Source organism: Lentimicrobium sp. L6 (assembly GCF_013166655.1).
Lineage (GTDB): Bacteria > Bacteroidota > Bacteroidia > Bacteroidales > UBA12170 > UBA12170.
Genome location: NZ_JABKCA010000024.1, coordinates 1 through 57,671 on the forward strand (window position 1 = coordinate 1; position 57,671 = coordinate 57,671).

Genomic DNA, 57,671 nt, shown 5'->3' on the forward strand with positions numbered 1-57,671 from the left:
CGGATGGAATGAAGACTACTTACTAAAGGTGCTTGATATAAAAGTGTGAGTTTGCTCTGAGGAAATCATCCACTTACAACATCAATTGACTTATATGGATTCTCTAAAGGTTCTGCTTATGAGCGATTGTGCCAATTTGGATGGAGAGCTGGCCAAAAATTTGAATCAGTTGAACGAGAGCCAGAATGTTATTTTTGCAAAAATCCGAGATTTTGAATCTGCCCTTCAGTTTAATAAAAACATAGAAGTGATGGATGGTTTTATCGCCCAGCATCAATCCAAATCAAAATTATTGTCTCTATATATGATGATATGAATAGCGATTGGCTTGGGTTTAAGAATCCTATATATCATTTTTAAATAGCAATTAAAGTATACTAATTAAAAAAATAGGTTTTGATAAGCGATTGAATGCATCCGCATACTTCTCGATTATATAATGGTCTTAATCAGAAATAATGGTATCTCATTTAAAAACTAATAATACCTGATATTAGTTTTTAAACAATTCAGAAAGAAGATCTATAACACAGGCCATAAAAAAGAAGAATATTACATTTCACCATTTTTTATATTGATTATATTCTAGGCCTAGAATAATGTTTAAACTGGTGATTAATAATGATTTGTCAATTACAATTTTTACAATCTGAGTTTCAACCTCAGTGCTTAATTCCATAAAGAATGCACCCTTTTTAAACCTGATACCTAAATAGTTTGTAGTTTTAAGCTATTCTTGTTTGCATAAACAACTTGTATGGAAGAACCAAAGAAACACCTCAGAAGGATATTCTTATCTTTGCTCTATAAAACACCAAAAATGAACTTCAAGACTTTCTTCATAATCATCGGGATTCTGGTTTCTATTACTGCCATTCAAGCACAAAAAAAAATAGGCTATATTTTGGAAATGGATTCAGTGATGAAGCATCAATATTTGGGATTATCTTCTTTTCAGAATTTCTCGAATATCTATTCTATGCCTTTTGAATTGCAAAACTTTGCAGATGATATTACCCATCGTGTTTTAGGGAATTCTGACTTTGTTCTTGTTAGATTAGAGGAGACTATCTATCAAAACTATTTATTGGAGGAGTCGAAATTATCCAGAAAAGAGAAAAAGGTTTTTAGAAAAAAATGGTTGGACGAGCTGAAACAAGAATGGGGTTTAGATGGTTTTATTTTGCTTCAATCTGCGCTTTTGGATCCTTATCAGCAAGAAAATATTACTGTGGAAATGGGAAGAATTGGTTTTATTCAGGGAAATAATCAAGCCTTTATCAGAGTTTATCTACAAATGGATGTACAAGTCTTTACTCCAGATAAAGTGATACATATAAAAGCCAAGACTAAATATTTGAAAAAGAAAGGCTTTCCTAGTTTAAGGTCTAAAAACACTCGATTCACTAAAGAGGAATTACTACAAACTGAGGAAGTATATCAATCTCTTATTCAACTACAATTGGAAGAAATAAAAGAAAGCAAAAGCTATATTAAATTTCTAGAAAAACTCTAGAACTGATTGATTCATGACAGCTAAAAGCTACCTTGTTCTATTTGGAAAATAGACTTGAGTTTTTCTTTAGAATCAACATTAGCGATTAAAAGCAGATAATCTCCGTTCTCTATTATTAATTCATGAGCAGGGTTTTTAAACAATACTCCTCTGTGAAATACTCCAAGTAAAACACAATGGTATTTTTGTTGTAAATCATAGAAAATCCAATTATAGTCTTTGCCTATATAGTCGTTTCCTTCTATAATTTTAAACTCCATAATATCAAAATCATATTTTCCTGTATCGGAGGACATAATATCCTCAGTAAGTATGGTTACTTCTGGTTCGAAAATATAACTCGCCACTAATTTGGCTGCAATTTCATTCTGAGTTCGATTATTAAATAATTGCCACAGAAAGCCAATTATGCATTAGGTTTATATTAATAATCATGCAGTTATAGCGGTTTATATCAAAGTAATATTAAGTAAAAGATGTTGTATTATTGCCTTTTCTACTAGTGGATTTCGATAATTAGCCCCTCTATTTCCCCAAATTTCATTGAGTTATCCCGATAACTCTTCATAAATTCGTGTCATATATGAGCTAATTATCTGAAAATGTAGCCTAATACAATGTCATACTGAGGTTATTAGTTAATTTACTAATAAAAAAAGCCATAATTGCCAAACTACTTAAAACAAAGGTGACACCTATATTTTTTCCAATAGGTGTAATGGGGTAACATCACCATAACCGATAGTAGAAATAGTAACCAGAAGGTAGCAGATAGCATTCCAAATATTTTTAATGGAAGAGGCTTCTTTATCGCTTTCTACTATGACTAAAATCACTAATAGTACGAAATACACCAAAAGAATAATGGGATAGATGATTCTCTTTTTCATCTAATATTTAAATTAAGGGCTATGGTTTATGAGCCAAAAGATACAAAATAATCAAATCCTAAGTATTGAATATGATAGGTTTAAAAAACACTTCTTCTTATTGGAAAATTATTTAAGCTCTTCCTTATAAGGAATAGAGGATTGTGCCCCTTTTCTGGTTACAGAAATCGTAGCTGCTTTATTGGCTATAATAATGGAGTTTCTTACCCATAAACCTTCTGATATTCCTTGGGCTAAATAGCCATTAAAAACATCTCCTGCAGCGGTGGAGTCTACTGCAGATACGCGAATACTTGGAACCAAAATAGATTTACCTTCCTTAGAACTATAATAAGCTCCTCTTTGACCCAAAGTAAGGATGACTCCTTTATTCACTTTTTCGAGAAGCATGGTGGAAGCTTTTTTTATAGTAGCATCTGTTTTTGGGTTTACACCTACCAAAAAATGTGTTTCAGATTCATTAGGAGTAATATAATCTACATTCGCCCAGATTTCTTCGTTTAAATACTTAGCAGGCCCTGGGTTTAAAATGGTAGTTACACCATGTTTTTTAGCCATTTGTAAGGAAAACAATACTGTTTCCATGGGGATTTCAAGTTGAACCAAAACCACATCGGCTTTGGCAATCACATCTTCAGCCTTTTTAATATCTTCTATGGAGAGTTTGTGATTGGCACCTGGTGCTACCATAATAGAGTTCTGTCCGCTTACATCACCCACCATAATCAAAGCCACTCCAGAAGGTTCTTTTTCATCAACAAAAATATAGTCTGTAGAAATTTGGTCCTTTTTATAATTCTCAATGGCCTCTCTTCCAAAATCATCATGACCAACTTTAGCTATTAAACTCACCTTTCCTCCTGCTCTAGCTGCAGCAACGGCTTGATTTGCCCCTTTTCCACCAAAGTGAATATTAAAACTAGTTGCTAATCTGCTCTCTCCTGGTACCGGAAGATTTGGTGCACATGCTACCATATCTGTATTTATACTACCTATAACTACAATTTTCCCCATAAGGCTTTATTTTATTTCCTTTGTAAAAATACTTTAATATGATTCACTTCTCTATCGCAATACTTGTCCATATTTTTCCTAGAGACTAAATATTTGCTCAACTTCTGACTGGTAGATACCATTGGAATATCGTTGATACTGATGACTCCAATTACATATTCCGACATTTTATTAAGAGGCTTGAATACGTAAGTTACCAATAACCTTTTATCCTGAAAATAGAGTTCAATGGAAGCTTCCCCTTTTTCATCGAATTGCGAAGGCACCAATTTGGGTTCCAGAAGTAAATCTCCTTTTAAACCTCTTACTCCAAACATTTGGCTCGTCAGACTCAACATCATCCATGCCGAAGAACCAGTTAGCCAGGCATAAGATCCTCTATCTTCTGGCTCGAAACAAGATGGAATACCAGGGAATATTTTTGAATGTCGAGAATTGGTGGATAAATGAAATACATCATCTAAAACTTGATTGGCTTTTTTGGAGAATCCACGCTCATATAAACCATAGGCTAGCATAATATTTTGCTGCATCCATTTGCTACCATGCTCTTTATGCCCATAGGCAAAACCTGAAATACGGCCTACATTTAAATCTAATTCTTTAAATGGTCTACAGATTCTGAGTCCTTTTTTTCCTTTATCTTTCAGTAATTCTTGAACCGCATTTAGTATTAAAGGGACGCGCTCGTCTGAAGCTGCATTATTCATGATAGCCAGGGCTTGTGTGGTTAAGTCAATTTGAGTTTTGTCCTTTTTCACACCATCAATAGCTTGACCGATATTATCATAATGTCCATTATAAAAACCAGCATTATCAGCATATTGCTTCCATTCTTTATCTTGAATGTGAGCAAATATATGAGCCGATTTGGCTTCCAAATCTTCTCTAAGACTTATAACACTAATGCTTACTTTTTTTCCACTAATTTGATGTTCTACAGCGGAGAAATATTTATAAACACAACGTTCTTTATCTTTTATCTGTCGATAATCGAGGCTTTCTTGATCTGCTAAAGTATCAAGCAATGGGAGTATTTCTTTGGCTAATTTTACTTCTGAAATTCCTTTTTCTTCAAGGAGGGTGAGCCATTGAGCCATTAAGCGTAAATTGTTTCCATAAAATGCATGAAAACCAACCGTTTCGCCTCTCTCTCGAGCCATATCATAAGTATCGTTCCAATCGGCGCCTTCCAATTGCAATATATTATGTTCTCCCACAGAATAGAATCCAGAAAGTTGCTGGAGTAATAAATGCTCAAGAACGCTTCCATTATATACTTCCTGCTCTGCATTTAATTGCTGATTGCCTTGGGAAATATCCCATTGTGCATCTATTCCTTTGCTTCGATAGATATATTGGTCTTTCCAATAACAGAGGTCTCTCAATAATAAATCGAAGTCACCAGTTTGGTGCATATAAAAGTTGACTACAAATACAGGCCATGCTCCATGATCGCTCCAGGAGCGGGCAACATCATTTCTATCTGCAATAAACTCTCCAGGCTCAGAGCCTATAATAGTGGCATTGGAGCCATCCATTCTAATACCTTTGAAATTGTTTATAATTTCATTTTTAGCACTAATAGGATCTACTAATAAAACAGAAAGTAAATCTTGCCAAAGGTCTCGCCAGCCTCTACCTCCTCTGCCATAGCTAAAGTCTGGCAAAAATGAATTTCCTAATTCTTGATTTGCTTTTACTTGATAGATGACCCATTTGGCCCAATTGTCGAAATTAGAATCGGCTGTCGAGAAACGAATTCTATTGGTATATTTCAGCCAATAAGATTTAGTCTCCTCTATGGCCTGATTTATCTTTTCCTCATCGCCATATTTGGATATCCACTTCTGTGATATTTTATCGTCATCACTGATTCCTTGGATGATGATAAAGCTAGTTTTTTTATTGGGTTTGATTTCAATATCAGAAAAGCGAAATGCACCAATAGCTTCAAAACCATCCACATCTCCAAGTTCATAAGATGGTGCATTTAGCTTTTTGAAAACGGCCTCAGGGTTATCCAAGCTTCCACCCTCCCCTATAAAATCGCTCATCTTCAGCCAAATATGATTGGGTTTATTACCTTCCGCATCGGCACCTAAAACCATATAACTGGTATGATTTGGGGAATGTCCATTTTCATCGTGGACTATATTTGCTTTAATTCTTGTTCCATGCTCCTCTTGAAAGATTCTTTGAAACATGGTGGTTACTTGTCGATGATCGCGAACATTATCGGCATGTCGGCCAAAGAGTGGAAGGGAATAAGTAAGATCAAAAGTTTTGGCTACCGTATCATTATTCTCTACTTCAATATGTATGAGCTCTACTTTGTCGTCTGTAGAAGGAATAAATACCTTCAAGGTACAGGCCAATTTGAGCACTTTATTTCTTCGTGTTACTGCAAATAAACCAGGTTGAGCATTTACTTCGGATTCATCAGGATTTAGCGTCCATTTGTTGGCTTTTTGCCAAGCAGATACTCCTGTTGCAGACCAAGGTTTTTCACCTTTTAAGCTAATCCAGCAATTTCTAGAAGCTACGGTTTTGCTAATATCCTCAGTCACTAGAGGAGGGTTTAAATAATGACTAAATGAGGAGCAAATATCTCCTTTTAAATCTGGGCTTACCCAAGACTTCATTCCGGCAGAATTCATCAAAGGGAAATATAACCTTGATAAATAATCGGCCTCAGGTGCTATAAATGCACCACTTTCATTATCGCTAAATGTCCATAATGGCCCTTGTTCTATCCTAGCTAATTTACCCCCAAAGGTTTTTTTCTTCATCTTTTTTTCCTCCAATAAAAAAGGAATATTTGCCGAGGCCTTATTCCCAATCGCATCACCTATATAGAAATGGTATTTATATACCAAAATGATGACGCATCAAATTTAAGGATATCTAATGATATTATTGGTATGAACGAAGACGATTATTCCATGTTTTCTGCTTTTTTTAATCTTCTTCAACAAAATCTATCTTTTCTCTTCTGGCTTCTAAATCTTTTTGCATGATTAAACATGTTTTATGATCGATGCTATAAAAGAAGAGTAAAATAGCCGTGGACATATAGAGAATACCTGGAAAAACAGAAATCATTAGTTTGATTCCAGTAATTGAACTTACCGTTTGCTCCACATTGGGTTCAAAATGGTAGATGGCCAAAATCCAACCAGCCAAAGCTCCACCAATTCCCCAACCTGCTTTTTGCGCAAAAGTAGCTGCAGAAAACACCAAACCTGTTGATCTTCTTCCAGTTTTCCATTCAGAATAATCTGCGGTATCTGCTAGCATAGTCCATAATAAAGGCACTGCAGGTGCATAGGTCATTTTTGCTAGTATATTTAAAACATATATGCTGATTATATTATCGTTTCCAGGAATATAAAGCAGCATAAAGAACATTCCCGATATTAAAGAGCTGGCTAAGAACACATTTCTTTTACCAAAACGCTTGGCTAATGGTTTAGAGAAGGGGATGGCAACGATTAAAGCAATGGTTCCAATGACATTGAATAATTGCACATCAGATTCATTTCCGATATAGTATTTAAAATAGTAGGCAATCGTAAGGTTTTGCATGGCAAACATCACAAAAGAAATGATTCCCACGAAAAACAGAATAACCCATGGTTTGTTCTTAAAAAGATTCTTTAAATCCTCTTTGAGATTTTGTTTCTGACCTTTGGGTGGTTTCACTCTTTCTTTGGTGGTTTTGAAAGTAATCATGAATAAGGCAAAACTGATGAAGGCAAATAGGGTTAAAGTATATTGATAACCTAAAGCAGTATCACCTTGCCCAAAATACAAGGCCAAAGTAAGTGCTGTACCAGTAACCACAAGCTGACCTATAAATGCAAAAATAAAGCGATAAGAGTTCAAACCTGCTCTTTCATAAGAATCAGAGGTCATTACTGCACCTAAAGAGGAGTAAGGTAGATTGATGGCGGTAAAAACGGTCATCAATAGGAAATAAGTCACCCCTGCATATATCACCTTACCTGTTGGGCCTAAATCCGGGGTGGAGAATGTCAAAACCGCCAATACGCTATATGGTAAGGCCATCCACAAAATATAGGGACGAAACTTGCCCCAACGGGTATTGGTTCTATCGGCAATAATGCCCATAAGTGGATCACTAATCATGTCCCAAACTCTAGCAATTAACATAATAGTTCCTGCTGCTGCTGCAGAAATACCAAAGGTATCTGTATAAAAAATGAGGATCCAAAAACCCACCATATCCCATACAAAATGAGAAGCAGTATCTCCTAATCCATATCCAATTTTTTCTTTTAATGATAATTTTGTTCCCATGTTTTTAATGCTTCTTGGTTTGACTCAAATAACTTTCTTTTACGGTAAAAAAAGCCAACTTCTTATTTCTATTGATATCTAGAATTCCCCAATATTCTTCATTTGGACTGCCATCATAGGGTATACCACTGCTATTTGGCGCCCATCCTCCGGGATCGTATTGCTCGTTATTTCCTGCTTTCCATAACTCATCTATAAAAGCAAAAAGAGTGACTCCTGAGCATATTTCTTGATTTCTAAATGTAGCTTCTAGTATTTTTGCTGTGGCATCAGCTTGGGCTTGCTCATTAATACCTGCTTCATAACCTGGCTTTTCTACAGTCATATAACTATCTGCACCAGCTTCTGAAAGATACATGGGCTTAGAGCTTATGGCCTTCCATTCTCCAAAAATGCTTTCTGGATTGTCCCAACGATAAACATTCATTCCCCAAACATCGATATTGGGGCAAGTGGCCAAAGCTAAAGAGTCAGGTAATTCCCCATGGGCTGTTGCAACAGGATGATTTGGATCCTGCTGATGAATGAGATCTGCTGCCGTATTTAAAGCAATATACCAGTTTATCATATCTCCTTCGAACCATTCAGGATGGTAATTATACTCATTTCCCAATTCCCATAATAAGATGGCGGGATGTGCTTTATACTTTTCAATATAGTCGATAAATGACCCTGAAAGAATATCAAAATATCCCTCTTGATTATAGCCAAATCCAATGATTACTTTTATTCCTGCTTCATGAATTTCATCTAACACCTTTTTGTCATCCAGCGGAGCATATAGCCTTATGGTATTGATACCAGCTTCTTTCATTAAGGATAAATCTTCCGACAAATGACCGAAATCTCTATGATTGCTTCCTTTAGGTACTGGGTGATAGCAAATACCTTTGATGAGGTAAGACTCCTCATTCACTAATATTTTATTTCCTGAAATCTTTATTGCATCATCTGTCATTTGGTTATTACAGGAAGCCAAGACGATAGTCATGAATAGGATTATAAAAGTTCTCATCATTTTAGTTTTTATCCTTATTTAAAGATGGAATCATTAGGGTTTGTATGGCTTGAGCACTAATTTGAATGTCAACCGAATCTTCACCAAGCATTAAATGAATGCTTTTGGCTTCTGTTTCCATATTTAAAAGTACTATGGCAATAGTTCCATCTGGGTTTTGTGCTGCTGTCATCATCAAGTTTTCGTCAGTGTTTTCAAAACCAATACGAACGGCATCGGGGCGAATAAACCGACTAAAATGAGCCATGGTGTGATAGAGCGGGGTGAAGTATACCTCATCTTTTTCGGGGTCGACAATGACTGGAGCTGTACACCAATTCTTAAACCAATTAGGACCTCCTTGTCTATCTAAAACCATATTCCAGTCTACCCAACCATCTACCCAGTTGTTCATGCAACCAATAATATCACGAGCATATCTGTAGACTGGAACGTATTTAGGATGGTGGTGTTTTTGCTCTTCAGAAGCCCAATCCCATCCCCAATCGGTGGCTTCTTTTGACCAATACCAAGCATCATCTTTCCAATGTGGTACTTCTGCATCTACACAAGCTTCTGATTGAATAAGATATTTATTGGGTGCTAATTCATGAGTCAGATTCAAAGATTTAGGGAAATAATTAAAAGTACTGGCATACCAATGAATGGCAAAGCCATCGAAGTATTCTGATGAAGCTTCGTCTTTATAGATGGTTTCGGCCCACTCGATTAACTCGTCTCCACGATTTTGATCGTAGGCTAGAATTTTCACATCATGACCCTCCTCTTTTAATTTTGGGCCCATATAATTGTTTACAAAGTCTAGCATTTCTTCTGCTGAGAAATGCATACTTTCCCAGTTATTTCCATTTCCAAGAGGTTCGTTTTCTACAGTGAGACCCCAGATTTCTATTCCTTCTTTTTCATAAGCCTTTATGTATTTTGAGAAGAATAGGGCCCAAGTATCATAATATTCTGGCAATAATTTTCCACCCACATAGCTGTCATTGTCTTTCATCCAAGGTGGGGCGGTCCATGGAGAAGAGATGATTTTGAAACCATCCTCAGAAATAGCCATGGCTTCTTTAATCATGGGGATGATATCGTCGCGATCTTCTTCTATGGAGAAACTTTTGAGTTCTTTATCACCTTTTAGAGGAGCATAGGAATAATTAGATATAGAAAAGTCGCAGGAGTTAATATGAGTACGAGTTAATGAGTATTTAGCACCTTCTGATCCAAAATAAGCTTCTAATATAAGTTCTCTATTTTCCTTGCTAAGCTGATTGAGTAAATAGGCAGAAGATTCAGTAAATGAGCCTCCAAAACCAGTGATGGTTTGAAATTTATTTTGCGGCAATATCTTAATATTTATGGCTTCTTTGTTTTCTACAAACTCAGTACGTTTTGTGAGTTGATTTCCACTTGCTGAGGTTTCGTATACCTCCACGGCTAACTTGTTGGAGTCAACTTGACAACTGGATAAAGCCATAATAATAAGGAGTTTTAAAGTGAGTTTTATAGCTTTCATAATTCCTGATTTTATTTTCCTTTAATGAGATACTTTTCCACGACGTGCAATTAAGGCTTTTCGTATTTCATGGGCTTTTCCTTCTGTAATATCATATTTCCAAACTATCACTATGGCCATAAGAGCTGTAAGTATAGGAATAATAATATCAGCAATTCTAAGGTTGGTTAAAGTGTCCACTGTTTGTTGATCTACAGATTGGTCGAAACCCACAAAAGACAAAACAATACCACTTGTAAGTAGCGCCAATGCTGTTCCTAATTTTACCATCCACCAGTAAACTGCTCCAAACATTCCTTCCCTACGTTCACCATTATTTAATTCATCTAAATCACAAACATCAGCTGTCATTGACATCATCAAGGTAAACAAACCACCTATTCCAAAAGATAGGAAAGGGATAGGCATAAACATTAACCAGGGATTTTCTGGGTTGAATCCCCACCATTTTAAGCCATAACCAATAATAGAAATTAGTGTTGCGATAATGAAAGCATTTTTCTTTCCCATCTTTTCAGAGATTTTAGTGACAATAGGAATGACGAGTACAGCAGTAGCAATTGCACTTATGGTTCCGAACCATGCAGGCCAAGTTCCAGATGCTACTTTATCACCATCAAAGAGATAGTAAACAATAATAAACATGGCAAATTGAGCGACTGTTTGGAAGCCATTAAAAATTAAGAATGTAGCTCCACAAAGCTTCATGAAGGGTTTGTTTTTAAGGGTCAATTTTATCCCTTTTACAAATTCTTTGGTGTTTGCTGCTAAATCTTTCATTGATAAATTCACCATTTTACTGTCATCTGGAGCAACTCTTTCTTTGTTGAAAAGAGCAGGTAAGATTCCAAGTATCATGCAGGCTCCACCAACCATAATAGATAGTATTCTTGCACCTTCGGGAGCAGATTCAAATATAGTTGGATCATAGATAATCACCCAAAACCATGGAGCAATCATCCAGGCAATTTGTCCCATCCATTGCGAAACAGCCATTAATCTAGTACGCTCATTATAATCGGGAGTCATCTCATAACCCAATCCAATTAATGGCGTAGCAAAAATGGTATAACCGATATAGAAAAATACGGAAACAATTAAAAAGTAAAAGAAATTATAGGTCTGAGAATTCTCAGGGTTTAATTGCCACATGATCATAAATGCCACTCCAGTAATCACACTTCCTATGAAAATATAAGGTTTTCTTCTTCCCCATTTCGATTTGGTATTATCTGAAATAAAACCCATAATAGGATCGGTAAGTGCATCTAAAAGCCTTGGAAGAGCACCCAGCAAACCTGCTAATATTGGATTCATATTTAATGACATCACCAGCACCACCATAAACACTCCTAATGCTGCTGGAAATAACTGATTTGCTAGATGTCCTGAACCGAATGCTAGTTTTTGTCCAAAGGGGACTATGTCTTCTTTTGCTGTTTTAAAATGTGCCATAGGATTAGTTTTACGAGTTTATTATTATAGTTTATTGCATCACTTTTTTAGGTTTTCTATCAACCGTATATAAGCCCCAATGTTTTTCGGCTCCCATCATATTTCCAGGTTCTCCTTTCCAATCTTCGTCAAAAGCCTCGAACCAAAAAGAGGTGATATTCATCTCCTTAGACCATTGCATGAATTCTTGATAATACTGTAATTGCTTTTCTTCACTAGCACGCTCCCCAAATTCTGTAGCTATGGTAGCCCAACCTGCTTCAGTTATTACTATTCTGGCATTAGGTAGTGTTTTTCTAACTTCATTATAATTCTCTATGGTAAAGGACAAGCCTTCGTTGATGTCTTTCCCTTCCCAGACAGGATAAATATGTAGAGAAACAAAGTCGACAGCCTTAGCTAACTCTATACCATGCTCTGCCCACCACTTGTAATTATCGGCTACCGTCACCAACTGTGGAACCGACTTCTTTACTCTTTTTACATAGGAAATAATGGTATCCGTTGCTACTTTATGATCATTCCAATCCACTAAGGCTTCGTTTCCGACGTTGATGGCAATAATGATGTCTTGGTATTTATCAGCCAAAGCAATGGCCTTTTCAATTTCTAAAAGATTGAGCTCTTTATTTGCTGCCAGCTCTTCTTCAGGAATGGGTTCTGTTAACCAAGAACAGGTTTCGTGGGCACTCAATTCGGCTTGAAGCCAAATGCCCAGCATCACTTTGATATCAATATTATTCTCCTTGATAACTCGCAAGGTCAGTTCTGAATTCTCGCCACTATCATATAATCGAATTAAATGAAAATCGGCTTGCTCAGAAATGATTTTCAGGTCCTCAAGAACCTCCTCATAACTTGGGTTTACAGCGCCATCGCCTCTGTCTGGATGTTGTCCACTCCTAAAGCCAGAATAGCAAACAGCTTTTGAAGTTCCCATTAGGAGAGCCTTTGTAGTTTGTTTAGTCATTATAGTTGAGTGCTTAGATTCGCTCATATTTTGTTGGTTTTGCTTGTGTTCGGTCTTACATGAAAATAGCGCTAATAAGCTGATTAATAAAATGATTTGTGTTCTCATGATTCTTCCTATTATTGCTGTTTTCATTTGTTTGTTATTTATTCTGCTCAAATTTTGCAAGAGCTGTTGTAAAGGTCATTGAGCTTGTCGAAATGGCCATAGTGACTATGGATTTTATTTGTCGCTTCGACAAGCTCAACGACCTCAGCTTAATCGGATTTGCAATCCGATTGTTATCTATATGCGGATTACAAATCCGCATAAGCTTGTCCTTATTTTTTAATATTTCAATTTTTCATCAGTATTCCAAAGTCCCCAAAATGGTCCCACATCACCTTCAGAATCTATTTTCCAAGATTCATCGAATGAAGAGAAATAGAATAAGTCAATATCATCTTCTCTTGACCATGCCTGTGCATTCAGATAATAAATCAAAGCATTGATTTTGGAGGGCTGTGCACCATGAAGCTTTTCTCCTTCGTTGGGCCATCCTGTTTCGGTGATGATTACCTTTTTACCTTTAGCTACTTTTTTAGCTCTGGCATACATATCCTTCATATAAAGTAAGGAATAATCTATGCTACAGCCTTCCCAAAAAGGATAACAATTGGCTAAAATCACATCACAAGCATATGCAATTTGAGGATGGTTTTCAAACTCGTAATACGCGTCAACATATCCCACTGAAATCTCTGGAATTTCTTGTTTTACTCTATTGATATAATCTAAAAGTTCTGTTTCTGTTAAGTCTCCTCTATACAAGACTTCATTTCCAACCACAGCAATATCAACATGGCCCTCTTTAGCCATTTCAATAAGCTTTGTTATTTCCTTTTCGTTTACTTCTTTATCTTCCCCTAACCATGCGCCTACTAGGGTTTTTAGTCCCATTTCATGCGCTATTTGAGGAATCATTTCGTTGCCTTCGGTACAAGAAAAGGATCTGACCCACTTGGTATGAGGCTGAATAATTTCTAATCGTCTACGAATTTGTTCTTCGCTCAATTGATCACCAGGTTTTTGCCCGTTTACATAAGGACTAAAACACATACCATGCATAGGATCCTTTAGACTCTCATGAAATAAAGAAATGATTTCTTCTTCTGTTTTGTGTAGGGCATTTACACCTGTTAAGGCCCATATTTTTTTGCTATTAAATGACATTATTATTCTATTTAAAAAATACTTCTATTAACTTAATATCGCCAGTTCTTTTAAAAACCAATTGGCTGTTCTCTTTGCTTATTTCATCACCTTTTATGGATTCCATAATACCATTATCAAAAGTGATATCTATCTTTTGTTCTGTATTAAAACTATAAACCACAGGAACTTGACAGAAGGTGAAAGCAATTTGATTTTTATTTAACTCTAAAGAGGAGGTTTCTCCATCTAAGCTCAAAAATTCAAAGGATTGCTTATCTTTTAATATCTCCTCATCGTTTAATAAGGAAGGATTAAATACCATTTTTCCCTCTTCTATAAGAACACCCATTTCGCCAATTCTAGAAATAAAATCTTCTTTCACTTGGCCTGTTAATCCGGGTTGTTTTACTCCAGCATTTAGTGGGGTATGAGAGTAAGCATCGGTAGGAAATGCTCCGTATAATTCTGGAGATTTATATAAACCAATACCGGCTTTAATTTCATAATAATGCTGCTTTAATTCCCCAATGGTTTCTTTATCTTCACCATCCTCAAGAGCTTTCATATAGCATTCCTGAGTAGCCAATAATAACTTTGAAACCATGTGCCAATAAATGGATCCTAAGCCCTCGTATCCATAAAAAGTACCAGATCTTCCGGTAAAGGATTTATGGTCAAATATTTTCTCATAAATACCTAAAATGAATTCTTTCTCCTCCTCAACCAAATGACCATAATTACCAATCCTCAAATTATTCAAGGCATGATCGAGTGCTTCAGCATTTCTAAAAGCACTATTGAAGTGGTAATTATTTAGGTCATCAACTTTGATGATGGAGGTTTCTTGATTCTCTACCAGTTTCTTTAGTAATACTGACTGTTCCACCATCACTTGTGGAATATTATTTTTTTCGTTAAATCGAGGAAGTTCTCGATTAGGATATAGCATATAGCTATATTGGTCTTTTCTATAAATGGCGCTTTTCTTCAAAGCATTGAGCACTTTTAAACTCTCTTTTACAGATAGAAGTCCTGAACTCAAAATGGCTACTTGTCCTTCCAACATCTCATAAAGGTTTCTGACAGAAATAGAATCCTCATGGAAAGTGATGAGATTATAAGCATGATATAAACCATCCTCTCGTTCATTCTTTTTGATGCTTTGATCGATATGTTTTAAACATACTTCACAAAAAGAACTCATTTCTTTTGTAGAAATCTTCTTTCGTTCGCCAGAAAATGAGAATTGATAAATCTCGCCTCTGAATTTACTATGGGCTTCACCCAAAGCATCAGTCATCTTCTTCCTGTCCTGATCCTTAAAGCCATTTTCTAAAACTGCTTGTCCTTCATCAAAAACTTGATGGATACTGCTAAATAATCTGGCTAATTCTTCCGAAACACTGATGCTTTCATGTTTAGAATCCTCAAATTTACCTTTCCAAAATTTCAAGAATCTTCTGAGGTGATATAGGGTAACCATTGAAGTTCCATTGCCTACCAAGGCATTATTGGCATCGTTCCATTCTGGGCGTTGTGTATTCAACCAGATACCAGCCTCAGGAATGAAATTACTCATTTTTGAAAGCAAGGTGGCTAATATCTTTTCGGTAAAGTTTACTTTGTAAATCTGAGAATCTGATTTGGATTTCAATAATTTAGCATCGGCACCCAAATATTCTACTTCTGCATTTATTTTTTCATTGAGTTCTTTATTAAATAAAACCGTGTCTTTTGGATTTTTTACAATTTCCTCATAAGGTTTTATTTGGTAGGGAACATTGGCATAGGTGAAGATTTCGCTGGTGAGCATTTCATCTAGTTTTCCAGGATGGAAATTATTCGAAAGCTCCAATAGCTTTTGTAAGTAGATGATTTGATGATCGCCCCAATAGCCAATATACGCCCAAGGATCATCCGGATTTGGAGATTCCCAATCTATGCCATCGCGCATAATACGATAGGGGTTATAACCATCAATGGTGGAGGCGTTTACAAATTTACTGATGATACCTTCAATAAACTCTGGGAAAGAATAGGTGAGCGCTTCCCAGTTTTGAAAAATATCGCGCCAGTTGCCTTGATAGTTATATTTAATACTACCATCCTCATTTTGGGTCTCCACTGAAAACTGATTCCATGGGCGACTAGGATCACCATGACGTCGGCTAAAGGTTAGCGGAAGGTATTCGTTGACGATTCTCAACAAATCAGCATTGTTTAATTCCTCTGCCTTTGCTAATAAATCTAAATATGAAATATCGTCTGCCAAACTTTCGAGCCAGGACTGATGTTCCTTAAAAAGCAATTTATTGATTTGCCATAAATACTGCTTGAAATCATTTGCCTTTACCATATAATTATTGATAAAAACTCCTCCACGCATAATATTAAATAGGGTATTGGAATAATGACGTGCCCAACATAAATCGGTATTGGTCATCTGAAAACCATCTGCATACGACACCATCTTCTTAAGGTTTTGGGTTCCCTTATTGATGTCCTCAAATATTAAATCCTCAATAGAGGTGCCGCTGCAAATAATTTGTTTCAAATTTGATACTTGAGTAGTATCGAGATTGATCTCAGCAATGGTAAACCAATCCTTCTTTGTATTTTGTTCTAATTCTATTTCATCATTTATAAAATAGGCTCCTCTGGACGCTCTGATATCGAATTCCGATTCCAGTTTTAATCCCTTTTTAAATTTAGAAATCTGCTTATCCGAAACTAGGATCGTGCTTTTCTTGCTAGATCCAAATGACCAAACAGCGGTAGCTTTTAAAGCTTCACTGGGTTCTGCTCTATCCACAGGAATGGAGCTCAGCATGAATAAGCCAAGCGTACTACCTTCAATCAATTCATTTTTCTTATAAGCATCCAAAAGATTGCTGTATGCATTTTGGAAATCATAATCTACACCATAGGGGAGTATGTTTCGCAATCCATCCAGAACTTTAACTTTTACATTTTCTTTATCATGATTAAACAAAGTGGATCTTTTCACAAAGCCAAATTGCTCACTATTATACCATCCATATTGAAAACTAAGTCCTAAATCATGATTTATCTCTTCAAAAATGAGACTGTTCCCATAAATGCTCTTGTATAGGTTTCTGCTTATATTATAGAATTTTGGTGATTCGTCGGTAAAAGGTTCCCACAGAGAATTACGATTGTTTTTCTCCACCAAGAAATAGGATCTACTTCCTGTTATGCCTTTATAATCATGAATTTTATCATCGGTATAATAGGGGAATAAGGAACTATTCCTGTCTTTTCTTCCAGCTGACAATGAGCCATTGCTAGATATAAACATCCAATGATCGGAATTACTCACTATGCTGATAAAGAAATCTGGCATTTCGTGATAATTCTGAATTTGGTAATATTTCTCACCGTCAATTTCTACAAATTGACCAGAAACATTTCCTTTGTTAGATGTTATTTCACTGTTTCCGATATATATTTTATCCATATCGATTTTATTTTTCTGGATTTTTAATATGATTTCTTAATTGTTATTCTTTAACCAATTGTTTTTCTAATTCTTCCAAAGACTTTCCTTTAGTTTCAGGTACTGCTTTTAATACAAATAGTAAACCTGCTATGGCAAACAAGCCATAGATAAGGAAGGTGATGGAGCTACCTAATACTTCTAATTCCCAAGGAAAAACCAATTGAACCAAGAAGCTGGTCATGGAATTTAAAAAGCCCACAAACGATATGGCAATAGCTCTAATGGCATTGGGAAATAATTCGGAGAATAAAACCCACATCACAGGCCCTATGGAAACCGCGAAGGAAGCCACAAAGGCTATAATGCCAAATAGAATAAAATTGGCATTCAATTGTATGGAAGATTGCATGATTTGACTTTCTGATTTTTCGAAAGTCTTGGCATCAATAATATGTAATAATGCTTCTTTAAATTCCTCCTCCGATTGATAATTTACACCTAATATTTTATCAAATTTCTGAGTAGAGATATTCTCCTTAGTCATTTCTGTTAATGTCTTTTCTGTAATGGTATATTCTGCGGTGGAAAACCCATAAGATAATACCAACATGGAGATGGCAATACCCAACATACCAAATATCAATAATGGTTTACGTCCAAATTTATCAATCATTCCTATGGCAACAATGGTAAATACGAGATTGGTGAGTCCAACGAGAATGGCTTGAGAGAATGCGGCATCGGTTCCTAAACCTGTTTGTTCAAATATCATAGGTGCATAGAAGAATACAGAGTTGATTCCAGTTATTTGTTGCAGAACTGCAAGAACCACCCCTATCATTAATACGGTACGTACTGAGGGTTTAAAAATATCCGTCAGTTTTGCTTTAGCCTTGTTTTTATCAGCATGAAGACTTTCTTTTATCACTTTTAGGTCTTGGTGGGCTTGCACAGATCCAACAGATGCTTCCATTATTCTAATGGCATCTTCCTCTTTTCCTTTCATAATTAACCATCTTGGGCTACGCGGAACTATGAAGAGGGCAAAAAAGTAAATAATAGCAGGTAGTGCTTCTAAACCCAGCATCCAACGCCAGTTATATGCATCAAATTGCAAGGCTTGTGCCCATGAGGCATCAGATTTGCCCCATTGTAAAATCAGATAATTAGTAAAAAATGCAGCAGAAATACCAATCACAATGTTTAATTGATTGAAAGATACCAAACGGCCGCGCATGTGTGGAGGAGCGGTTTCGGCAATATACATAGGGGCAATAATTAGGGAAGCTCCAACTCCAAAACCACCAATCATTCTAGCGACCACTAAAAACCAGAAGCTGGGAGCCAGAGCAGAAAGAATAGCAGATAAAGCATAGATGGCAGCTGCAAAGGAAAGAATCTTCTTCCTTCCGTATCTATCGCTTAAAGGACCAACAAGCATCATGGCTAAAGTCGCAGTAAGGGTAAGGGAACTAACAGCCCATCCTAATTCTAATTTAGTTAAGCCGAACTCTGGTTCAATGAATTTGACTACTCCAGAAATAACCGAAGCATCGAACCCCATTAAAAAGCCACCAAGGGCTACAATAAGAGAGATTAAAACTACATTTCCACTTTTTTGCTTCATATGTCCTTTATTTCCGATAGATTTTTTAGTTAAATTGCTAACAAATCTAAAGAATTTGTTTTGAATGAGGATGTGAAAGAGGGGTTATCTAAAAAAGCAATTCTCTGTTCATTAGGCGGACCGATTTGAATACTTAAAAATATTCAAATCGCAAAACAACCAAAGTGCTTTTTAGACATCCCCACGATTTCAAATAATTATCAAATTATCTTTAATGTTTAATGAATTTTGAATGATAAATTTTACCATCATTATTCTGAGAATAAACAAAATATACTCCTTTTGAAAGTTTACTTATGTTTATTGTTAAATCTGATGAAAATGATTCAAAAACCACATTCCCTGTAATTGAATATAACTTAACATCGCTGCTTCCAATTGGAAGATTGATGAAATTTAAAGCTGGATTAGGATATACTGCAAATTCAACTTGCTCTAATTCGTCAATAGAAACTCCGTTTGCTAGAAATTCAACATCATCCCAAAAATAAGTTTGCTCACCTGCCTCTGCTCCAGTAATACCGAAGTTGAAGAAAATACTGGCCTTATTATAGTTATAATCGAAGTTGATTGCAGCAGTACCTGTAGCTTCATTGCTAAAATCGAAAACTAAAACTTCCCATGCTTCTGCTACGGTTGTTAAAGCTTCTGTTTCAACAGACATGGTTGGCTCATTGGCATCCTCTACTTTTAGTCTAACTGGAATTCCAGCTTCTGGAGACCAAACAGCAACAGACATATAAGTTAAATCTGAAGTAAATGGAATTGGATTTGCAAATCCTGCATTACCACCAACAGTTGTTCCTGCCCATAATTCAGCTCCATCAGTTTTAATGGATTGAACAATCATATTTCCTGCATTATTAGGGTCTTCAATAATTGATGATGCATTTCCGCCAAAATCAATTAAACCATAGTTAAGTTCTGCATCATCAAAAGTAATAGGAAGGTCGATTTGAGTTGGAGGAGGTCCATTTTGAAAAGCAGGTCCTTCTATATCATCAATATAAAAAGTGCTTTCCACTGAAGAATTAATATCAAAGAAAATAACTATTTTATTATAAATTCCAGTTTCTCCATCAGGAAAGTCATAACTCAGTTGGACCCATTCTCCAGTAGTGGTTACATCAACAGCTACTTCTGTAAATGCTCCATCAGCTGATTCAAGTTTTAATAAGGTTTGACAAGCAATAGGAAAATGCCCTTTAACTTGAAAAGTTGTTCCAGTTGTAAAGTCAATAGTACCATCTAATTCCAAAAACATATGAGCCCATTGTTCTCCAGATCTTACCCATTCACCTACATTTGCGCTAGTATTAATGCCACTGGCATCGGGGTTTGCTATTAAGTTGGCAACATTTGGCCAACCAGCTACTGTTACATTTTGATTCGCATCAAAATCATTATAAATATACTGTGCATTAACTGTGATAATGCCAATAACTAAAGCTAAAATTGTAAAGATTTGTTTCATAATATTTAGTTTTTTGTTTAATAATTTATTGATTGTTTAATTCTTAAGTTGGAATACTTTTACCTCCTCAACCTCCATCACTTGAGGAAAGGTTTGTTCATCGATACCTTGCACATTTCCCCATGCTCCTCCAACTGCAACATTTAAAAGCAGATAAAAAGGTTTGTCATAAGGCCATTTTGATTCTCCTAGGCCTTCATTTTCATAAGTTAAATAGAGTTGATCGTCCACATAGAATTTCAAAACCTCTGGTGACCATTCCACCTTATAAGTGTGAAATTGTTCATGTACCTTAGAAATGGGAACGGTATTGGTTTTCTGTGAGTTTTTTTGCCATTGATAATCCTTGGAATGTGCTGATGCATGAATCACTCCCAAGTCATGTCCCACATGCTCCATGATGTCAATTTCACCAATATCTGGCCAATTTCCATCATTAAAAGACCATCCTCCGGGCATCATCCAAATGGCAGACCAGGTGCCTCTGGCTTCCGGAAGCTTTGCTCGTACTTCTATTTTACCATATTGCCATGCAACTCTTGACATGAGTCTAGCAGAAGTAAATTCTTTTCCTTCAAACTTTTCTTTTCTAGCTGTAATTTTAAGTTTACCATCCTCTACCCAAGCATTGTCTTTATCCATTTTGGTATAATGCTGTGCCTCATTATTACCCCAGCCGGCAGAGTTTCCTTCAGTATCATAGTCCCATTTTGTGGAATCAGGAAGGCCAGAATAATTAAAATCATCTTGCCATACTAATTTCCATTCACCTTCATTTTTAGATGGAGATTTTGGATTTGAATCACAGTTTGTCATGAGCATTCCTATAATTAATATGACTAGAATTTGTAATACTGTTTTCATCATTTAGTTCTTATAAACTCTGATATAATCTACTTGCATGGTTTGAGGAAATACAGTACTTGCATTTGGTGATCCGGGCCAATTTCCTCCCACCGCCAAATTCAAAATAATGAAGAAATCCTCATGAAATTCACTTAAGCCAGAAGGGGTAATGTCGGCCACAAAATATTGTGAGCCATCCACAAAACCTCTAATGGATTGTTCATCCCACTCCACACTAAACACATGAAAATCATCAGCAAAAATCCCATTGGATAAGCTATAAGATTCACCATAGGAAGCATGCTGACCTGCATTATCCCAATGTATAGTAGAATGAGAGATATTATCTCTATTTGTACCACCCACTAATTCCATAATATCAATTTCTCCACAAGCGGGCCAGCTTACAGAATTAATATTACTTCCTAGCATCCAGAAGGCTGGCCATATCCCTTGGCCATAAGGAAGCTTTATTCTGGCTTCTATCTTACCATATTTGAAATCGAATTTATTCTGAGTAGTGATTCTTGCTGAAGTATAATTTCTTCCGCCATAAACTTCTTCTTTGGCAGTAATGGTTAAGTAGCCATTGCCAACAAGAGCATTGTCTTCTCTGTTGGTATAATTCTGGAGTTCGTTATTTCCCCAGCCTCCTCCGCCAGTTTCCATATTCCAATAACTAGCATCTGGTAAGCCCGTATAATCAAACTCTTCTGACCATATTAAATTAGGTTCTCCTTGGTCATCCTCATCAATTATTATTGATTGTGTGGATGTGAAAACATCTTCACCACGAATAATTTGTAATTCTATTTCATAATCCCCTGCCAAAGGGAAATGAGCCAAATAATCATCTTCATTAGCTATGATTTGATCTCTATACAACCATTTAAACGAGTCAAATTCGCCTTCTGTGGTATTAGTTAAGAGCACATAATTAGGATTACTTTGGGTTGGGGTTGCAGTAAAGCTTGCATTTAAATTAGGAAGATTAGAGTTATCAATAACTATAATATCAGATGCTGTTTTTGTTGTTCCATTATAATTTAAAACTTTTAAACTAACAGTATAATCACCTTTCAATGCATAATGAATTTGAAAGCTTTCTTTTTTATCAGTTGTTGTAATGATGTCCCCATTTCCAAAATCCCACGTTAGTGAGTAATACTCACCAGAGGATGTATTGTTAAAATAAACTGTATTATCATTGATATAATCAAAAGTAAAACCAGCTGTAAAATCTGATTCTTCTTTTTTGTCACATGACATAAAAATTAATGTAGAAAACATTAAAAACAAGCTGAACTTTAATAGAATTTTCATCTGTATTATAGATTTTGTTAGTCAGATGGAACTCTCAATGAATTTAATCATGCTTGCTGGCGAATGATTACAAGCTAAAACCATTGTTCGTTTCAAAAGCTATATTATTAAAAATAAAAGCTTTAGCGGTAAAAACCGCTAAAGCTTATTCATGCTATTGTACAGGTTTCACACTCACAAAAGTGTGGTACCATGCAAATTCACCATCTTGCTCAATTCTAACTTTCAATTGAGTATCAGAAACTTCAATGATATCATAGGTACTTTTACCAACCCACCAACACATGGTTCCATTATCAGAAAGAGTAAAAGCTGTTCCTCTATACCCACCATCTTGAGCAGCCATAGTAGAAGAAGGAGCAAATGTTACTGTTTTAACTCCATAAAGATCTGGAACTACATCAGTATTGTGACATACATCACCTTCAACACCAATGACACCTGCATATGCACCAGGGACAAAGGCTGGACCAGAAACTTGCTCGAAAGTAAGTCCTGTACTTGTTTTTGTAAATACAAATTCAGCATCATACATACATGCTTTATCGGTATCCCAAGCACCAATTTGCCACCAGTTTGGCCAAGTATAATCAAGATTACCATAATCTTCGGTAACAGGACCTAATCCGGCATGACCTAATTGATCAGCAGCCCAATACCAAGATTTTGAGCTTCCACCAGTTAGGAATTCTAAAGCTTCTTCATCTTCGAAACTACTGAATACTTCAACAGGCTCAGTTTTTGTAGATTGAAGTCCTCCGGTTCCAACTGCAGAAACGGTAACATTATAAGTATTAACACCATTTATTGCAAAACGATATTTGATATTACCATCTGCAGCCACTTTTACATCGGTTCCGTCTCCGAAATCATAGGTATAAGTGATGGCATTATTAGCACTGGCAGTGAAGTTTACAAATCCACTACCATCGCCATTTGGGTTTTCAGCATCAACACCTTCAATAACATAAGAAACACTTAGATTTGTAGGTGTAACTAAATCCCCTAGCTCATGTTTGTCTTTATCACATGCTGAGAAAACAAATAGTATTCCAGCAAGAGCCACTATTAAATATTTAAATCTATTTTTCATAATTATCATTTTTAGCGTTTAATAAGTTTGTATCTCCACCAAACACCAGCTCCAGCTTCAATATCAATAATCATTGTACTGGCATCCTGTAATTCAACGATATAAGTTATTGATTCAGGGGCATCATCAGGACTGGTAAGCTCTCCGGTATTATTGGCTTTAGGAATACCTAAAAAGGCTCCAACACCAGATAATGTTATAGTACCAGCTCCTTCGTCATAAGTAAATGTAGCAGCATTTGAGCCATCGTGAGGAGCTACTGGAACTCCACAACCATCCGCCTCAATACCTTGCCAAGCTTCAACCCATGTTTCGGAACCAAGAACATTACTAAAGCTGCCATTTGCTGAGAAAACATATTCGTCGTCGAAGAAACATCCTCTATCACTTACACCAGCATCATCAATAGCCCACCAAGAAATATCTCCTTGTCCTGGACCAACACCTAGCGAACCTGCTTCTGGAGCCATTTGCCAAGTACCAGCTATTGGAGAAGGTTCTCCTCCTCCGCCTTCTTTTACAAGTTTGTATCTCCACCAAACACCTGCTCCAGCTTCAATATCAATAATCATTGTATTTCCACCATCTTGTAGTTCAATAATATAGGTAATAGATTCTGGTGCATCAGCTGGACTTGTTAATTCTCCAGCATTATTTGCTTTAGGAATTCCAAGATAAGCGCCTATTCCATTAAGAGTAACTGTACCGGCGGATTCATCGTAATTATAGGTGGCAGCCGCAGAGCCATCATGAGGAGCCACAGGGCTTCCACATCCGTCTGCTTCCACGCCTTGCCATGCTTCAACCCAAGTATCAGCACCTAAAACATTGCTAAAGCTGCCATTTGCTGAGAAAACATATTCGTCGTCGAAGAAACATCCTCTATCACTTACACCAGCATCATCAATAGCCCACCAAGAAATATCTCCTTGTCCTGGACCAACACCTAGCGAACCTGCTTCTGGAGCCATTTTCCAAGTTCCTACTAAACCTGTTGATGGAGCTGCACTACCTAGTTTAATATCATCAAAATAGTAATCTGAATCATCTCCAACATTATCAAAGTCAAAGAAGATCACTATTTTTTGATAGCTTTGAGTTCCATCAATTCCTGAGAAATCATAAACTAATTCTTCCCATTCGTTGGAAGTTGTAGTTGTAGCATCCATTTCATAAGCTATATCACCGCTATCTAAATTTTCAACTTTTAGTTTAACAATAGCTCCAGACTTAGGCGACCATACTTTTACTTTAAATAAATTGCCGGCTGAAAAATCAATTGGAGCACCTAGTGTTAACAAACTACCTCCCCAGGTTTCTGAACCAGCAGATTTGAAAGAATGACCAACTTTAGAACTGGTATTGATACCAGAAGCGTCTGGATTATCGATTACTGCAGAACTCACTCCACCAAAATCGGAAAAAGTATAATTCACAGTGAAAGATTCAAAATCTATAGGTAACGTAATAGGGTCACTAGCTTCTAAGATAGTTAATGTTTCAGTATATTCAGTGGTGGCTGAGCCAGAGTTTTTAGCGATTACTTTTAATTCATAATCACCTGGTTCTGCATAAGTATGTTGTGTAGCTTCACCTGGTAAAATGCTTACAGGAGTTTCGTCTTCAACATCTCCAAAATAGATATGGATTAATGTTGCCATATCAGCTGTAGCCGACACCTCAACAATCCTAGGATTCACTTGGTCAGGAGTCACAGTAACCACAAGGTTCTCTGGAGCTTTAAAGCTAACCGTAAGAGCTTGTTCACCCATTGTTGACAAACCTGTTAAACCAATTGCTTTAACTTTTACATTGTAGTTTCCCTCTGAATAGGTATGAGAGATGAGTTCTCCTAGAGTGTACTTAGAAGGGAGTTCTCCCTCAACATCACCAAACCAAACCTCATAAGCGGTCACCCCTTCAGCAGCGGGTAAAACGGTAACTATACCCGTATTATCTTGAGCAACATCAAACATGATCTCAAGTTTTGAAGGTGGCTGGATATTATCCAGACTATAAGATGGATCGTCCTTTTGACAGGCACTAAAAATGGCCAGTAATAGAACGATACTCAATATATTTTTTATTATCTTCATTTTATCTGACTTTTAAATTAATAATTTGGGTTTTGAGACCAGTTACCAGCAGAAAAGTTAATCTCTTCTAAAGGAATGGGGAAAACTTCGTGCTTACCCACTACAAAACCATCTATAACACTAGCGGCTTTTCCAGTTCTTACTAAATCGAAGAAACGATGTCCCTCTCCAAATAACTCAAGCCTTCTCTCATGATATATAGCTTCAGTTAAATCAGCACCAGAAAGTGTAATGTCATGATTTTCATCAGTAAATGCACGTCTTCTTACTTGATTTAAATAATCTTGGGCTTTTGCATCAGAGATACCACCTCTATTATTTGCCTCAGCAGCCATCAATAATACATCAGAATATCTGATAGCTCGATAGTTGTTAGGATTGGTTAAGTTAAGATCATTCTGTGCATTCTCACTTCTTTTACGAGGAATATATTTTCTATTAAAATATCCAGTATGCTCATTTCCTGTTGAATAGCCAGCTCCAGCTGTATCAGACCAGGCCACAATATCTAAAATGGTTACACCTAATCTATGATCACCAGGACTATAAATACTTGCAGCTTCGGCAGTAGGAACATTAAAGCTAAATCCGGAAGAAAAGAGAGGACCATCGTAAGAACGAACTCCACTAAAACCAACGGCTACATTACCTTCACTACATTGTAGACATCCAAAACCAGCACCTTCAAGGTCTGTATATTGCACTTCAAATACAGATTCAGGGCCATTTTCACCTTCGTGTTCAAATATTGAATTATAATTATCGGCAAGAACATATACACCGCTATTGATGACTTCATCTAAAGTGGTTGCAGCTTTAGTAAATTCTTCTTGATATAAATAGGCTTTTCCTAATAAAGACAAGGCAGCTCCTTTTGTGGCTCTTCCTTGTTGAAGAGGAACATCGGGCAAAACTGCTGCAGCAGCAATTAAATCAGCTTCAATTTGAGCATAAACCTCATCAACAGAAGACCTTGGAATATTTAATTCATCACCTAATTGAAAGCGTTCATCAATTTTTAAAGGAATACCACCAAACCATTTAACCAGTTCGAAATGATAATAAGCTCTTAGGAATCTGATTTCACCAATCATGGCTTCTCTACCATCAAAATCAGTTTTGTCTTTATATTCCATAAAATAATTACAACGCTGAACGCCAGAAAACATAAGGCTCCATATTTCACGAAGATTACTATTTACAGGGGTATGTATCATGTCATCGATCTGTTGCCAGCCAATAACATCTGTAGGACTTTCGCCACCACAAAGTGTATTATCTGAGGCAATTTCACCAACTATTACATTTTGATAAGTTGGTTGTAATAGATCATAAGCACCAACAAGGGCTTTATAATAATCGTCCTCAGAATTAAAATAGTTTTCTGAGTCTATAGAGTATTCAGGAGCTTCCTGAACAAAATTGTCGGAACAAGAGTTTATAGTTATCATTAAGCCTATAAACCCTAAAATCATGATTGTTTTATATAATAAATTTTTCATAGTTTTTAATATTATAAGTTAAGGCTAAATCCGAAAGTATAAATTCTTGAAGCAGGATAAAATCCATAATCGATACCTGCTCCAATAGGGCTACCATTTGAAGCAGCAGGATCGAAACCAGTATAGTTTGTGAATGTAAATGGGTTATCAATGGATGCAAAAAGTCTAAATTTCTGAATAGATGCTTTGCTTGTCCATCTTTCAGGTATTGTATAACCCAACTGAATTTTCTGAATTCTTAAATAAGAGCCATCTTCCACATAAAAATCGGAGAATACATTATTTGCAGTTGCCGCAGTTGTTACTCTTGGTACTTCATTAGTGGTACCTGGACCAGTCCATCTGTCTAAAATATAACTCATTCTATTCACATTTGGCTGTGCTCTCTCATAATTTCTTACGATATCATTCCCAAGAGATGCATAAGCATTAATAGCAAAATCAATTCCTTTGTAATCCAAAGAAAAACTAAACCCCATAACCACATCAGGAATAGGATTACCAAGGTTCACTCTATCCTCAGTATTGATAACACCATCATTATTTGAATCTTTAAATCTGAAGTCACCAGGTTGTGCAGGAGCACCTAAGGCTATTTGACTGGGGTGTGCATCTACTTCGGCTTGTGTTTGGAAAATACCATCAGTTTGGTATCCATAGAAATAACCAATGGGTTGACCCTCTTCCATTCTTGAAATCAATGGTTGTCCAACACTAAAATTACCACCCTCAATAAATCCGGTTCCATTATCTACTTCAAGTACTTCATTACGGATAGTGGTCACATTATAGTTTACATTGAATTTTAAGCCTTCTACAATTTGACCTCTATAACCTACTGAGAATTCTAAACCACTGTTTTTAACCGCTCCAGCATTTACCGTTGGGCCAGAAGCTCCAGGAGCAGTGATGCCCAATATACCTGACACAGGAATATTTCCAATTAGAAGTTGATCAGTCACTTTAGAGTAATAATCAACAGTGAAATCTAATTTATCGCGAAAGAAACTTAGGTCAGCACCTAAGTCAAATTGCTTTGAACGTTCCCATTTTACACTTGGATTTGGCAATGGACCAATGGCAGTACCATAAGTCAACATATTATCAAATACATAAACGGCCTCTCCTGATAGTTGTGAAAGATAAAGGAAATCACCAATTCTATCGTTACCTAAGATACCGTAGCTACCTCTTAGCTTTACTAAATCAACATTATTAATGTCCTTCATAAAAGCTTCGTCAGATAAAATCCAACCTCCTGTTACTGATGGGAAATATGCAGCTGCATTTTCCGGTCCAAACTTCATAGAAGCATCGCGTCTAAGCATGGCAGATATTAAGTATTTACCTTTATAATCATACTGCATTCTTGCGAAATAAGATAGCTTTCTAGTATCATAAACATAAGAACCAATGTTTTTAGAATCTACTAAGCCATTTGTTAGGCTGATATCGGCAAAATCCACTGAATTATTAGGGACATCATATCCTGTTGCACCTAAATAATCACCCCAGCTTTTAAGAACAGTAGTACCAAGCATGGCAGTAACATGATGTGTTTCGTTAAATGTTCTTTCATAAGTAACAAAAGCATCGAATGTATAATCGTTATAGTTGTTTCTATCTTGATATACACTACTTCTAGAAACATCAAAAACTTTTCCTCCGTAATCAACAATAGGTGAAAAGGATTTAGACTTAGCATAAGCAGTATTAAAACCAATACGTGCAGTTGCTTTAAAATATTGAGCAAAACTAGCATCTAAGCTGGCGTTTCCGAAAAGTTTATTGATATCATAATCATTATAAGTATTAGCTATTTGAGCCATCGGATTAATCACCTCGATACCTAAATCGCTAGGAGCTAAAAAATAGTCACCTGATTCACCATAAACTGGATGTACTGATGGCATATTTAAGGCATTAAACAATACGGAGGCCAAACCAAAATCATTTATAGTTTTTCTGTCAATATGAGAATACGAAACATTTGTACTAAAATTCAACCACTCATATAATTCAGTTGTTAAACTTAATCTTGCAGTACTTCTGTTAAAACCTGTTTTATCACCACCTATAATACCTTGCTGGCGTAAATCAGAAGCACTTAAAGTATAGGTCGACTTTTCAGTACCTCCATACACGCTTAAGTTATTATCGAAAAGTGGTGCTGTTTGAAATAATTCATCCTGCCAATTGGTTCCTTGACCTAAACCAGAGAGGTCTGGATAAGGAATTGGATCACCTGCAGCAGCATAACTTTCATTTAGAATTGCAGCATATTCAGTAGCGTCTAACAGTGGGATTTTCCTAGATGTTTCCTGCATACCTAAACTACTATTAAGCGTAACTCTGGTTGGTGAATTTTTTTTGCCTTGTTTTGTTTTTACTAGGATTACACCATTTGCCCCAGAAGCTCCATAAATAGCTGCCTGTGCATCTTTAAGTACAGTCACACTTTCGATATCACTAGGACTTAAGGTTCCTAAGTCCCCCACATATCCATCGACAATAACCAATGGAGCAGCATCACCATTGGTAGCAACTCCACGAATTCGGATATTGTATCCTGAACCAGGAGCACCAGATTGACTGGTCACATTAACTCCAGCCATGGTCCCTTGTAAGGCTTGTTCCACCTTTACAGGTTTGAGCTTTTCGATTTTCTCAGCATTCATCTGAGAAACCGCACCTGTTACATCTTTTTTCTTGATTTCACCATAACCAATAACAACAACCTCATCTAGAGTTGTTGAATTAGATAATGTAACATCAATTTGGGTTCTGCCTTCAACGGCCATTTCTTGTCCTGCCATTCCCACAAATGAGAATACCAATACAGCATCTGGGGATACACTTATGGAATAATTACCATCAAAATCGGTAACAACTCCATTGGTGGTTCCCTTCTCTAATATTGTGGCTCCTGGAAGTCCTAAATCATCACCTTCAGCGAAAACTCTACCACTGACAGTAATACTTTGAGCTTGTAGGCCAATAGTCAACATTAGAGCGAAAACTACTAGTAAAACATTTTTCATACGATTGATTTTAATTAAATTGAGTCTTAATTTTTATTAAAAATTATTGATTTGTTAAATTATTTAGTAACAATCGATTGCGAAAATAGCTTTACAGGTAGGTAATATCAAATATATAGCTTCATCAAAAACACATCATTTGTATTTTTGACTACATCAAAAATACAACAATAATGCATTTATAGTGCTGTAATTGTGATACTTAAAAAGTATATAGGTGGATATTACTTACTACATCAATCATTGATATAGAAAAGAAGGGGCAATATGTTAAAATTTCAATATAAATTCGGTTAAATTGACTTCTCTATCAAGCTCCAATTTTTTTCTGAGACGGTATCGACTAATCTCGACTCCTCTTACTGAGATATTCATTAGTAGTGAAATCTCTTTACTTGATTTATTGATTCTTAGATAAGCACATAATTTGAGCTCTCGAGGACTTAAGCCTGGGTAGGCTAACTTGATTCTCTTCAAGAATTCCTCATGCACATTTTCAAAATTGGTTTCAAAAACCTGCCATTGCTTATCGTTATTAATTTCTTTTCGTATTCTTTTGAGCATCATTCTTAATTGATGCTTATTCTCTTCACTAGTCACTTTAGTACTAATTTCTTTTAGTTCATTAATGAGCTGAATAAGTATTTCATTTTTATGTATGGTTTCGTAGGTGGAGTTAACGAGTTCTTTGTTTTTTAATTTGATGCTGAGTCTTAATTTATCATTCCTCATTTTTATGAGTTCCTTCTCCGCTTCTAAAGCTTCTTTTTGTAATTCTGCTTCCTTCTTACGAAACAATCTTGCTTGTTCTTCTTCATGCTTGCTTTTTACCGCTTTTAGTCTTCTATTAATAATAACAAAGAGCAGCATTAAGAAAATGAGAAAGGCTATGAAATAAATAATATAGGCCAGAATACTACGATAATATGGAGGGGAAACAATGAATTTAAACGCTATGGCTTGGGTGCTAACCCCATATATATTCTTGCTTCTTAGCTGGAAGGTATAATTTCCCTCAAATAGATTGGTATACTCTTTTGTGTTTCTACTGTCCCAATCTGACCATTCCTTCTCGTAACCCTCTAACATGGTAGAATAAACTACATCATTAGGGTTTTCAAAATCGTTGGCTGAAAATGTGAACTCTATATCGTTATTGGTATAATTAATTTGGACGGGTTTGTCAGTTGCAGAATAGTAATATACAGAATCGGGTTTGAAGGTCCGCATTTGATTAATATAGGACTGAAATGGAACATTATAATCTTTCTGAACTTTTAGAGAATAATACTCAAAACCATTTTCTGTAGCAATAAGACAATGATCTTCTTTTTGGGTGTTTACAAACTCGAAACCATTCACAAATTGGCCTTTTAATTTCATAAAGGGGAGGGTGACATTATAGTATTTACCATCCTCTCCAAACCTTAATACAGCTAATTCCCCAGCAGTAAAATACCAGATATTATGATTTTTATCTTCACTAACCATTCTTACTTGGGAATCCTTAATAAAAGGCTTAAAAAAATCCTCCCTTATAAAGTCCTCTTTTTTATTGGAATAGGAGAACATTCCATCTCCAGTCAGAAAATGTATTTTCCCTTTTAGTGTGCAGAGGCTAAAAAGCTGTTCATCCAAAATGGAGTTACTTGAATTAAAATAATCGACTTGCAATATGGTTTCATAATCATCACTAAGAATAAATCGATAAACGCCTTTAAAGCCATGCATCATCCACAAATATCCATCCCCATCAAATGCTATGTCTCTGGCGGATTCGGAAAAGCCATCCAACACCTTTTTAAAGGCCCATTGTCCATTTATCTTTTCAAATAGTATTAATCCACTATAAGTACCCCCGATTACCTTAGTAGAGTCTTTTGGGGTTTGAATATAGGCCCAGCCCCCTGGGATATCGGATATTTGTTGGGCTTCTTCTCCTTCAATAATAAACGTCCCATAATTATGTCCACAGAAAAGGCTTCCATCTATTTCATTCAAGGACCAAACTTGCCCTTGGGTTTTAGGGATGATTTTTAATTTTTTGTTCAACAAGTTATTCGACAAAGTTGAATTTTGCTGCGTAACTTGTAGTCCTTGATTAGTACCCAAATACAGATTGTCTTCAAAATATCTGGCAGTGTATCCAGTACCCGCGCCAAAATTGTAAGATATACGCGACAATGGAGAACTAATTTCTACAAAATCGATTCCTTTATCGGTGCCTAACCACAAATTACCCAAATTGTCTTCACCAATGCTAAGAATGGTATTGTTTTGAAGTCCATCGGACATGTTTAAATGCTGTATTAATTCGCCTTTGGTATTCACCATGACTAATCCATTTTGGATGGTTCCGAAGCATAATATTCCTGATTTCGTTTTATAAGAGCAGAATATTTGATTCTTCTTTAAAAACTCGTTGACATTTGTAGCCCATGGGATTACAGAATTCCCATCATAGGTAAAAACTCCATCGGAAGCCGTGGATATCAACATTTGATCATTGTGTTCTAAGATTCCCCAAATTTCTTTCCCCCTTAAACTTTCGGCCCCTTTGAGTGGAAAAAGTTTACCCATCGCCAAGCGCAATAAGCCTTGTTCCATATCATTTACATAAAAATTATTATTGAGTTGATAAGAAAGATGAAATTCGGAAGGGGCTGCTATCACCGTAATACTATCATCATTATAAATCATTAATTGAGAAAAGGATTGATAGATGATACCATCCAAATTAAAAGATATTCTCCAGACGTCATCAAAATCATTATACTCATTGGGAATTAAATTTCTAATAGAATGAAACTGATAAAACCCATCTTCCTTTTTTTTATAATATCCAATTTCATTAAATCCACCAGCGTAAATGATTCCTTCAACATCAATATATAAGCTTCTAACCAATCCATTATTGGTTATTGGAAAGTTTCTCCAATTTACACCATCAAACTCCAATAATCCTGAATTATTGGCAAAATACATTTTTCCATTATCGCCTTGCTGAATACTCCAGTTTTGGATTCCAGCATTAATTTCGGATCGTGAATAGTTTCGTACGCTAGAAGTGCCTATAAGTTTCTGCTGCGAAAAGCCAGAAAGACAAAGCAATATAGTAAAGAGTAAAAAGGTTTTTTGTAATCTAGAAGCCATTAATTGAATATTTAACCTCGCTAAGTTATGAAAATCAATGGCAATATTACATACTAAGTCTTCGAATTAATTGTTTTTCTTTTTAGTGGAATCGAGAAGTCCAGCTGAGTCAAAGCTCTCCATAGCCATTCCAATGGACCATAATAATAGTTTCTCATCCAAAATTGGCTAAAGCTGACTTGCAGAATAAAAAACAGTATTCCATAAATTAAGCTCCAAGAGGAGCCCATAAATCTGTACATGCCCAATCCATATCCATAGAAGATGAATACTCCTATCATGGATTGACCCGCATAGTTTGATAGGCTCATTCTACCATAAACAGCTAAATAATTAAATGCTTTAGCCTTGCTAAACTTGATGTAAATGAGACAAAAAACTGAAAAGATAAAGAAGGTATGAGTGAAACTGGTATAAGCTCCTAATAGTACATTTAAAAAATAGCTCTGGGTTTCTCCTAAGGGCAAAGTGATTAATAAAGTCTTGAATTGAATAATGACCACAGAAAAAACGAAAGTGATTAAGGCTATTTTTTCTAGCGTTTTTTTATTCTCCTTTAATTTGTGGAAAAATTGTTCCCTCCCTAATACCAAACCAAAGATAAATAGAGCAATCAACATTAAATATCTTCCATTATAAAAGGTCCAGCCCCAAACAGCTGTTCTGGCTCGCCAGTTATTATATTCTATGACTTCAAAGAAGCTCCCTTTAGCAAATATTTCGCTACCAATGCCCCATAATCCTGCTCCAAAAGTCTCTTGAAATATATAATTAGGATTCAGTAATGAGACTGTCAGCTGGACTAAAGTCGGAATCTGCAAGGCCAAGAGGCCAGCAATAATGATCAAATGCTTTGTTTTAAATCTATCAAATAAAACCAAGCTCATACCTAGAATGGCATAAATGTGCAATATATCTCCTTCGTAAAATAAGGAATGCACAAAACCTAAACCCATCAATATAAACAACCTCCAAATAAATTGGGCTCTGAAATCTATACCTAATTGTTTCTGCCTATCCATTTGTATAAAAAAGCTAAAGCCAAACATTAAAGCGAAAATGGAATATGCTTTTCCTGCTATTAAAAGGAAAATAGTTTCAAACACAAAACCATCAAGAGCAGGTGAGAATAAATAGTTTAGCTCTGGAGGATAGAAAAAATCAAAATGTTCGATGCTGTGAATCAATATGATTCCTAATAAAGCAAATCCTCGTAAGGCATCTACTATGACAATTCTAGGTTTTTTTTGACTCATTATCTATTCCTTTATGAAACGACCTTTGTCTAAATTTTCATTTCCTGAAGAAATTTGATAATAATACATCCCTCCCTTTAATTCTGAGATATTCAAGCTCACCAACTTTTCTTGTATGCTTCTTTTCAGAACTAGCTTACCCAAAGAGTTATATAGAGAGAACTCTAGAGCTTCAGGACCATTATGTTCACTAGAATCTATGAATAATTTTTCTTGAGCAGGATTTGGATATACCTTTATGGTTTTGTCTGTCTCTTTTTCAGGAATGGCATTTGGCGTAGTTCCAGGAGCGTAAACTCTAATGTAATCAATGACAAATTGAGTGGGGAATGCATCGGAATCTACCCCCTCTACTCCACCCCAGTTTCCGCCTACAGCAAGGTTGACAAGAATGTGGAATCTTTTATCGAAGGGCCAAGCTTGCCAATTTCCTTGATTCTCAAATGTAAAATAAAGTTCATCGTCAATATACATTTTGATGTAATCGGCTGTCCATTCGCAAGCATATACATGAAAAGCCTCTTCACAATCGGGGACTGGTTTTGCTACACCAACTTGAGTTCCGATGATGTGGTTATAGCTTTTGGTGTGGACTGTTCCATGGACATTCTCGGTATCGTAGCCCACATGTTCCATGATATCGATTTCTCCACTACCGGGCCATCCTCCATATTCCCAATCGGTGGGCAACATCCAAAAGGCGGGCCAGGTTCCTCTTCCGCTTGGAAGTTTGGCTCTCATTTCGAAATAACCATATTGCCAATCGCCTTTGTTTTTAGTAATGAGACGAGCTGAAGAATAAGCTTTTCCACTAAAAAACTCGTAGTGGGCTTCAATAATTAGATTTCCATTTTCAACTCGAGAGTTTTCTAGTCTACCATCGGCATAATATTGCAATTCATTATTTCCCCATCCGTTGCCACCCACATCGTAGCCCCACTTAGCCGTATCTGGTAGTCCTTCATAATTAAACTCGTCGGACCAAATGACTTCTCTATTTTGAGAGGAGGCTAAAACAGGAAAAAGAAAAAGAGCTAAAAAGAGATATATTAGTTTGTTCATCATAATATCTTAATTATCATTGAGTAAAAGTAGTAATATCTAGCATACGAGTGGCTTTAGTAAGTTTAGTTAAAATGGTTTCGTATTGATAGTGACATCTCTTTAAAGCATCTATTTCTTATTTTGCATTATGGTTTTATGTTTTTCAATATTTAAAAAAAGGATAGAGCTAAAAAGAGACTCTAGTTTGTTTATGATAAAAAAATTATCATTTGTTGTTTATAGTGATATCTAGTATACGAGTGGTATTAGTAAGTTTAGTTAAATTGGTTTCGTATTGATAGTGATATCTCTTTATAGCATCTATTTCCTTTATATTTTATCTTTAATTTATGGTGTATATGTAATTCCTTTACACTTTTCAATAAAATCTTTCACCCCTTGCTGATCAACTTCTCCTCCTGTTACATAAGGTAATTTTATGATGGGATTATCAATAAGGAAATCATTAAATACGGCATCGTCTAAGGATTTTCCTTCGGGAACAAAATTACCAATCCATTGAGGAACCATGGCTTTTAATAATTCACGAGTTTCTTTATTATCCCAGTATTCTCTAAAGAAAGTATACTCATTATAAGCCAATGGCACTATTTGAGTAGATTGTAGTTGAATGGTTTCTTGTAGTTTGATATCCCTAGAGGAAGCTCCAACTAAAATATCAAAAGCACCACTTTCAGCAATCCAAAGCGCTCTATGTCCATCGAAATAGGAAAAATCGCGAGTATTGAGTTCGAAACTTACTTCTTTGGTTTCCCCTGGATTAAGTTCTATTTTAGCAAATTTCTTGAGTTCTTTTTCGGGACGTTGTAAAGTGCTTTCTTCATCCTTTACATATAACTGAACTATTTCTTTTCCTTTAGTTTCTCCTGTGTTTTTAATATTCATAGTTACTACTAAACCATCTGTATCTTTAATGTTTTTAGCAGATACTGTGAGGTCGCTATATTCAAAAGTAGTATAGGAAAGTCCGAATCCAAATGGGAAAAGAGGCTCCATTTTCTTCTCGTCATAATATCGATAGCCCACAAAAATGCGCTCCCCATAAATCACTTCTCCTTGCTCACCAGGAAAATTAAAAAACGCTGGTGTATCTTCTAGTTTCATTGGGAATGTTTCCGCCAATTTTCCGGAAGGATTCACTTTTCCAAAAAGCACATCGGCTGTGGCTCCTGCTCCCGCTTGTCCACCTAACCAGGTCTCTAATACTCCATCTACCTCATTTATCCAAGGCATGGTAATGGCAGAACCATTGGTTAAAACTACCACTGAATTTTCTTGAACTAGAGCAATTTCGCTGATCAGTTTATTATGCGATGGAGGTAAATCAATATGAGTTCTATCAATTCCTTCCGATTCATAATGTAAGGGTAAGCCCGCAAATACTAAAGCAATATCAGCTTTAGCTGCAGCTTCTTTAGCTTCGGCTATCATAGAATAATCTACATCATCTGTTAGGCTATAACCTTGGGAGTATGTGAATTTAAAATCATTACCATATTCTTGATTTAGAATATCGAGAACTTTATCGAGTTGAGTGGGTTTTACTTCTGAGCTACCATTTCCTTGAAAACGTGGATTATTAGCAAATTCACCAATAATGGCCACTTTCTTATACTTCTTCTTAGTTATAGGAAGTACCTTATTGTCATTCTTCAATAGTGTTGCTGCCTCTGCTGCTACTTGTCTGGCAAAGGCATGGTGTGCTTGTGCATCCAATTCCACTCCTTCTTTCTCCAGAGATTTTGCTTTTAATACCACCTGTAGAATTTCTTTCACTAAAGCATCTAATACAGACGCCTCTAATTCGCCATTTTTAACGGCTTCTACTATGAGTTCATCGTTAAAGGTACTTACACCAGGCATTTCGATATGCATTCCTGCTTTTATTCCTTCCACTCGGTCAACCACAGCAAACCAATCAGAAATCACAATGCCTTCAAATCCCCATTGATTTTTTAATACCTCTGTTAAAATATAAGGAGATTCGGTTCCGTATATCCCTTGAACTCGATTATAGCAGGCCATCACTGTCCAAGGTTGTGCCTTTTTAACCGCAATTTCAAAAGGCCTTAAATAGATTTCATGAAGCGTACGAATATCCATATCAGAATTATTATACATCCTCATGGTTTCCACATTATTAGCCACATAGTGCTTTAAAGAAGTTCCTACTCCTTGGCTTTGTACCCCATTAATAAAGGCAGCACCAAGTTCTCCAGAAAGAATGGGATCTTCGGAGAAAAACTCAAAATTTCTTCCCGCTAAAACCGATCTTTTAATATTAACCCCAGGCCCTAATAATACATTCACATCCTGAGCTTGACATTCTTCTCCAAGAGCTACACCCAACTTCTCTATCAAATCTAAATCCCAAGTAGCAGCCAAAGCTGAAGCTGTAGGAAAACAAGTGGCAGGTAATTGGTCACCATAACCCGGTACATTAGTTGCAGGAGCACGGCGAAGACCATGAGGGCCATCGGAAACCCAAATCCATGGGATATCTAATCGCTCAATGGGCTTGGTACTCCAATCATCTCTGCCAGAACATAAAGATGCTTTTTCTTCTAAAGTCATTTTTGAAACTAAGTCCTCAATTTTTTGTTTCATGTCCTCATTGCTTTTGTCCTGAGCGTTTAAAGAAATTACGCCTAATAATAGTATTCCAATAATGATATAGTTTCTCATCTCCCTTACTTTTATGGATTATAATTTTACTTTACTTGGCATATTAAAAGCAACATCCTCTGTCAAAGTAATCTGATGTTCAAAATCTTTAATTCTAATGATAAAATCTCCTTTTTCGCAGACCAGCTGATTATTATAATTATGGAATGCCAAATCTTCAGCATTGATAGTGAAGTTCACATTCTTAGACTCCCCAGCTTTTAAATTGATTTTCTCAAATCTTCTCAGTCTCTTATTGGCCGGTGAAATTGAAGCTACTATATCAGAAGAGAAAAGCATGACCACTTCTTGTCCAGCTCTATCACCTGTATTAGTCACTTTCACTGAAATCTCCACTTCATTATTAGAGTCAAAAGTACTGGTGTTTACTTTGAAGTCTGAATATTCAAAAGTGGTATAACTTAACCCATGACCAAATTCATATTGAATAGCCACATCAGATTCGTAATCGTAAAGACCTTCCATTTTATCTTGTTTCTCCGCAGGTAAATAATCGTAAGTGATTAATGAATTGGGATACATAGGATAGGTATATGGAAGTTTTCCGCTTGGGTTGGAATCTCCAAAAAGCACATCGGCCAGAGCATCACCTCCATAATTGGCAGGTAAATAGGTATGGATAACCGCATCCATTTCATGCTCAAACTTAGAGATGATTCTTGGTCTACCTTCGTTCAATACAAGAATGATGGGTTTACCTGTTTCTGCCAATGCCAAAGCCAAATCTTTTTGATTGTCAGAAATATATAAATCATGTAAATCTCCAGGTTTCTCGGTATAAGAATTCTCGCCTAAAAACAAGAGTACATAATCAACAGCCTTGGCCGCTTTCACCGCTTTATGAATGTCGATATCTTTTTCCATATAATATTTACCTTCAAAATCATAAGAAACACCTTCCACAAATTTTACATTTCTATGCCCTATTTTATTCTGTACCGCTTCGAGAAATGTATGATAGTCTTCCGCAAATTCTTCTACTTTTTCACCTTGCCAAGAATAGGACCATCCTCCGTTTATCGTTCTCATACTATTAGAATTAGGCCCAGCCACCAATACTTTCACATCTTTCTTCAACGGAAGGATATCTTCATCATTTTTCAACAAAGTGATTGATTCTGTAGAAGCTTGATATGCCAATCTTTTGAAATACATACCACCAAATTCGGTATAGTCTTTCTGATAAGTATTAGGGGTTTCAAATAATCCCAATTCCATTTTTAGCTTTAAGATTCTAGTTACTGCATCATCAATTCTCGACATGGGAACTTCGCCTTCATTAACTAATTCTATTAAATAATCACAGAATTTGAAATTATAAGGAACCATAGACATATCGATTCCTGCATTGATGGCTAATTTCACCCCTTCTTTTTGAGTAGACACAATTTTGTCACGGTCATAGAAGTTTTCAATATCCTTCCAGTCGGTTACGATCATCCCCTCAAAGCCCATTTCTTCTCTAAGTAATCTGGTTAGAATCTCGAAATTGGCATGAACAGGCATTCCATTGATTAATCCAGAGTTGATCATGATGGTTTTAGCACCAGCATCAATTGCTGCTTGAAAAGAAGCGGCATGTATTTCTTTCAACTCTCTAGCTGAAATGCTTAAAGGATTTCTATCTTTACCTGAATTGGAATTATAAGCTAAGAAATGCTTTAAACAAGCAGCCCCATGTTTTGTATCAATATGACTCAAATCATCGCCTTGCAATCCTTCAACAGCTGCTTTACCTAATTCTTGAGCCAAATATATGTCCTCTCCATAAGTTTCCCATATTCTCGCATCACGAGGGTCTCTTCCCATATCCATAACAGGAGAAAAAGTCCAAGGTATATTACAAGCTCTCATTTCATAAGCTGTAAGTTCGTTGAGTTTTTTCACCAGTTTAGGATTAAAACTAGCCCCTTGTCCTATTTGCTGAGGATAAAGAGTAGAACCAGCTGTATATCCTACACCATGAATGGCATCGATGCCAAATAAAATAGGAATTCCAGTTTCCTTAATGGCTTTTATATTGAGTAATTCTACCGTTTTATTCCACCACTCTTTAGTTTGTGCCCTATTGTTTACCGTATTCAAAATAGAACCCAGTTTATAGATTCTAAAAGCTGAGTCTAGAGTTTCAGGGTTTATGGTTAAAGGTAATGGGCGATGATCATTATCTCCACCTTTAAAAAAAACGCCCAAAGTTATTTGCGTCATTTGCCCTACCTTTTCTTCAAGTGTCATCCCAGCCAATATTTCCATCACTTTCGTGTTGGAAACTTGGCTGTTTTCACTTTTCTGCAATTCTTTGCAACCTACGGCCATAGCTATAAGCAGCAACATAAAATAGATTAAATATGATTGGTCCAGTTTCATTTCTTTATCCAGTTTAGTCTAGTGTAATCTTTACATTATAAGTCTTGCTTTCGGTGTCTAATGGAAGAGGTCCCTCCCATACATTACCATCCACAAAACAAGTCATATGATCACCACCATTATTTACAATGTCGATGTGATAAGTATTACCTCTATAAACACGCGTAGCTTTAAACCCCTTTAAATGTGCTGGGATTTTAGGATCAATAACTAATCCCTTATAATCTGGTTTGATTCCCAAAATATGTTGGCTCACGGAGAAAAAGTTCCATGCTGCGGTTCCCGTTAACCAAGAATTTTTGGCTTCCCCTGGTTTGGCGGCATCTTTTCCGGCTATCATTTGAGAATATACATAAGGTTCTGTTTTATGCAACTCGCTAATGTCTTCTAAATAAGCAGGTGCTATTCTGGTATAATAATCAAATGCTTTTTCTTTGTTTCCGAGCATGGCTTCAGAAATAATAATCCAAGGATTATTATGACAGAATATTCCAGCATTTTCCTTATAACCTGGAGGATAAGAGGTGATTTCGCCAAGGTTGAGTTTGTATTTGGTATAAGGAGGATTCAATAAAACAATACCATAAGGTGAAGCCAATCGCTCGGCAACACTATCCATGGCTTTTTGTGCTCTACCGTCTTCATGACCAATTCCTGCCATTACACAGAAGCCTTGAGACTCAATAAATATTTGACCCTCTTCATTTTCTTTAGATCCTACTTTTTCACCATAATAATCGTAGGCTCTCAAGAACCAATCACCATCCCAAGCTGACTCGTCTATCGCATTTTTCATATTAGCGATATGTTTCTTAGCTTGTTCTGCTTCTTCATGCTCTCCTCTGAGTTCACATATTTTGGCAAATTCTTCTCCGTAAATCACAAACATACCAGCGATCATCACTGATTCTGCTACTTTTCCTTTTTGGTTTTGGGTGGTTTGGAATGATTCTCCAGGTTTGTCGGAGAAACAATTCAAATTGAGGCAGTCGTTCCAATCAGCTCTACCTATCAAAGGTAAGTGATGAGGTCCTAAATTATTTACTACATGATAAAATGATCGCTTGATATGCTCAAACATGGGGAACTCTTCTCCATCATTATTAAATGGAGCCTTATAATCCAATAATGACCAATCACCAGTTTCTTTAATATAAGAAGAAACAGAGAAAATAAGCCATAGTGGATCATCGTTAAAGTTACCACCTACTTCGTGATTTCCTTTTTTAGTGAGAGGTTGATATTGATGATAAGCACTACCATCCTCCAATTGTGTGCTGGCCAAATCGATAATTCTTTGACGAGCCAGTTCAGGTACCAAATGTACCATTCCTATAATATCTTGATTAGAATCGCGGAATCCCATACCACGACCAATTCCCGATTCGAAGAAGGAAGCAGAACGAGAAAAGAAATAGGTCACCATATTTTGATATTGGTTCCAAATATTCACCATTCTGTCTAATTTCTCATCCTCACTCTTAATAGTAAGTTTACTGAGTAGCTTATTCCAATATGCTTTTAATTTGGCTATAGAAGCATCTACTTGTTCGCTGGTTTGGAATTGAGACAACATAGACTCGGCATTGGTTTTATTAATGACATTAGGAGCAATGAATTTCTCTTCCTCTTTATTTTCAGCATATCCCAAAACAAACACCAAGTCTTTTTCTTCGCCTGGAGCTAATTCCACCTCTAAATAATGAGAAGCAATAGGAGACCAACCATGAGCATGGGTGTTTCCACTTGTTCCCTCAGTGACCATTTCTGGAGTATCGAATCCATTATAAGCTCCCAAGAAAGATTCTCTATCGGTATCAAAACCTTTAATCTCTTGATTTACGGAGTAGAAAGCAAAATGATTTCTTCTTTCACGATACTCGGTTTTGTGGAAGATGGTAGAATTTTCAATTTCCACTTCACCGGTATTGAAATTACGTTGAAAGTTGGTCATATCATCTAAAGCATCCCATAAAGCCCACTCCACAAAAGAATGTAATTTGATGGATTTTTTCTCAGAACTCTTGTTTTTCAGTTTTACCCTTTGAACTTCTCCATTAAAATCTAGAGGAACAAAGTAAAGTACTTCTGCTTCTAGACCATTCAATTCTCCTTTTATGGTGGAATAACCCAAACCATGACGACATTCGTATTTGTCAAGTGGAGTTTTGACAGGTTTCCATCCTGGCGACCAAATCTTCCCTCCATCATTTATATAAAAATACTTTCCTCCGTCATCTGTAGGTACATTATTGTATCTGTACCTGGTGATTCTTCTCATTTTAGCATCTTTATAGAAGCTATATCCACCCGCTGTATTCGACATCAAACTAAAAAAGCTCGATGTTCCCATATAATTGATCCACGGTTGTGGTGTCTTGGGATTCGTAATCACGTATTCTCTATTATTATCGTCGAAATGTCCGTATTTCATTAGATCTAAAATTTAATTAATTATTTGGGTCATTCAGTCTGCCAAGTTTATTAGTCTTGGGATAAAAAATCACCATCAGCAATAAGTATATGATCCTTATTGACCATATTTAAAAAAGTAAACAATGGAATAAATATAGAAGAGAACAAGTAGAAGGATAGAATTATTCTTTCAATTGCTTTTTTTGTGAATTAGAGAATTTATTCCATAGCAAAATAAGGCGCCATATGGAAAGAAAACAGGCTTTCTATATGTTCCTTAAGCACAAAGGCCTTAGCTATTTTAGGAAAACATCTATTAATACCAATAATAGATGTTACCTCTTATTTAATAAATCACTCATGCGTAAGTCTTTAAATTTCACTTTTAAGAAATTGAAAGCAAATCACCTTTCACTCTCTACTTACACTATTCATTTTCACTCAAATATGTCAGACGGAAAAGTCCAGCTTTTCCTTTTTTGTTCTATCGTAAACATCCTTACTAAAGATAAAAACTTGAGCAGGTTTATGTGCCACACCTTTTTGTTTTTCATCTAAAGGAATAAGGTATTTCATTTGGCTCACTTTCTTTCTAAAGTTACGCCTATCGAATTTTGCTCCAAAAACGCATTCGTAAAGCTTTTGCATTTGCGAAATCGTAAATTTCTCAGGCAATAACTCGAAGCCTATGGGTTCTCTTCTCAGTTTTCTTTGGAGAAACTCTAGGGCTCTTTCTATCATTTCTTGATGATCGAACCCAAGTTCAGGTAAATCATCAACAGGAAACCATTGGGTATTGGCATGTTTTTCGTCGGGTTTCACATCAAAGCAATCCACCAAAGAATAATAACCCACCGACACCACATGATCCGAAATCATAGGATATTTTAATTTGGTCCACATTTGGTCTTTCTCAGAACTCATTCGGCTCAATCCACCAAAAGTATAAAACTGTTCAAGAAATATATTATCCAAACCTGTTTTATCCTTTAGAACTCTAGATGCTGCTGTATCAATGGCCTCACCCTCCAAAACATGGTGTCCTTGTACGGTATAATCTATGAAAATGATATCCTTAGTAATGGGATCCAACAATTCACGTTTAGTGAGCATCACGTTTAACCTTTCATGGTCAAATCCGAAAACAACACAATCCACAGATAAGTTTGGAATATAAGATTTCATAGTTTTATAAAGTGTATTTGTTACACACTGCAAATATATGGATTAATATTTAAAATAATCAACACCTATGTATAATTTCTATAATATACCTCAATAGACAGTAATGATAGTCAATGCCTTATGATTTTGTTATTTAGAATGAATATAAATTAATGCTGGGCTGTTAATTTTAGTTAATTAAATCAAAAAAAAATATAGTTTTGTAAGTGTATTTAATACACATACTAATGTGTCTTGAATATCAATAAAATAAACATAACAATATATATAAGGAGTATATTTTACATTATTATTTAGAATTCGAATAGTCAGTTTTGTTAGACAATTAATCAAATGCAATCATTATAAAAATAAATGTTAATCGTATGAAATCAGATGTTTACAATTTTTTAGGATTGAACACCTTCGCAAAAAGAGCAATGCTTTTGTTAGGAATGCTATTACTTAGTGTTTCTTTTACATTAACTGCTCAGAACGTGTACAATTATAATGGTATGGTTCAAGATGAAAATGGAGAACCATTGCCCGGCGTCAATGTGATAGAAAAAGGTACCTCAAATGGTACTATTTCCGATATTGACGGAACCTTCAATATGCAATCTACTCAAGAAACCGTTACTGTTTCTTTTTCTATGATTGGATATATTACACTTGATCAATCATTAATTGCTGGTCAAAAGGCAGTAGTAGTGATGAAAGAAAATGTAGAAACACTTGGGGAGGTGTTAGTAGTAGGTTATGGTACACAGAAAAAAGCAAATATTACTGGTGCTGTAGCTAAAATCGATGGTAAAACATTACAAGAAATACCAACAACAACTGTTGCAGGTGGTTTACAAGGCCGTTTAGCTGGTGTTGCTGTTTCTCCTTCTTCTGGTTCTCCAGGAGCAGGTCAGAAAGTGGTTATTCGTGGTGTTGCTACAAATGGTGATGCTCAACCTATTTATGTGGTTGATGGTATGGTTTCTGGAAACATTGATAATCTAGAACCAAACGATATCGAAAACATTACTGTATTAAAAGATGCTGCTTCCGCTGCTATTTATGGTGCCAACGCTGCCAATGGTGTGGTTTTAGTAACTACTAAAAAAGGTGAAAAAGGTGCTGGAAGAGTTTCTTATAGTATGCAAGTAGGATCTCAAAGTGTAGGTGATTATACTAAACCTATGGATGCACAAAGCTATGCAACATGGTTAGATGAAGCCAATGGTACTGAAGTAAGAAGTACTGGTTATAACACAAATTGGATGGATGAGACCTTACAAACTGCAATGATGCAAAAGCATCACTTGTCTTTTTCTGGAGGTTCTGATAAAGGAAATTATTATTCTTCAATTTCTTATTTAAACCAAGATGGTGTTGTTGGTGGTGACAATGCAAACTTTGAACGTTTGAATGCTCGCGTAAACATCAATCAACAAATTAAAAAATGGATGAAAGTTGGTGTTTCTGCTAACTATACTCGTTTTAAAAGAACTTCAGTTTCTGAAGATGATGAATTTGGTGGTGTTGTGGCAAGTGCTTTATCTTTTGACCCAACTACTCCTGTTATTTATGAAAACGCAATTGGTGATAACCTAACTGCAGCATACTTAAATGATATTTATATGCCAGCTGTTAATGGTGGTCTTGCTGTAACTAATGATGATGGAAAATATTATGGTGTATCTGAAATAGTAGCTGGTGAAATCGTAAATCCATTGGCTCAAATTCAAAGTACAAAAGGATATACTAAGCAAGATAAATTGATGGGTAATATGTATATGACCCTAGGTGATGATACTTGGAAAGGTTTCAAATTCACTACACGCGCTAGTATAGATGTGGCTAACGAATTATATAGCTACTGGACTCCAACTTATTGGTATAGTTCAGAGAGAAATAACTCTGGAACAAACTCAAATAAAAACTATAACACTTGGTCTACTTGGATGTGGGAAAACTACATTTCTTATGACAAAACTTTTGCTGAAAAACATAATTTAGCCGCTGTTGTGGGTATGTCATCTCAAGAGTACACTCATATTTGGAATAATAGCACCAGTAGCCCAATGGCTGCAGAAGGTGATGCCTTTAATGAGCATGGTGATGCCCAAAGACCTGGTGATGTTGCTGGTAACAGTCAAGTTGAAAGACAAGTATCATATTTTGCAAGAGTATCTTACGATTATGAAGGTAAGTATTTATTACAAGCTATTTTCCGTCAAGATGGTACTTCAATGTTACACCCAGATCAAAAATGGGGTTCTTATCCTTCAGTATCGGCAGGTTGGATTGCTTCAAATGAAGATTTCTGGAATGTAAGCTTTATAGATTTCTTTAAAGTTAGAGCTAGTTGGGGTAGAAACGGTATGCTAAATGAATTAAGACCAGACCAATATCGCTCATTAATTACTTTTAGTGGATTACAGTATCCTGATGCAACAGGTGGTTGGTATGCAGGTGCAGAACCTGAATTATTAGCAAACCCAGAATTAACTTGGGCTTCTTCTGAGCAGTTAGATATCGGATTCGATATGTATATGTTAGGTGATAAATTAACTATTGGATTTGATTATTTCAACAAGAAGACAAAAGATCTTTTAACCATTGGTTCTCCTCCATTGTCTGTTGGTAATACACCTTCAACAGTAAATGCTGGTGATGTAACTAATAAAGGTGTTGAAATTGAGTTGGGCTATAGAAACTATGATAATGAGTTCAAATATGGTATTAGCGCCAATATGACTTTCATGAAAAATGAAGTGACCTATTTGAATCCATTACTTGATAGACTTGATGGTACTGGTTTAGGAACTGGTTGGACTGCAACTGCTTTTGAATTAGGTCAGCCTGTATGGTTCTTCCGTGGCTACGAAACCAATGGAATCTTCCAAAATCAAGCACAAGTTGATGCTTATAAAGAAGCCAACGGTGGTTTAGCTGGTTATGATCCTGTTCCTGGAGACCCAATCGTTGTAAATGTAAATGGTGATAATTTAATTAATGAAGAAGATCAAACTAATATCGGTAACCCTCATCCAACATTTACTTGGGGTGCTAGTATCGATTTAGCTTATAAAGGATTCGATTTCAGAACTATTTTACAAGGTGTTCACGGACATGATGTATTATTAGGATGGAACCGTTACGATAGAACTACTTATAATAAGCCTCAATTCTTCTTTGATGACAGATGGACTGGTGAAGGTTCAACAAACGAATTCCCAAGAGCAGAACAAACTAGTTCTTATGTTTATAATAGTGACTTAATGGTTTTCAAAGGTTCTTATGTAAGAATTCGCCAAATCCAATTAGGATATACTGTTCCTAGAAGCTTTATGAAAGATAAAGTTCAGAACTTAAGATTATATGTTTCTTTAGATGATTATTTCACTTTCAGCAACTATCCAGGTATGGACCCAGCTGCAGGTACAAGTAGAAATGATGCACAAGGTATCGACCGTGGATATTATCCAACACCACGAAAAATTTACTTTGGTTTATCATTCTCTTTCTAGGGTGAATTGATTTAAAGAAATAATTAATGTTTAAATTAAAAAGATATAGAAAATGAAAATTCAATATAAAATATTTGTAGTCTTTGCTTTGATGCTGTCTTTCACAGCTTGTAAAAAAGACTTTTTAGAAGTGGACCCAATTGGAAAATTGGCTGTTCAAGATTTTTATCAAACTGATGAAGATGCCACAAGAGCTATCATGGCTAGCTATGATATCCTGCAATGGATGAACGCTCGTGACTGGAATAGTGCTTATTTGGTGAAAACTTTCCCATCAGATGAATCTAATGTAGCTGGTGGTGGGGATGGTGACCAACCTCCATATCAAGAATTAGGAGTTTATAGTTATGGTGCCTCAAATCCTACTATTACAGCAGTTTGGGAATCAAATTATTTCGGAATTTACCGTGCCAATATGGTGATTAATAATGTTCCTGGAACTACACCATTGCAACAACAGATTATTGGAGAAGCTCAATTCTTACGTGCTTATTATTATTTCGAAATTGCTGCAATGTTTGGAAATGGACCACTTATTCTTACTGAATTAGCTCCTTCTGAATATTCTCAGCCTTTCGTTGATGCTACTGTTCTTTATGACCAAGCTATTGCTGATTTAGAAGCTGCTATAGATGTACTTCCTAAGAAAAGTGAATACGATCCTCGCGATGTATTTAGAGCTGCCAAAGGTACTGCTCAAGCTTTATTAGGTAAAGTAAACTTGTATGCTGAAAATTGGGCTGATGCTGCTACTGCTTTTGAAGCTGTAATTACAAGTAACGAATATGAATTACAAGGTGACTATTCAACATTATTCTTACAAGAATCTGAATTTGGTGTTGAATCTTTATTAGAAGCTTCTTGGGTAACTACAATGGGCTATGACTGGGGAACATTCCAGTGGGGCGGAAATAGAGCTATGGAAAATAACATTACATGGCAGTTAACTGGTCCTAGAGGTGATTTCTTTAATGCTGGTGAAACAGGCTTGATAGGAGGATGGGGATTCAACCTTCCAAAACAAGGATTATATGATGCTTTTGCTTCTGAAGGAGACGAAATAAGAAAAGCTGCAACTATTCTTTCATTAGAAGACTTAAGAGCTTTAGGCGGTAATTGGACTGACGAAAGTGCTTGGGGTTGGGACAACTGTATTAGAGTTAAATATTCTACTCGTATGGACGAAACAAATGGTGACGGTGGTGCTGTTCCTGAATTAAACTATGGAACAAACTTACGTCTTATTCGTTATGCTGATGTATTATTAATGGCTGCTGAAGCACACCATAAAAATGGTAACGATGGACAAGCTGGCACATACTTAAACATGGTAAGAACTAGAGCTGGTTTAGATGGATATACTGGAAATATTATGGACGCCATTAAGAAAGAACGTCAAATGGAATTGGCATTTGAAGCTGTTCGTTTCTTAGACTTGGTACGTTGGGGTGATGCTGCTACAGTATTAGGACCTCTAGGTTTCCAAGCTGGCAAACATAATTTATACCCTATTCCTTCGGCTGAAATGCGTAACAATACAAATGCAGTTCAAAATGCTGGATATTAAGAAATAACTTGAGTTTTAGTTATATAATTGATGATTTGTAACATTTGGACGGGGTTCTGATTTAGCCCCGTCTTTTTTTTGTGTGTTTTTATAAGCCTTGCTAAGTTTTTAGTGAGGCTTTTTTTGATAATGCTATTGACATGAGATTTATTCTTTATTGGAAATCAGGATCCCTTGTCTGCTCTTTTGCCACTCTTCTAAACTTAAATTAAACCCAATATAAATTAGCAATTACATAAAATCTACACCAAATAATTCCGAGATTTGCCTCCTCATAATTAGTGTATCTATAGTGTTTTTCAATTAAAGAGAAAGAAGAATGAGTGTAGTGGAAAGAGAAAATATTATAGATCGTTCTAGACATAGAAGTGAAGAAATTGGGCTAAAAAAAGATTTTCAAACCGCTTGTATTAAGCTTCAAAGCCATAATAAAGAGGCCTTACTCGATAAAAACAAAGCCTTATTGGCCATAGCCCAACCTTTTATTGAAGGACTTAAGGATATTCTTCTTGAATCAAGATTCATTCTTATTCTTTCTGATGTCAATGGCAGCGTTTTGGACATCAAAGGCGCAGAGAAGACGATAGAAAAAGCCAAACAATCCAATATCATTATTGGAGCCTCCATGGAAGAAAAGAATATTGGCACCAATGCCATTGGAACAGCTATTTTCGAGGATCGTCCCATTCAGGTTACTGCCCAGCAACATTACTCAGAGGCTTTTCACAATTGGACCTGTTCTGCAGCTCCTATTCACAATGCCAGCGGAAAAGTAATAGGTGCATTAAATCTCACTGGCGATCACAAGCAAGAACATGAACATACCTTGGGTTTAGTAATTTCAGCTGCCAAGGCCATCGAGAATAAGATTGCCAGTGAGGAGATTCAAAAGAACTTGTTCCATGCACAGAATTATGCTTTTGCCATGATGAATCAGCTCTCTTTTGGGGTTTTCGCTCTAAACCTCCACGACCAAATAGTTTGGGCTAATGATACTGGTTGCCGAGCCATCAATACGAGAAGAAGTATTCTGGTGGATTCTCCCATCGGAGACATCCTCAAATCTTGGCCAAAGATTAAACGAATCATTCTTTCTAATCTGGGTTTCCTCGATGAGGAACATAGCTTTAATATCCCTAATTTAAAAGATCATTTCCTATTCAATGCCTATCTCATTCGTACAGATGGAAACGAAATCATAGGATACCTAATCACCTTCAGACCTTTTAAAAGATTAATGAGTTTGGTGAATAAATATGCCGGAACCATCACCTCTTATAAATTTGAAGACATCAGCAGTTCTAGTCCATTAATGATGGATGTAATTGACTATGCCAAAAAAGTAGCTCATAGCCCAACCTCAGTTTTGATTAGTGGAGAGAGTGGAACGGGTAAAGAAGTGTTTGCACAAGCCATACATAATGCCAGCGACAGAAAAAATCAAGCCTTTATTGCCATCAACTGTGGTGCTATTTCTGCCTCCTTGATTGAAAGTGAATTGTTTGGTTATGAAAATGGCGCATTTACAGGAGCGCTAAAAGGAGGAAGGCCAGGTAAATTTGAATTAGCCAATGGAGGAACTTTATTTTTAGATGAAATAGGAGAAATGCCTCCCGATATGCAAGTGAAGCTTTTGAGAGCTATACAAGAAGGACAGATTACGCGTTTGGGAGGCGATAAAATCATCCCTGTGGATGTCAGGATTATTGCCGCCACTAATAAGAATTTAGAGGAGGAGGTTAAGAATAATAAATTCCGCCTCGATTTATATTATCGTATCAATGTGATCAGTATAGAAATTCCTCCTTTGAGAAACAGGCGTGAGGACATTCCCAACCTTGCCATGCATTTTCTTCAAAATAAAGCCATTAAACTCAACAAACCCATGATGCGTTTGAGCAATACCTTGCTGAAACAAATCAGTAGTTATTCATGGCCAGGGAATGTAAGAGAATTGGAGAATTATATTGAGAAAGTCACTATTTTAAGTAGCCCAATCAGCATACAACAACATCAATTTACAAAAGAAGAAAGTCGAGTGCTTATTGAGCCGAAAGAGGAACTCGAGTTTTCACCATCCTCTCTTAAAGATATGGAGAAGCAAGCCATTCTAAAAACCATAGCCTTTCACCATTCCAATATGACTCAGGTGGCCAAATCACTTGGCATTAGTCGAAATGCCCTTTATCAGAAGATGAAACGTTATGATATTTCTTTGAAAGCATAAATCACTTTTTAAGGCTTTTGCTTATCTCAGTTTTCAAAGCAGGAAGAACCTCCTCAGCAAACCAAGGATTTTTAGCTTGCCAAAGATTATTTCTTGGTGATGGATGAGGGAGGACAAAATACTTTGGTAAGTATTCTTCAAAATGCATGACTGTTTCAGTTAGATTTCTTTTGGCTAAGCCCTTTAGGTAATAATCTTGCGCATATTTCCCTATTAGAATAACTAATTTTACTTCAGTTAAATGGCTCAATAAATCTTCATGCCATAAGGGAGCACATTCTTTTCGTGGAGGAATATCTCCTGACTTTCCTCTTCCAGGATAACAAAAGCCCATAGGAATTAATGCTATTTTCTCCTCATCATAAAAGATATGGTCTTCTATTCCCAACCAATTTCGAAGGTTCTTTCCACTTTTATCGTCCCATGGAATTCCAGTATTATGAACCGCTATGCCTGGTGCCTGACCAATAATGATGACTTTACTTTTGGGATGTGCCGTAATAATAGGACGTGGCCCTAATGGCAAATTCGACTTGCATACTTTACATTCTGAAATTTTTCTTTTTAGTTCTTCCATGCTATTATTAAGCGTTTCTCAAATCTAAATATAATTATAGAGGAGACACATCTTCAATTATCCACCTAACAAATCAGTTAAGAGCTTTTTATAAACATCCACTGGTTGTGCCCCAGTAATACCAGTGGTTCTATTGAAAACCATGGTGGGTACTGCTGTTACTCCCCGTTTCTGCCAATAGGCTTCTTTAGCTATAATTTGTTCACGAGCTTTTGTATCCTTTAATCTTTCTAGTCCTTCCTCTGCATTTAATCCCACAGCTTTTAATTCTTGAGCCAGAACCTTGGGATCTGAAATATCTTTATGTTCACCAAAATGAGCAGAAATCAAACGAAGGTTTAATTCTGTTTGCTTTCCATTTTCTAAAGCATAATCAATTAAAATATGAGCATCTCTGGTATTGGGCATTCTCATGCCATCAAAAAAATCGAATCTAAAATCCAAGTCGGCAGCATATTGAGTGAGCTGTGCTCTAGATTGCTTTCCTTGCTCAATGGTAGAACCATATTTCTGACTGATATGCTCTTGTAGTTCTTGTCCTTCAACAGGCATAGTCGGGTTGAGTTCAAAAGCTTGCCACTCTATCTCTACTAGATCTTGTAACCCCATTTCCTCTATTGCTTTCTCTAATCGCTTATAGCCTATCACACACCATGGACAAACCACATCTGAAACGATATCTATTATCATCTTACTTGCCATTTTCATCATTACCCTCCTCCAAATTTATTTAAATACTATTCAACAAAGGAAAGTGATTCTTTTCTGAACTCACTTCCTTAATTCATTAAAGAAATGCTAAAATTATTAATGATATTAAACAGTTAAAAGCTTCCCATCCTGCTTCAATATCTCAGTTAATGGCTCTCCCATATATTTGACATCTATTCCTAATTTCTCTAGAGTGTCGGTCACTCCCATATTATCACAACATGCTCTACACGCACCTATTTGAACCCCTTTTTCCATTATAGTAATAACTTCTTTCTGCAAGTCTTCATTTTCTCCTAAAAGCTTTACAGAAGCTCCCCATACAATGATACTTACTTCATCCCATAATCCCTTTTTTAAAGTATTTACAGCATACATGGAGATCATATGAGTAATAGTGTCTCTGTTATTCGTTGTCCAAAGAATGTTTAATTTATTCATTTCTATTTGTTTTATGTAATGAGGTTTCAACTTATCTGTATGTAAAATGATGAGCATTGAATACAGCAATCACCTTTCTGTCAATAGTATAAGTGCTGATTTATAATGTTCAATTATAAGCTTTTTCATCCAATAAAAAGCAAAGTTAATTCTATTATATGTTGTTCAAGAATATTTAGAATGTTATTTTTATGGTAACAAGAAGCACCAAATAAAACAGATGAACTAGTTTTGTAGAAAACATCCTTTCAAACATTCAATATGATTTAGAAGTACAATAGATCTTGAATAAAGAAATTAGACTGAAAACAAATAATGGCAAAAATAGACACCTCAAATGTTCCCAAAGGAAAGCTCAATAAAAATGGCTTTGCCAGTGCAATGCGTCTTTATAAATATATCAAACCCTATAGAGGACAGTACTTTTTAGGTGTTTTCTTTTTATTGGGTTCTAGTTTGGCGAGTTTGGCTTTTCCAAAACTCTTGGGTGATTTGGTGAATTCAGTCGAGAATACTACTTTTGGTTTGAGTTTAAATCAAACTGCTCTATTGATTGCTGGAGTATTAATACTTCAAGCGGTATTTTCCTATTTCAGGATTGTTTTATTTGTGAATGTAACTGAGAAATCTCTTGCTGCTCTGCGTTTGGCTAGCTATAGTCATTTGATCAAACTCCCACTTCAGTTTTTCGAGAAGAGAAGAGTTGGAGAATTAAACAGTAGAATTTCAGCAGATGTAGCTTTGCTTCAGGAGACCATGACCACAACCTTGGCCGAGTTTATCCGACAGATTATCATCATCGTTGGTGGGGTTACATTATTGGGTATCATCTCTATAAAACTTACTGGTTTTATGCTAATCATACTCCCTCCTACTATGATTTTTGCTCGATTTTTTGGTAAGTTTATTCGCAAATTCTCCAAAGACATACAATCGGAGTTGGCTGATTCAAATACCATTATAGAGGAAACTTTACAGGGAATTCAGAGTGTAAAGGCCTTTACCAATGAATATATTGAGATTGCTCGTTATAAGAAAAAGACGAAAGAGATAGCTGACTTGGGTATGACGAGTGGAAGGTATAGAGGAGCATTTTCCTCCTTTATCATACTCGGGCTTTTTGGTGCCATTGCCACTGTGGTATGGCAAGGTTCACGATATTTGCAGGCTGGCGAAATGGCTGCAGGTGATTTATTCTCCTTTGTTATCTACTCTGTGTTTGTGGGTGGTACCATAAGCGGTTTGGCCAATGTTTATACCAATATTCAGAAATTTATTGGTGCCACTGAGGACCTTTTTAAAATCTATGATGAAGAGCCAGAAGAACTTCAAGACCTCAAAGAAATAGATTCAAAGTATAAAATGAATGGGCAAATCAGTCTTAAGAATTTGAACTTTGCCTATCCATCGCGCCCAGACCAAAAAGTGCTTCAAAATATCAATATAAACATCGAAAGTAATAATATGGTAGCTCTTGTGGGTCATAGTGGAGCGGGGAAAAGTACCATGGCTTCTTTATTATTGATGTTGCATCCGCCAGCAAAAAATAGTCTGTTTTTCAATGACATCGATAGTCATGATTTTCCATTATCGGCTTTAAGAAGTCAGATTTCATTGGTACCACAAGACATCTTTCTATTCGGAGGAAGTATTAGTGAAAACATAGCTTATGGAAAGCCCAATGCCAGTGAAAAAGACATTTATGAGGCTGCACAAAAAGCCAATGCTTTGGAGTTTATCGAACGCTTTCCAGAGCAATTTGATACCATCGTTGGAGAACGAGGAACTCAGCTTTCTGGTGGGCAAAGGCAAAGAATAGCCATTGCCAGAGCCATTTTAAAAGACCCTAAGATTTTAATATTAGACGAAGCCACTTCATCATTAGATTCAGTTTCAGAAAAACTAGTTCAAGAAGCCCTTGAGAAATTAATGCAAGGCCGAACCTCCATTATCATTGCCCACCGCTTATCAACCATTAGAAAAGCAGATGAAATTGTGGTAATGGAACAAGGAGAAATAGTGGAGCAAGGCACCCACGAAAATCTAATGAAAGTAAATGATGGCAAGTATAATAAACTGATTCAGTTGCAGTATTCTAGTTAGTGTTCGGTAATAGTTTCATGATGGCAATTTTTTGTATACCACAAACCCTAAAAGGAGCAAAAATCCCTAGGTTGTCATATTGTTTATTGATTTGGACCATTCAAAGAATGGTATTTTAAATAAAATGCAAATCTTGCAAATCAGACTCCCAATTGGGCTGAGGAAAACTGATTTGTAATGTCGAATCAGCTACATAAACAACATAGTATTCCCAAAAATCCTCATCCCAATTATAGCACAAGCATAGGCATCATCCAGAGCTTCGTGGTGTTTTCTCATTTCGTAGCCACAGTGCTTTGATACGGTATGGAGCTGATGGTTTTCAAGTTGAGGAAAGTGTTTTCTAGCCGCTTTTACGGTACAGTAAAAACGGTATTTTGGATAATCCATTTGATATACTTGGAAGACTTTTTTTAGACAACCTTCATCGAATTTACTATTATGTGCCACCAAGGGGAGGTCTTCGATTAAAGGTATTATCTGGTCCCAAACATCGGGGAAAACAGGAGATTGATCGGTGTCGAGTTCTGTGAGCCCGTGAACTTGAGTATTCCAGTAGTCGTAGTAGTTGGGCTCAGGTTGAATAAGACTGTAGAATTTATTGGTGATTTCTCCATCCTTTACAACGACCACTCCAACGGCACAAACACTACTGCCTTTTTTATTGGCAGTTTCAAAATCTATGGCGGCAAAACTAATCATAACCCAAACTGCTTATTTGTTACTCGTTTCACTACCTATTTTCATAATCATGCCCATTTTACTCATCACATGGTCGTATCCTCCAGTAGCATGAGTTATGGTACAATCGCTACAGTCTTTAATACCTTGGGCATATTTAAAATTTCCTCCACATTTATCTTGAAGCATATAAAGCGGACAATAACAGAATAAGCAATTAAACTCCTCCTCTTTTAATCCTTGATGGCAAGGGAAGTATTCGCATTTTTTGTGTTGGGAGAATTTATAGTTTTCTGACATATTTTTATGGTGTTGAAAACAACTGATTTGTAAATATGGCACAAAAGTATGGTTTTCATTTTCAATTATACTGCAGTTTTTCTAAGCATGGTAAATATTTTTTAGTGATAGCGCCTAAATCTTTAAACTTAAGATTCGATTTATGTGATTTACATTATTTAATACATTTTTATTTCCTCATTCGATTCCAATATTTTCAATTCAAAAACACGAAAAAAAAGCTGAAAGCCTATTATTGAACGGATACCATTTTATAATACTAAAAAAAAGCTTTTTCAACAGCATTTGATATTAATAATTATTAAATCCATTTCTTCAAAACATTTCTCAAGGCTAACTTTAACTCCTATTTTAGGATAGATATACTCTAATAAAATAATAATAATTTTTAAATGTTTGAAACTATGAAAAAAAAATTACTGTTTAGTTTAGCTTTAAGCCTTTCATTTGCTGCTATGGCCGATTGAAAAAAGGGTGATAGACCCAAAGACGAAATAGATCCCCGAAGTAAAAACGATTTACAGATGACTCCAGTACAAGTAAACCCTAGTATTACAGCTAATTATGATTTCAAAGGTGTACAAGCTGTTGAGCGAGTATATATAGGAAATTCTGCAAATATTTGGTCGGTTCTACTTGAAGAGCAAAGATATCTAGATTATAATACAGAAATAGGTACCTATGCCTTTACCTTTAGAACAGATCCAGCAACTTATCCTGAAGCTCTAAATAGTGGTAACATTATTACTGCTACTTCTACAGATGGTGCTAATACGTGGGATAATACATGGATGATGCAAACAGAATATGCTTGTAGATATCCCTCAGGTGTTATTTATAATCCAGAAGGAAATACAGATCCTGATGAGGCGTATATTGTTTCATGTGGTCCTAATAGCAATGATGGTTGGCATGAAAATTTCCGTGCTACTTCAAAGGTAAATGGAGATGATTTAGTTCAAGAAGTTATTCCCGCAGACCCGAATTGGTCTGGTAGTCAGATGCTTCGTAATGGTTTGCAAGTATGTTCCGATGGAATGGCTCACGTAATAGAGAGAAGATATCAAGTGGAGGATGGTTATTCAA

38 protein-coding genes (1 of these 38 running past the window's edge) are annotated in these 57,671 nt (G+C 36.1%); 7 read left to right on the forward strand and 31 right to left on the reverse strand.

From position 1 onward, the window contains the following. The first annotated feature begins 118 nt into the window (after window positions 1–118). On the forward strand, window positions 119–316 hold the full coding sequence (locus HNS38_RS07850) for a hypothetical protein (RefSeq protein ID WP_172283564.1): 198 nt from the start codon (window positions 119–121) through the stop codon (window positions 314–316). Window positions 317–820: 504 nt separating this feature from the next. Beyond that, the gene (locus HNS38_RS07855) at window positions 821–1,516 is read left to right on the forward strand and encodes a hypothetical protein (protein ID WP_172283562.1); all 696 of its coding nucleotides are present in this window, start codon (window positions 821–823) and stop codon (window positions 1,514–1,516) included. 20 nt (window positions 1,517–1,536) lie between these two features. Here HNS38_RS07855 and HNS38_RS07860 read toward each other — a convergent pair whose 3' ends face one another. The 26 genes from HNS38_RS07860 to HNS38_RS07985 all read right to left on the reverse strand — a co-directional run bounded on the left by HNS38_RS07860 (window position 1,537) and on the right by HNS38_RS07985 (window position 44,478). Beyond that, window positions 1,537–1,863, reverse strand: coding sequence for a hypothetical protein (locus HNS38_RS07860; RefSeq protein ID WP_172283561.1), 327 nt, complete (start codon window positions 1,861–1,863; stop codon window positions 1,537–1,539). A gap of 348 nt (window positions 1,864–2,211) precedes the next feature. Next, window positions 2,212–2,406, reverse strand: a complete 195-nt coding sequence (locus HNS38_RS07865; RefSeq protein ID WP_172283559.1) for a two pore domain potassium channel family protein — start codon at window positions 2,404–2,406, stop codon at window positions 2,212–2,214. Window positions 2,407–2,514: 108 nt separating this feature from the next. Beyond that, a complete protein-coding gene (rbsK, locus tag HNS38_RS07870; RefSeq protein WP_172283557.1) occupies window positions 2,515–3,420 on the reverse strand; it encodes a ribokinase in 906 nt (301 codons plus the stop codon). Window positions 3,421–3,431: 11 nt separating this feature from the next. Next, window positions 3,432–6,212 (reverse strand): GH36-type glycosyl hydrolase domain-containing protein, encoded by a 2,781-nt coding sequence (locus HNS38_RS07875; RefSeq protein WP_172283555.1) that lies wholly within the window; start codon window positions 6,210–6,212, stop codon window positions 3,432–3,434. Between the two features lie 169 nt (window positions 6,213–6,381). Continuing rightward, window positions 6,382–7,743, reverse strand: coding sequence for an MFS transporter (locus HNS38_RS07880; RefSeq protein ID WP_172283553.1), 1,362 nt, complete (start codon window positions 7,741–7,743; stop codon window positions 6,382–6,384). Window positions 7,744–7,747: 4 nt separating this feature from the next. Continuing rightward, window positions 7,748–8,758, reverse strand: a complete 1,011-nt coding sequence (locus HNS38_RS07885; RefSeq protein WP_172283551.1) for a glycoside hydrolase family 2 TIM barrel-domain containing protein — start codon at window positions 8,756–8,758, stop codon at window positions 7,748–7,750. Between the two features lie 4 nt (window positions 8,759–8,762). Continuing rightward, window positions 8,763–10,271: a glycoside hydrolase family 30 protein gene (locus HNS38_RS07890; protein ID WP_172283549.1), complete on the reverse strand. Its 1,509-nt coding sequence runs from the start codon at window positions 10,269–10,271 to the stop codon at window positions 8,763–8,765. Between the two features lie 21 nt (window positions 10,272–10,292). Continuing rightward, window positions 10,293–11,726 (reverse strand): MFS transporter, encoded by a 1,434-nt coding sequence (locus tag HNS38_RS07895; RefSeq protein ID WP_172346250.1) that lies wholly within the window; start codon window positions 11,724–11,726, stop codon window positions 10,293–10,295. A gap of 31 nt (window positions 11,727–11,757) precedes the next feature. After that, window positions 11,758–12,831, reverse strand: a complete 1,074-nt coding sequence (locus HNS38_RS07900; protein ID WP_172283545.1) for a glycosyl hydrolase family 17 protein — start codon at window positions 12,829–12,831, stop codon at window positions 11,758–11,760. Between the two features lie 192 nt (window positions 12,832–13,023). After that, window positions 13,024–13,908, reverse strand: a complete 885-nt coding sequence (locus HNS38_RS07905) for a glycosyl hydrolase family 17 protein (protein ID WP_172283543.1) — start codon at window positions 13,906–13,908, stop codon at window positions 13,024–13,026. Window positions 13,909–13,915: 7 nt separating this feature from the next. Next, on the reverse strand, window positions 13,916–17,368 hold the full coding sequence (locus tag HNS38_RS07910; protein WP_172283541.1) for a hypothetical protein: 3,453 nt from the start codon (window positions 17,366–17,368) through the stop codon (window positions 13,916–13,918). Between the two features lie 43 nt (window positions 17,369–17,411). Beyond that, complete coding sequence (locus HNS38_RS07915; RefSeq protein WP_172283539.1) at window positions 17,412–18,977, reverse strand: sugar porter family MFS transporter; 1,566 nt, start codon at window positions 18,975–18,977, stop codon at window positions 17,412–17,414. A gap of 211 nt (window positions 18,978–19,188) precedes the next feature. Next, window positions 19,189–20,451, reverse strand: coding sequence for a T9SS type A sorting domain-containing protein (locus HNS38_RS07920; RefSeq protein ID WP_172283537.1), 1,263 nt, complete (start codon window positions 20,449–20,451; stop codon window positions 19,189–19,191). A gap of 36 nt (window positions 20,452–20,487) precedes the next feature. Then, the gene (locus HNS38_RS07925; RefSeq protein ID WP_172283535.1) at window positions 20,488–21,315 is read right to left on the reverse strand and encodes a family 16 glycosylhydrolase; all 828 of its coding nucleotides are present in this window, start codon (window positions 21,313–21,315) and stop codon (window positions 20,488–20,490) included. Window positions 21,316–21,318: 3 nt separating this feature from the next. Further along, complete coding sequence (locus tag HNS38_RS07930; protein WP_172283533.1) at window positions 21,319–22,620, reverse strand: family 16 glycosylhydrolase; 1,302 nt, start codon at window positions 22,618–22,620, stop codon at window positions 21,319–21,321. A gap of 154 nt (window positions 22,621–22,774) precedes the next feature. After that, window positions 22,775–23,713: a hypothetical protein gene (locus tag HNS38_RS07935; RefSeq protein WP_172283531.1), complete on the reverse strand. Its 939-nt coding sequence runs from the start codon at window positions 23,711–23,713 to the stop codon at window positions 22,775–22,777. 11 nt (window positions 23,714–23,724) lie between these two features. Next, the gene (locus HNS38_RS07940; protein WP_172346251.1) at window positions 23,725–25,809 is read right to left on the reverse strand and encodes a PKD domain-containing protein; all 2,085 of its coding nucleotides are present in this window, start codon (window positions 25,807–25,809) and stop codon (window positions 23,725–23,727) included. Window positions 25,810–25,826: 17 nt separating this feature from the next. Next, window positions 25,827–27,311, reverse strand: coding sequence for a RagB/SusD family nutrient uptake outer membrane protein (locus tag HNS38_RS07945; protein WP_172283131.1), 1,485 nt, complete (start codon window positions 27,309–27,311; stop codon window positions 25,827–25,829). An 11-nt stretch (window positions 27,312–27,322) separates the two neighbouring features. Further along, window positions 27,323–30,352 carry a TonB-dependent receptor gene (locus tag HNS38_RS07950; RefSeq protein ID WP_172283129.1) on the reverse strand — a complete coding sequence of 1,010 codons (3,030 nt, stop codon included), beginning with the start codon at window positions 30,350–30,352 and terminating at the stop codon, window positions 27,323–27,325. Window positions 30,353–30,622: 270 nt separating this feature from the next. Continuing rightward, the gene (locus HNS38_RS07955; RefSeq protein ID WP_172283127.1) at window positions 30,623–33,505 is read right to left on the reverse strand and encodes a triple tyrosine motif-containing protein; all 2,883 of its coding nucleotides are present in this window, start codon (window positions 33,503–33,505) and stop codon (window positions 30,623–30,625) included. A 53-nt stretch (window positions 33,506–33,558) separates the two neighbouring features. Continuing rightward, the gene (locus HNS38_RS07960) at window positions 33,559–34,761 is read right to left on the reverse strand and encodes a DUF418 domain-containing protein (RefSeq protein WP_172346252.1); all 1,203 of its coding nucleotides are present in this window, start codon (window positions 34,759–34,761) and stop codon (window positions 33,559–33,561) included. A 3-nt stretch (window positions 34,762–34,764) separates the two neighbouring features. Then, on the reverse strand, window positions 34,765–35,826 hold the full coding sequence (locus tag HNS38_RS07965) for a family 16 glycosylhydrolase (protein WP_172346253.1): 1,062 nt from the start codon (window positions 35,824–35,826) through the stop codon (window positions 34,765–34,767). 327 nt (window positions 35,827–36,153) lie between these two features. Beyond that, the gene (locus HNS38_RS07970; RefSeq protein ID WP_172346254.1) at window positions 36,154–38,511 is read right to left on the reverse strand and encodes a glycoside hydrolase family 3 C-terminal domain-containing protein; all 2,358 of its coding nucleotides are present in this window, start codon (window positions 38,509–38,511) and stop codon (window positions 36,154–36,156) included. A gap of 18 nt (window positions 38,512–38,529) precedes the next feature. Next, window positions 38,530–40,878: a glycoside hydrolase family 3 N-terminal domain-containing protein gene (locus HNS38_RS07975; RefSeq protein ID WP_172283119.1), complete on the reverse strand. Its 2,349-nt coding sequence runs from the start codon at window positions 40,876–40,878 to the stop codon at window positions 38,530–38,532. Window positions 40,879–40,891: 13 nt separating this feature from the next. Then, the gene (locus HNS38_RS07980; protein WP_172283117.1) at window positions 40,892–43,312 is read right to left on the reverse strand and encodes a GH36-type glycosyl hydrolase domain-containing protein; all 2,421 of its coding nucleotides are present in this window, start codon (window positions 43,310–43,312) and stop codon (window positions 40,892–40,894) included. A gap of 431 nt (window positions 43,313–43,743) precedes the next feature. Further along, entirely contained in the window at window positions 43,744–44,478 is a 735-nt protein-coding gene (locus HNS38_RS07985; protein WP_172283115.1) for an NUDIX domain-containing protein, read from the reverse strand. Between the two features lie 365 nt (window positions 44,479–44,843). Between HNS38_RS07985 and HNS38_RS07990 the strand changes: the two genes are divergently transcribed. From HNS38_RS07990 to HNS38_RS08000, 3 genes are all read left to right on the forward strand, one after another. Next, a complete protein-coding gene (locus HNS38_RS07990) occupies window positions 44,844–47,978 on the forward strand; it encodes a TonB-dependent receptor (protein ID WP_172283113.1) in 3,135 nt (1,044 codons plus the stop codon). A gap of 52 nt (window positions 47,979–48,030) precedes the next feature. Then, window positions 48,031–49,545, forward strand: a complete 1,515-nt coding sequence (locus tag HNS38_RS07995) for a RagB/SusD family nutrient uptake outer membrane protein (RefSeq protein WP_172346255.1) — start codon at window positions 48,031–48,033, stop codon at window positions 49,543–49,545. A 319-nt stretch (window positions 49,546–49,864) separates the two neighbouring features. Then, window positions 49,865–51,772 (forward strand): sigma-54-dependent Fis family transcriptional regulator, encoded by a 1,908-nt coding sequence (locus HNS38_RS08000; protein WP_172346256.1) that lies wholly within the window; start codon window positions 49,865–49,867, stop codon window positions 51,770–51,772. A 1-nt stretch (window position 51,773) separates the two neighbouring features. Here the strand turns inward: HNS38_RS08000 and HNS38_RS08005 are convergent, their stop codons facing one another. The 3 genes from HNS38_RS08005 to HNS38_RS08015 all read right to left on the reverse strand — a co-directional run bounded on the left by HNS38_RS08005 (window position 51,774) and on the right by HNS38_RS08015 (window position 53,501). Next, window positions 51,774–52,349: a uracil-DNA glycosylase family protein gene (locus tag HNS38_RS08005; protein WP_172283092.1), complete on the reverse strand. Its 576-nt coding sequence runs from the start codon at window positions 52,347–52,349 to the stop codon at window positions 51,774–51,776. A 57-nt stretch (window positions 52,350–52,406) separates the two neighbouring features. Next, window positions 52,407–53,039, reverse strand: a complete 633-nt coding sequence (locus HNS38_RS08010) for a DsbA family oxidoreductase (RefSeq protein WP_216663664.1) — start codon at window positions 53,037–53,039, stop codon at window positions 52,407–52,409. Window positions 53,040–53,165: 126 nt separating this feature from the next. Continuing rightward, window positions 53,166–53,501, reverse strand: coding sequence for a DsrE family protein (locus tag HNS38_RS08015; protein WP_172283090.1), 336 nt, complete (start codon window positions 53,499–53,501; stop codon window positions 53,166–53,168). A 315-nt stretch (window positions 53,502–53,816) separates the two neighbouring features. Here HNS38_RS08015 and HNS38_RS08020 point away from each other — a divergent pair, with 315 nt between their 5' ends. Then, entirely contained in the window at window positions 53,817–55,604 is a 1,788-nt protein-coding gene (locus HNS38_RS08020) for an ABC transporter ATP-binding protein (RefSeq protein ID WP_172346257.1), read from the forward strand. Between the two features lie 189 nt (window positions 55,605–55,793). Here HNS38_RS08020 and HNS38_RS08025 read toward each other — a convergent pair whose 3' ends face one another. Then, window positions 55,794–56,306 (reverse strand): 3'-5' exonuclease, encoded by a 513-nt coding sequence (locus tag HNS38_RS08025; RefSeq protein ID WP_172283088.1) that lies wholly within the window; start codon window positions 56,304–56,306, stop codon window positions 55,794–55,796. 12 nt (window positions 56,307–56,318) lie between these two features. Beyond that, complete coding sequence (locus tag HNS38_RS08030; RefSeq protein ID WP_172283087.1) at window positions 56,319–56,585, reverse strand: cysteine-rich small domain-containing protein; 267 nt, start codon at window positions 56,583–56,585, stop codon at window positions 56,319–56,321. 524 nt (window positions 56,586–57,109) lie between these two features. Here HNS38_RS08030 and HNS38_RS08035 point away from each other — a divergent pair. Continuing rightward, on the forward strand, window positions 57,110–57,671 hold the 5' end (the start) of the coding sequence (locus HNS38_RS08035; RefSeq protein ID WP_172346258.1) for a T9SS type A sorting domain-containing protein. Its footprint extends 1,229 nt past the window's final position; the window shows 562 of its 1,791 coding nt (coding positions 1–562); it begins with the start codon at window positions 57,110–57,112; the stop codon falls past the right edge of the window.

Coding starts and splice junctions, on each gene's coding strand:
- HNS38_RS08015 (WP_172283090.1), bottom strand. CDS start 53,501: ATGAATAAATTAAACATTCTTTGGACAACGAATAACAGAGACACTATT.
- HNS38_RS07865 (WP_172283559.1), bottom strand. CDS start 2,406: ATGAAAAAGAGAATCATCTATCCCATTATTCTTTTGGTGTATTTCGTA.
- HNS38_RS07985 (WP_172283115.1), bottom strand. CDS start 44,478: ATGAAATCTTATATTCCAAACTTATCTGTGGATTGTGTTGTTTTCGGA.
- HNS38_RS07875 (WP_172283555.1), bottom strand. CDS start 6,212: ATGAAGAAAAAAACCTTTGGGGGTAAATTAGCTAGGATAGAACAAGGG.
- HNS38_RS07930 (WP_172283533.1), bottom strand. CDS start 22,620: ATGAAAATTCTATTAAAGTTCAGCTTGTTTTTAATGTTTTCTACATTA.
- HNS38_RS07950 (WP_172283129.1), bottom strand. CDS start 30,352: ATGAAAAATGTTTTACTAGTAGTTTTCGCTCTAATGTTGACTATTGGC.
- HNS38_RS07960 (WP_172346252.1), bottom strand. CDS start 34,761: ATGAGTCAAAAAAAACCTAGAATTGTCATAGTAGATGCCTTACGAGGA.
- HNS38_RS08005 (WP_172283092.1), bottom strand. CDS start 52,349: ATGGAAGAACTAAAAAGAAAAATTTCAGAATGTAAAGTATGCAAGTCG.
- HNS38_RS08025 (WP_172283088.1), bottom strand. CDS start 56,306: ATGATTAGTTTTGCCGCCATAGATTTTGAAACTGCCAATAAAAAAGGC.
- rbsK (WP_172283557.1), bottom strand. CDS start 3,420: ATGGGGAAAATTGTAGTTATAGGTAGTATAAATACAGATATGGTAGCA.
- HNS38_RS07880 (WP_172283553.1), bottom strand. CDS start 7,743: ATGGGAACAAAATTATCATTAAAAGAAAAAATTGGATATGGATTAGGA.
- HNS38_RS08010 (WP_216663664.1), bottom strand. CDS start 53,039: ATGATAATAGATATCGTTTCAGATGTGGTTTGTCCATGGTGTGTGATA.
- HNS38_RS07905 (WP_172283543.1), bottom strand. CDS start 13,908: ATGTCATTTAATAGCAAAAAAATATGGGCCTTAACAGGTGTAAATGCC.
- HNS38_RS08000 (WP_172346256.1), top strand. CDS start 49,865: ATGAGTGTAGTGGAAAGAGAAAATATTATAGATCGTTCTAGACATAGA.
- HNS38_RS07890 (WP_172283549.1), bottom strand. CDS start 10,271: ATGAAAGCTATAAAACTCACTTTAAAACTCCTTATTATTATGGCTTTA.
- HNS38_RS07925 (WP_172283535.1), bottom strand. CDS start 21,315: ATGAAAACAGTATTACAAATTCTAGTCATATTAATTATAGGAATGCTC.
- HNS38_RS07850 (WP_172283564.1), top strand. CDS start 119: ATGAGCGATTGTGCCAATTTGGATGGAGAGCTGGCCAAAAATTTGAAT.
- HNS38_RS07970 (WP_172346254.1), bottom strand. CDS start 38,511: ATGAGAAACTATATCATTATTGGAATACTATTATTAGGCGTAATTTCT.
- HNS38_RS07945 (WP_172283131.1), bottom strand. CDS start 27,311: ATGAAAAATTTATTATATAAAACAATCATGATTTTAGGGTTTATAGGC.
- HNS38_RS07975 (WP_172283119.1), bottom strand. CDS start 40,878: ATGAAACTGGACCAATCATATTTAATCTATTTTATGTTGCTGCTTATA.
- HNS38_RS07995 (WP_172346255.1), top strand. CDS start 48,031: ATGAAAATTCAATATAAAATATTTGTAGTCTTTGCTTTGATGCTGTCT.
- HNS38_RS07935 (WP_172283531.1), bottom strand. CDS start 23,713: ATGAAAAATAGATTTAAATATTTAATAGTGGCTCTTGCTGGAATACTA.
- HNS38_RS07965 (WP_172346253.1), bottom strand. CDS start 35,826: ATGATGAACAAACTAATATATCTCTTTTTAGCTCTTTTTCTTTTTCCT.
- HNS38_RS07990 (WP_172283113.1), top strand. CDS start 44,844: ATGAAATCAGATGTTTACAATTTTTTAGGATTGAACACCTTCGCAAAA.
- HNS38_RS07955 (WP_172283127.1), bottom strand. CDS start 33,505: ATGGCTTCTAGATTACAAAAAACCTTTTTACTCTTTACTATATTGCTT.
- HNS38_RS07910 (WP_172283541.1), bottom strand. CDS start 17,368: ATGGATAAAATATATATCGGAAACAGTGAAATAACATCTAACAAAGGA.
- HNS38_RS07940 (WP_172346251.1), bottom strand. CDS start 25,809: ATGAAGATAATAAAAAATATATTGAGTATCGTTCTATTACTGGCCATT.
- HNS38_RS08020 (WP_172346257.1), top strand. CDS start 53,817: ATGGCAAAAATAGACACCTCAAATGTTCCCAAAGGAAAGCTCAATAAA.
- HNS38_RS07920 (WP_172283537.1), bottom strand. CDS start 20,451: ATGAAACAAATCTTTACAATTTTAGCTTTAGTTATTGGCATTATCACA.
- HNS38_RS07855 (WP_172283562.1), top strand. CDS start 821: ATGAACTTCAAGACTTTCTTCATAATCATCGGGATTCTGGTTTCTATT.
- HNS38_RS07915 (WP_172283539.1), bottom strand. CDS start 18,977: ATGAAGCAAAAAAGTGGAAATGTAGTTTTAATCTCTCTTATTGTAGCC.
- HNS38_RS07885 (WP_172283551.1), bottom strand. CDS start 8,758: ATGAGAACTTTTATAATCCTATTCATGACTATCGTCTTGGCTTCCTGT.
- HNS38_RS08030 (WP_172283087.1), bottom strand. CDS start 56,585: ATGTCAGAAAACTATAAATTCTCCCAACACAAAAAATGCGAATACTTC.
- HNS38_RS07900 (WP_172283545.1), bottom strand. CDS start 12,831: ATGAAAACAGCAATAATAGGAAGAATCATGAGAACACAAATCATTTTA.
- HNS38_RS07895 (WP_172346250.1), bottom strand. CDS start 11,726: ATGGCACATTTTAAAACAGCAAAAGAAGACATAGTCCCCTTTGGACAA.
- HNS38_RS07980 (WP_172283117.1), bottom strand. CDS start 43,312: ATGAAATACGGACATTTCGACGATAATAATAGAGAATACGTGATTACG.